Annotated in this window: 43 protein-coding genes and 1 pseudogene (2 of these 44 running past the window's edge); 16 read left to right on the top strand and 28 right to left on the bottom strand. The window is 60.7% G+C overall.

Going from position 1 to position 57,671, the window contains the following annotated elements; translation table 11 throughout:
• From AB4O12_RS23470 to AB4O12_RS23440, 7 genes and pseudogenes are all read left to right on the top strand, one after another.
• A protein-coding gene (locus AB4O12_RS23470) for a phosphoribosyl-ATP diphosphatase (protein ID WP_003220849.1) crosses the window boundary here: on the top strand, positions 1–11 show its 3' portion. It extends 322 nt beyond the left edge of the window; 11 of the gene's 333 nt are visible here — the last part of the coding sequence; the start codon falls outside the window, past its left edge; it ends in the stop codon at positions 9–11.
• A 25-nt stretch (positions 12–36) separates the two neighbouring features.
• Positions 37–318 carry a twin-arginine translocase TatA/TatE family subunit gene (locus AB4O12_RS23465; RefSeq protein ID WP_016772073.1) on the top strand — a complete coding sequence of 94 codons (282 nt, stop codon included), beginning with the start codon at positions 37–39 and terminating at the stop codon, positions 316–318.
• 10 nt (positions 319–328) lie between these two features.
• Entirely contained in the window at positions 329–772 is a 444-nt protein-coding gene (gene tatB / locus AB4O12_RS23460) for a Sec-independent protein translocase protein TatB (protein ID WP_252879284.1), read from the top strand.
• The gene (gene tatC / locus AB4O12_RS23455; RefSeq protein WP_016772075.1) at positions 769–1,560 is read left to right on the top strand and encodes a twin-arginine translocase subunit TatC; all 792 of its coding nucleotides are present in this window, start codon (positions 769–771) and stop codon (positions 1,558–1,560) included. The genes tatB and tatC overlap by 4 nt, the downstream gene beginning before the upstream one ends.
• Entirely contained in the window at positions 1,557–2,264 is a 708-nt protein-coding gene (locus AB4O12_RS23450; RefSeq protein ID WP_041477553.1) for a 16S rRNA (uracil(1498)-N(3))-methyltransferase, read from the top strand. The genes tatC and AB4O12_RS23450 overlap by 4 nt, the downstream gene beginning before the upstream one ends.
• 206 nt (positions 2,265–2,470) lie before the next feature.
• Positions 2,471–3,484 (top strand): annotated as a pseudogene (locus tag AB4O12_RS23445) (methyl-accepting chemotaxis protein); the annotation flags it as partial.
• A 30-nt stretch (positions 3,485–3,514) separates the two neighbouring features.
• A complete protein-coding gene (locus tag AB4O12_RS23440) occupies positions 3,515–4,387 on the top strand; it encodes a methyl-accepting chemotaxis protein (protein ID WP_370695128.1) in 873 nt (290 codons plus the stop codon).
• A gap of 253 nt (positions 4,388–4,640) precedes the next feature.
• Here the strand turns inward: AB4O12_RS23440 and mdoH are convergent, their stop codons facing one another.
• From mdoH to hutC, 15 genes are all read right to left on the bottom strand, one after another.
• The gene (mdoH, locus tag AB4O12_RS23435) at positions 4,641–7,211 is read right to left on the bottom strand and encodes a glucans biosynthesis glucosyltransferase MdoH (RefSeq protein WP_056787293.1); all 2,571 of its coding nucleotides are present in this window, start codon (positions 7,209–7,211) and stop codon (positions 4,641–4,643) included.
• The gene (locus AB4O12_RS23430; protein ID WP_162098724.1) at positions 7,204–8,985 is read right to left on the bottom strand and encodes a glucan biosynthesis protein G; all 1,782 of its coding nucleotides are present in this window, start codon (positions 8,983–8,985) and stop codon (positions 7,204–7,206) included. The genes mdoH and AB4O12_RS23430 overlap by 8 nt, the downstream gene beginning before the upstream one ends.
• 305 nt (positions 8,986–9,290) lie before the next feature.
• The gene (dtd, locus tag AB4O12_RS23425) at positions 9,291–9,728 is read right to left on the bottom strand and encodes a D-aminoacyl-tRNA deacylase (RefSeq protein ID WP_056787289.1); all 438 of its coding nucleotides are present in this window, start codon (positions 9,726–9,728) and stop codon (positions 9,291–9,293) included.
• Complete coding sequence (gene pip / locus AB4O12_RS23420; protein WP_056787286.1) at positions 9,725–10,696, bottom strand: prolyl aminopeptidase; 972 nt, start codon at positions 10,694–10,696, stop codon at positions 9,725–9,727. The genes dtd and pip overlap by 4 nt, the downstream gene beginning before the upstream one ends.
• Before the next feature lie 174 nt (positions 10,697–10,870).
• Positions 10,871–11,674 (bottom strand): N-formylglutamate deformylase, encoded by an 804-nt coding sequence (gene hutG / locus AB4O12_RS23415; protein ID WP_460059796.1) that lies wholly within the window; start codon positions 11,672–11,674, stop codon positions 10,871–10,873.
• A 10-nt stretch (positions 11,675–11,684) separates the two neighbouring features.
• The gene (gene hutI / locus AB4O12_RS23410; RefSeq protein ID WP_460059795.1) at positions 11,685–12,890 is read right to left on the bottom strand and encodes an imidazolonepropionase; all 1,206 of its coding nucleotides are present in this window, start codon (positions 12,888–12,890) and stop codon (positions 11,685–11,687) included.
• A 244-nt stretch (positions 12,891–13,134) separates the two neighbouring features.
• A complete protein-coding gene (gene hutH, locus AB4O12_RS23405; RefSeq protein ID WP_236168193.1) occupies positions 13,135–14,667 on the bottom strand; it encodes a histidine ammonia-lyase in 1,533 nt (510 codons plus the stop codon).
• Between the two features lie 116 nt (positions 14,668–14,783).
• The gene (gene hutH / locus AB4O12_RS23400; RefSeq protein WP_252879279.1) at positions 14,784–16,307 is read right to left on the bottom strand and encodes a histidine ammonia-lyase; all 1,524 of its coding nucleotides are present in this window, start codon (positions 16,305–16,307) and stop codon (positions 14,784–14,786) included.
• 184 nt (positions 16,308–16,491) lie between these two features.
• On the bottom strand, positions 16,492–17,322 hold the full coding sequence (locus tag AB4O12_RS23395; protein ID WP_016772086.1) for a quaternary amine ABC transporter ATP-binding protein: 831 nt from the start codon (positions 17,320–17,322) through the stop codon (positions 16,492–16,494).
• A complete protein-coding gene (locus AB4O12_RS23390) occupies positions 17,319–18,170 on the bottom strand; it encodes an ABC transporter permease (RefSeq protein ID WP_016772087.1) in 852 nt (283 codons plus the stop codon). Before AB4O12_RS23390 ends, AB4O12_RS23395 begins: the two co-directional genes overlap by 4 nt.
• 70 nt (positions 18,171–18,240) lie before the next feature.
• On the bottom strand, positions 18,241–19,209 hold the full coding sequence (locus AB4O12_RS23385; RefSeq protein ID WP_130887639.1) for an ABC transporter substrate-binding protein: 969 nt from the start codon (positions 19,207–19,209) through the stop codon (positions 18,241–18,243).
• Positions 19,210–19,280: 71 nt separating this feature from the next.
• On the bottom strand, positions 19,281–20,753 hold the full coding sequence (locus AB4O12_RS23380) for a purine-cytosine permease family protein (protein ID WP_460059794.1): 1,473 nt from the start codon (positions 20,751–20,753) through the stop codon (positions 19,281–19,283).
• A 148-nt stretch (positions 20,754–20,901) separates the two neighbouring features.
• A complete protein-coding gene (gene hutU / locus AB4O12_RS23375) occupies positions 20,902–22,590 on the bottom strand; it encodes a urocanate hydratase (protein ID WP_016772090.1) in 1,689 nt (562 codons plus the stop codon).
• 478 nt (positions 22,591–23,068) lie between these two features.
• Positions 23,069–23,641: a HutD/Ves family protein gene (locus AB4O12_RS23370; protein WP_460059793.1), complete on the bottom strand. Its 573-nt coding sequence runs from the start codon at positions 23,639–23,641 to the stop codon at positions 23,069–23,071.
• A complete protein-coding gene (gene hutC, locus AB4O12_RS23365; protein ID WP_162803449.1) occupies positions 23,638–24,348 on the bottom strand; it encodes a histidine utilization repressor in 711 nt (236 codons plus the stop codon). Before hutC ends, AB4O12_RS23370 begins: the two co-directional genes overlap by 4 nt.
• 146 nt (positions 24,349–24,494) lie before the next feature.
• Between hutC and AB4O12_RS23360 the strand changes: the two genes are divergently transcribed.
• Positions 24,495–25,859, top strand: a complete 1,365-nt coding sequence (locus AB4O12_RS23360; protein ID WP_305382024.1) for a formimidoylglutamate deiminase — start codon at positions 24,495–24,497, stop codon at positions 25,857–25,859.
• Positions 25,860–25,980: 121 nt separating this feature from the next.
• Here the strand turns inward: AB4O12_RS23360 and AB4O12_RS23355 are convergent, their stop codons facing one another.
• Positions 25,981–26,550 (bottom strand): lipocalin family protein, encoded by a 570-nt coding sequence (locus AB4O12_RS23355; RefSeq protein ID WP_016772094.1) that lies wholly within the window; start codon positions 26,548–26,550, stop codon positions 25,981–25,983.
• A 29-nt stretch (positions 26,551–26,579) separates the two neighbouring features.
• Positions 26,580–26,834 carry a hypothetical protein gene (locus AB4O12_RS23350; RefSeq protein WP_460059792.1) on the bottom strand — a complete coding sequence of 85 codons (255 nt, stop codon included), beginning with the start codon at positions 26,832–26,834 and terminating at the stop codon, positions 26,580–26,582.
• 282 nt (positions 26,835–27,116) lie between these two features.
• Here AB4O12_RS23350 and AB4O12_RS23345 point away from each other — a divergent pair, with 282 nt between their 5' ends.
• Positions 27,117–29,009: a methyl-accepting chemotaxis protein gene (locus AB4O12_RS23345; protein WP_460059791.1), complete on the top strand. Its 1,893-nt coding sequence runs from the start codon at positions 27,117–27,119 to the stop codon at positions 29,007–29,009.
• 107 nt (positions 29,010–29,116) lie between these two features.
• On the opposite strand, the gene AB4O12_RS23340 is transcribed toward AB4O12_RS23345, so the two are convergent.
• The 5 genes from AB4O12_RS23340 to AB4O12_RS23320 form a co-directional block, all read right to left on the bottom strand.
• Positions 29,117–29,719, bottom strand: coding sequence for a DUF924 family protein (locus tag AB4O12_RS23340; RefSeq protein WP_095181050.1), 603 nt, complete (start codon positions 29,717–29,719; stop codon positions 29,117–29,119).
• A gap of 3 nt (positions 29,720–29,722) precedes the next feature.
• Positions 29,723–30,733, bottom strand: coding sequence for a class 1 fructose-bisphosphatase (locus tag AB4O12_RS23335; protein WP_016772098.1), 1,011 nt, complete (start codon positions 30,731–30,733; stop codon positions 29,723–29,725).
• 339 nt (positions 30,734–31,072) lie between these two features.
• Positions 31,073–32,437: a DUF3999 domain-containing protein gene (locus AB4O12_RS23330; protein WP_460059790.1), complete on the bottom strand. Its 1,365-nt coding sequence runs from the start codon at positions 32,435–32,437 to the stop codon at positions 31,073–31,075.
• Positions 32,434–36,015: a DUF2339 domain-containing protein gene (locus AB4O12_RS23325; protein WP_305382019.1), complete on the bottom strand. Its 3,582-nt coding sequence runs from the start codon at positions 36,013–36,015 to the stop codon at positions 32,434–32,436. Before AB4O12_RS23325 ends, AB4O12_RS23330 begins: the two co-directional genes overlap by 4 nt.
• Positions 36,016–36,266: 251 nt before the next feature.
• Complete coding sequence (locus AB4O12_RS23320) at positions 36,267–38,717, bottom strand: glycogen/starch/alpha-glucan phosphorylase (RefSeq protein ID WP_041477535.1); 2,451 nt, start codon at positions 38,715–38,717, stop codon at positions 36,267–36,269.
• Between the two features lie 259 nt (positions 38,718–38,976).
• Between AB4O12_RS23320 and AB4O12_RS23315 the strand changes: the two genes are divergently transcribed.
• Positions 38,977–39,414 carry a YkgJ family cysteine cluster protein gene (locus AB4O12_RS23315; RefSeq protein ID WP_016772101.1) on the top strand — a complete coding sequence of 146 codons (438 nt, stop codon included), beginning with the start codon at positions 38,977–38,979 and terminating at the stop codon, positions 39,412–39,414.
• Between the two features lie 216 nt (positions 39,415–39,630).
• Here AB4O12_RS23315 and typA read toward each other — a convergent pair whose 3' ends face one another.
• Positions 39,631–41,451 (bottom strand): translational GTPase TypA, encoded by a 1,821-nt coding sequence (typA, locus tag AB4O12_RS23310; protein ID WP_016772102.1) that lies wholly within the window; start codon positions 41,449–41,451, stop codon positions 39,631–39,633.
• A gap of 139 nt (positions 41,452–41,590) precedes the next feature.
• A complete protein-coding gene (thiI, locus tag AB4O12_RS23305) occupies positions 41,591–43,045 on the bottom strand; it encodes a tRNA uracil 4-sulfurtransferase ThiI (RefSeq protein ID WP_024011233.1) in 1,455 nt (484 codons plus the stop codon).
• Between the two features lie 327 nt (positions 43,046–43,372).
• Between thiI and glnA the strand changes: the two genes are divergently transcribed.
• The 5 genes from glnA to ntrC all read left to right on the top strand — a co-directional run bounded on the left by glnA (position 43,373) and on the right by ntrC (position 48,990).
• Positions 43,373–44,779, top strand: coding sequence for a type I glutamate--ammonia ligase (glnA, locus tag AB4O12_RS23300; protein WP_016772104.1), 1,407 nt, complete (start codon positions 43,373–43,375; stop codon positions 44,777–44,779).
• 329 nt (positions 44,780–45,108) lie between these two features.
• A complete protein-coding gene (locus AB4O12_RS23295; protein ID WP_252879273.1) occupies positions 45,109–45,621 on the top strand; it encodes a DUF4124 domain-containing protein in 513 nt (170 codons plus the stop codon).
• Entirely contained in the window at positions 45,618–46,241 is a 624-nt protein-coding gene (locus AB4O12_RS23290) for a DUF4124 domain-containing protein (protein WP_252887176.1), read from the top strand. Before AB4O12_RS23295 ends, AB4O12_RS23290 begins: the two co-directional genes overlap by 4 nt.
• A 230-nt stretch (positions 46,242–46,471) precedes the next feature.
• Entirely contained in the window at positions 46,472–47,557 is a 1,086-nt protein-coding gene (glnL, locus tag AB4O12_RS23285) for a nitrogen regulation protein NR(II) (RefSeq protein WP_460059789.1), read from the top strand.
• Positions 47,554–48,990, top strand: coding sequence for a nitrogen regulation protein NR(I) (gene ntrC, locus AB4O12_RS23280; protein ID WP_016772108.1), 1,437 nt, complete (start codon positions 47,554–47,556; stop codon positions 48,988–48,990). Before glnL ends, ntrC begins: the two co-directional genes overlap by 4 nt.
• 610 nt (positions 48,991–49,600) lie before the next feature.
• Here the strand turns inward: ntrC and AB4O12_RS23275 are convergent.
• The 4 genes from AB4O12_RS23275 to AB4O12_RS23260 all read right to left on the bottom strand — a co-directional run bounded on the left by AB4O12_RS23275 (position 49,601) and on the right by AB4O12_RS23260 (position 57,521).
• Positions 49,601–52,072: a leucine-rich repeat domain-containing protein gene (locus AB4O12_RS23275; protein WP_460059788.1), complete on the bottom strand. Its 2,472-nt coding sequence runs from the start codon at positions 52,070–52,072 to the stop codon at positions 49,601–49,603.
• Positions 52,073–52,318: 246 nt separating this feature from the next.
• Positions 52,319–54,784 carry a leucine-rich repeat domain-containing protein gene (locus tag AB4O12_RS23270; RefSeq protein ID WP_460059786.1) on the bottom strand — a complete coding sequence of 822 codons (2,466 nt, stop codon included), beginning with the start codon at positions 54,782–54,784 and terminating at the stop codon, positions 52,319–52,321.
• A gap of 118 nt (positions 54,785–54,902) precedes the next feature.
• Positions 54,903–56,894, bottom strand: a complete 1,992-nt coding sequence (locus AB4O12_RS23265; RefSeq protein ID WP_460059785.1) for a leucine-rich repeat domain-containing protein — start codon at positions 56,892–56,894, stop codon at positions 54,903–54,905.
• Between the two features lie 186 nt (positions 56,895–57,080).
• Positions 57,081–57,521, bottom strand: a complete 441-nt coding sequence (locus AB4O12_RS23260) for a hypothetical protein (protein WP_056787242.1) — start codon at positions 57,519–57,521, stop codon at positions 57,081–57,083.
• Here AB4O12_RS23260 and AB4O12_RS23255 point away from each other — a divergent pair.
• Positions 57,520–57,671 carry the 5' end (the start) of a tRNA (cytidine(34)-2'-O)-methyltransferase gene (locus AB4O12_RS23255; protein WP_016772113.1) on the top strand. Its footprint extends 304 nt past the window's final position, so only the first 152 of its 456 coding nucleotides appear in the window; it begins with the start codon at positions 57,520–57,522; its stop codon lies off the right edge, out of view. The two genes, AB4O12_RS23260 and AB4O12_RS23255, sit on opposite strands and share 2 nt — an antisense overlap.

Here is a 57,671-nt window from a genome sequence, read left to right as displayed (position 1 = left end):
CGTCCGCCTGAACAACTTTTAGAGAGGAATCGCCACATGGGCATTTTTGACTGGAAACACTGGGTCGTCATTCTGATTGTCGTGGTGCTGGTGTTCGGTACCAAAAAACTGAAAAACCTCGGCACCGACGTTGGCGAATCGATCAAGGGCTTTCGCAAAGCCATGAACGACGACGAAAAACCGGCCGAGCCGAGCGTGACCCCGCCGGCCCAGCCAGTGCCACCGGTGCAGCCGCAAACCACTGCTCAGGCCAACCCGCCGCACACCATCGACGTGCAGGCGCAGAAAGTCGAAGAGCCGATCCGCAAAGACGTGTGAGCACTGACTAATGTTTGGTATCAGCTTCTCTGAACTGCTGCTCGTCGGCCTCGTCGCCCTGCTGGTGCTCGGCCCCGAGCGTCTGCCGGGCGCGGCGCGCACCGCCGGTCTGTGGGTCGGCCGCCTGAAGCGCAGCTTCAACGCGATCAAACAGGAAGTTGAACGTGAAATAGGTGCCGACGAGATCCGTCGGCAACTGCACAACGAACATATTCTGTCGCTGGAGCAAGAGGCGCGGAAGATCTTCAATCCGAACCAGCAGGAGCCGACGCCGGTCGAGCCTGTGGGCGAGCAGACGATTCACAGCGCTGCCGCTCCGACTCCTGCACCTGTTGTAACACCGCCAGGATCGGCGCCGGTTACCACAGACACATCGGTTGAACCCGTAGCGCCCTCCGCCGCGCCGACTACACCAGCGCCTCAAGACCCTACACTGCCGCCGCGAGCCCCATGAGCGATCTTCCGGAAAACGACCAGCACATGCCGCTGGTATCGCACCTCACCGAGTTGCGCACCCGCCTGCTGCGTTGCGTGGCGGCGATCTTCATTATCTTTGCCGGGCTGTTCGCGTTCACCCAGCAGATCTACACCTTCGTCTCGACGCCGCTGCGCCAGTACCTGCCGGTCGGCGCGACGATGATCGCCACCGACGTGTCGTCGCCGTTCCTGACGCCGCTGAAACTGACGATGATGGTTTCGCTGTTTCTTGCGATTCCGGTGATCCTGCATCAGATCTGGGGCTTTATCGCTCCGGGCCTGTACAAGCATGAAAAACGCGTCGCGGTACCGCTGCTGATCTCCAGCATCCTGCTGTTCTACATCGGCATGGCGTTCGCCTATTACTTCGTCTTTCCATTGATCTTCAAATTCTTCGCCGCTGCCACCCCGGCCGGCGTGGAAATGATGACCGACATCGCCAGCTACCTCGATTTCGTCATGACGCTGTTCTTCGCCTTCGGCGTGGCGTTCGAAATCCCGGTGGCCGTGGTCCTGCTGGTGTGGATCGGCGTGGTCGACGTCAAATACCTGAAGAAGATCCGCCCGTACGTGATCATCGGCTGCTTCGTGGTCGGCATGATCCTCACTCCGCCGGACATTTTCTCGCAGACCCTGCTGGCCGTGCCGATGTGGATGCTGTTCGAGATCGGCATCCTCTTCGGCGCGCTGGTCAGCAAGCGCGAACGCCCGGACGAAACGCCGGCCGACGACCACAACGACCAGCCGCCAGCGACTCAGGCATGAACCTGCTGCTGCTCGAAGAGGCCGACTTCATTGCGGCCGACCGCGTGATCCTGCGCGACCGGCGCCTGACCCACATGCAGGAAGTGCATCGCTCCGAAGTCGGTGACAGCCTGCGCGTCGGGCGCATCAACGGACTGATGGGTTCGGCTGAGCTGCTGCGTCTGGAAGCGGGCGAAGCAGAGTTGCGTGTCAGCCTTGATCAGCCACCGCCGGCCAAGCTGCCGCTGACCCTGGTGCTGGCCCTGCCCCGGCCGAAAATGCTGCGCCGCGTGTTCCAGACCGTCGCGACCATGGGTGTGGCCAAGGTGATTCTGGTCAACAGCTATCGCGTGGAGAAAAGCTTTTGGCAAACGCCGTTTCTGGAGCCGGAAGCGATTCGTGAGCAGTTGATCCTCGGTCTTGAACAGGCTCGCGACACGGTGTTGCCGGAGATCGTCATCGAAAAGCGCTTCAAGCCTTTCGTTGAGGATCGGCTGCCGGCGATCAGCGCGGGCACCCTCGGCCTGGTCGGGCACCCCGGCCACTTCCCGCCCTGCCCGCGCGCCCTGAACGAACCGGTGACCCTGGCCATTGGCCCCGAGGGTGGCTGGATTCCCTACGAAATCGATCTGCTGGCCAAATCCGGCCTGCAACCGGTGCAATTGGGCGAGCGCATCCTGCGCGTCGAAACCGCCGTCACCGCCCTGCTCGCACGCCTGTTCTAGCGCGACACCGATCCTGTGTAGGAGCTGCCGAAGGCTGCGATCTTTTGATCTTGTTTTTAAAAGCAAGATCAAAGGATCGCAGCCTCGTTGCACTCGTCAGCTTCTACAAGCCCCTACAGTCGCAGACAAGTGGCGTTACAGATTGCCACCACCCAGCCGATACAACCCCTATAAGTCCAATTAAGTGGTCCGAAGGGAGTGGTCGCATGTACCGTTGGTTAGCCGAGAGTCTTGGAAACGTCAGCGTCAAACGCAAGCTGGGCATCGGTTTCGGCCTGGTGCTGTTGCTGACGCTGTTGATCACGTTCACCGGCTGGACCGGCATGAGCGGCATCATCAGCCGTGGCGACAAGCTCGGCTTCATTTCCAGCCTCAATGAGCTGACCAAAGACCTGCGCCTGGCGCGCATGGACTACGACATGCGTCGTGGTGAACAGGGTCCGGGCGCGGTCAATGAATTGCTCAGCAAACTCGAAAGCGGTCTGCAATCGGCACGCGGCATGATCGAGCAGCCGTCCGATGTGGCGATGGTCGATCAACAGCTTGCTGCGGTCGCCGAATACAAACGCGCTTTCGGCGAAATGACCCAGGCCACCGTGCACCGAGAAGATGCGCGCAGCAAGCTTGGCGCCAACGCTGACAATGCTGTGGCCAAGGTCGGCGAAGTCGAAAGTGCGCTGCTGCAAGGCGACAGCGTTGCGCAGTACAACGCTGTCATCGAGCTGAGCAAACTGTTGCAGCAGGCGCGCTATCAGGTGCGCGGTTACACCTACAGCGGCAAGGCCGATGCCGAGCAACCGGCGCTGACCGCCATCGACAACGCCTTGAAGAACCTCGAAAGCCTGCCGACCCGCGTGCCAGAGCAGCACATCGCCAACCTGCAGCAAGCCACCGATTCGCTCAAGGCTTACCGCGCCGCTGTCGCTCAGTTCCGTGATTCGCAGGTCAAGAACGCCGCCGCACTGGCCAACATGTCGGCTCAGGGCGACATCCTGATCGCGGCCAGCAAGAAGCTCACCGAATCGCAAACCGTGGTGCGCGACACCGATGCCGCCCATGCCAAGAACATGCTGCTGATCGCCACTGCGCTGGCGCTGGCCTTCGGTCTGATTGCCGCTTGGGCGATCACCCGACAAATCATCATTCCGCTGACCCAGACTCTGAAAGTGGCCGAGCGCGTGGCCGCCGGTGACCTGACCCACAACCTGGTTTCCCTGCGTCGCGATGAGCTCGGGCAATTGCAGCGCTCGATGCAAAGCATGACCCAAGGCCTGCGCGAGTTGATCGGTGGCATCAGCGACGGCGTCACGCAGATCGCCAGCGCCGCTGAAGAACTTTCGGCGGTGACCGAGCAGACCAGCGCCGGGGTCAACAATCAGAAGGTGGAGACCGATCAGGTCGCCACCGCCATGAACGAGATGGCCGCCACCGTGCAGGAAGTCGCACGCAATGCTGAAGAAGCCTCAGAGGCCGCTGTCGCCGCTGACCAACAGGCCCGTGAAGGCGACAAGGTCGTCGGCGAAGCCATCGCCCAGATCGAGCGTCTGGCAATCGAGGTGGGTCACTCCACTGAAGCCATGGGCGAGCTCAAGCGTGAAAGCGACAAGATCGGCAGCGTCCTCGACGTGATCAAGTCTGTCGCCCAACAAACCAACCTGCTGGCCCTCAACGCTGCCATCGAAGCGGCCCGTGCCGGGGAAGCCGGACGTGGTTTCGCCGTGGTTGCCGACGAAGTGCGCAGCCTCGCCCAGCGCACGCAGAAGTCCACCGAAGAGATCGAAGAGCTGATCGTCGGTCTGCAAAACGGCACTCAACAAGTGGCGACGATCATGGACAACAGCCGCAGCCTCACCGACAGCAGCGTCGAACTGACCCGGCGTGCCGGTGGCTCACTGGAGAGCATCACCCGCACCGTCTCGGCGATTCAGGCGATGAACCAGCAGATCGCCGCCGCTGCCGAGCAGCAGAGCGCCGTGGCCGAAGAGATCAACCGCAGCGTGCTGAACGTGCGCGATGTGTCGGATCAAACCTCGGCGGCGAGTGAAGAGACCGCTGCGTCCAGCGTTGAACTGGCGCGGTTGGGCACGCATCTGCAGATGCTGGTAGGCCGCTTTAAAGTCTGAGTTGATGCACAACCTCGGTTCGCCTGAAACCGAGGTGATGCCATTTGCGAGCAGGCTCGCCGCCACCCTGGAATGCGTTTCACTGTGGGAGCGAGCCTGCTCGCGAAGGCAGCGGCGCGGTCTGCGCGTCGTAGGTAACGGGCGCGCCAATTTGGCGACGGATGCTATGCACTGGTTTTAGGTTTGATCGGTGTTTGTTCGCAGCTCAACAGCGGACATAAAAAAACCCCGCTGAATCAGCGGGGTTCTCTTATCAGGCCGGCTGAGCCTGCAAACTCACCGGTCGCAGCGGCAGCAACGGCGCATGCGGATCGGCTTTCACCGAAGCGCGCCAGGCATCGAGCCATTCGGCAAGCCCTTCGGCCCAGACCTGCTCGTGCAGGCGTGCCAGTGCGACAGGGTCGCTAAGCAGTTGCAGGCGATCATGGTTGTTCAGCCCGGCCGGGCCGACCTTGATCGCGTGACGCACGCGTTCCTGACGCAGCCACTCGATCGGCTCGGCCTGGCCGTGACGCGAGGTCGCCAGCGAGCACGCCAAGGCGTTCTGCTGAGGATCGACCACGGCGCGGACGAAGCCGTCGTTGAGGGCGTGATAGCGGTTTTCGTGGGTGTACTGATCGGTTGCCAGCAAGGCCTGTGGCGGATTGTATTCCTCAGGGATGAGGAACAGGCTCTCGTCACGGGTCTTCAGACCAAGGCCGACACGGCTGGAGATCACCGAGACCGGGATCGACAGCATCAGCGAACCGACGATCGGCACCAGCCACCAGAGGAAGCTCGGATTCAACCAGATCACCAGCAGCGCCCACAAGAAGCCCAGCAACGTCTGCGGACCGTGGCGCTTGACCGCTTCGCTCCATGGCGTCGAGTCGTCGTCACGCTGCGGCGAGTTCCAGGTCGCGGCCCAACCGAGGAACGCGGCGAGGACGAAGCGGGTGTGGAAAATCATCCGCACCGGCGCCAGCAGCATGGAGAACAGCATCTCCAGGAGCATCGACAGAGTCACCTTGAACTTGCCGCCGAACTCTTTCGCGCCCTTGGCCCAGATCAGGATGATGCTCAACAGCTTCGGCAGGAACAGCAGCACGATGGTCGTCGAGAACAGCGCGATGGCCTTGTCCGGGTGCCATTGCGGCCACAGCGGATAGAGCTGACGCGGTTCGAGGAAGTACTGCGGCTCCATCAGCGTGTTCACCGCCAGCAGCGCGGTCGACAACACCAGGAAGAAGAACCACAACGGCGCCGACAGGTAGGACATCACGCCGGTGAGGAACACCGCGCGGTGCACCGGGTGCATGCCCTTGACCAGGAACAGGCGGAAGTTCATCAGGTTGCCGTGGCACCAGCGACGGTCACGCTTGAGCTCGTCGAGCAGGTTCGGCGGCAACTCTTCGTAACTGCCCGGCAGGTCGTAGGCAATCCACACGCCCCAACCGGCACGGCGCATCAGCGCAGCTTCGACGAAGTCGTGGGAAAGGATTGCACCGGAGAACGCGCCTTTGCCCGGCAACGGCGCCAGAGCGCAGTGGTCGATAAACGGCTTCATGCGGATGATCGCGTTGTGACCCCAGTAGTGGGATTCACCCAACTGCCAGAAGTGCAGACCGGCGGTAAACAGCGGGCCGTACACACGGGTGGCGAACTGCTGCATGCGCGCATACAGGGTGTCCATGCCCGACGCACGCGGCGCGGTCTGGATGATCCCGGCGTCCGGCGTGGCTTCCATCAAGCGCACCAGACTGGTCAGGCACTCACCGCTCATCACCGAGTCGGCGTCGAGCACGACCATGTACTTGTAGTCACCGCCCCAACGACGGCAGAAGTCGTCGAGGTTGCCGCTCTTGCGCTTCACACGACGGCGACGACGGCGATAGAAGATCTTGCCGAAGCCCTTGGCTTCGCGGCAGACGTCCAGCCAGGCCTGCTGCTCGGCGACGCAGATATCGGTGTCGTTACTGTCGCTGAGAACGAAAAAGTCGAAGCGATCCAGATCACCGGTGGCCGCTACCGATTCGAACGTCGCACGCAGACCGGCGAATACACGCGGCACGTCTTCGTTGCAGATCGGCATTACCAGCGCAGTACGCGCGTCTTTGGGAATCGGCTCGTTACCGGCGCTTTTCCCGGAAATACGGTATTTATCGTGGCCGGTGAGCAACTCGAGGAAGCCCATCAGTGCGGTCCAGAAACCGGCCGATACCCAGCAGAACAGAATCCCGAACAGAATCAGGATGCTGGTTTGCAGCGCATACGGCAGCACTTGCGTGGCGGTTTGCAGCAGCGGCTGATGCAGGACTTCTTCCAGATCGACGAACGACCAGCCCTGGTACGGCATGATGCCTTTCATGTACCAACCGGCAACGATGGTCTGGCCGAGCATCAGCAGCAACAGGATGTAGCGACGGATCGAGCCGACGGTGCGCCAGCGCGCGGCCGGCAGGACGTTGGCGTCCTTCGGCGGCTGCGGCGGGTTGGTGCGCCCGGTCAGACGGCGCCAGCCACGCACCAGAATATTGGTGCGCCATGGCTCCGGCACGACCTTGGTGCGGCGGATTGGCGGGGTCGCCTTGAGGCTGACCCGACCACTGGCGTCGAGCACCAGCATTTCCGCTTCGGCCAGTTCTTCGGCAGTGCTCAGGGTCAGGCGCTTGCCCACCGAAGCCTGGGCGGCTTCGGCAGGGGCGTCGAATGTCGAGGACGACAGGCGCTCATGCAGCTCGCTGAACGACTGGCAACCCGCGAGTTCCGCGCGTTGCTCGTCGGTCATCGGCAGATGCGCCAGATACTCGGACAGAGTCTCTGGCTGTACTGGTGAATTACTCATCGGCAGGCAACTGATAGCTCCAGGTCTCGGTCAGGACTTCTTCAGTCGGCGCCGATTCCGGTGTGGCTGGGGCCGCGTCGGCAGCGACTGGCTGCTTGGCGTCTTTGTTGGCCTTGTCCTTGGCGTCGGCTGCAGGCTTGGCTTCAGCCTGTTTGGCTTCGGCGGCCTTGGCTTCCTTGTCGAGTTTTTCCTGTTGCTTGGCGGCAACCTTGTCAGCCTTGGCGACCGACGAGTTGGAGGCCGGGACCGATTTGCCCAGATCTGCGGTGACTACCGGCTGAACCAGGGCGGCACGCATTTCGGTCGCTTTGCTCGGATCCTTGATCTTCATCCGCAGGGTCAAACGCCAGCCCTTGGTTTCCGGGTTGTAGCGCACGCTGTTCTCGACCAGTTCGGCGTTGTCACCGACGCTGACCTGACTGCGCACGTCGGCATCCGGCGTCAGGGCCGCCAGCGACGGGCCTTCGAAGTCGACCAGATAGGCCACGCTGCCATCGGGCTGACGGATCAGGTTCGATTGCTTGACGTCACCGGTCGAACGCAGGGTCTGCGCCACCCAGGCGCTGTCCGGCGCATGGAGTGCTGCTTCGTCCATGGTCCAGTGCATACGGTAGGCGAAGTCCAGCGGCTGGCCTGGCTCCGGCATTTTTTCCGGGCTCCAGAACGCAACGATGTTGTCGTTGGTTTCGTCAGCGGTCGGAATCTCTACCAGATCGACAGTGCCCTTGCCCCACTCGCCCTTCGGCTCGATCCAGGCACTTGGGCGCTTGTCGTAGCGGTCGTCGAGGTCTTCGTAGTGGCTGAAATCACGGCCACGCTGCAGCAGACCGAAACCACGCGGGTTCTCGACGCTAAAGTTGCTCACAGCCAGATGTTTCGGGTTGTTCAGTGGGCGCCAGATCCACTCGCCGTTGCCGGCATGGATCGACAGACCGCTGGAGTCGTGCAGTTCACGACGGTAGTTGAGGACTTTCGACGGCTGGTTGGCGCCGAACAGGAACATGCTGGTCAGCGGCGCGATGCCCAGTTTGCCGACCTTGTCACGCAGGAACATCTGCGCCTTGACGTCGACGATGGTGTCGCTGCCCGGACGCAGGATCAGACGGTAGGCACCGGTGGCACGCGGCGAATCCAGCAGCGCAAAGATCACCAGGTGCTTGTCGCCCGGCTTGGGCTGCTGAATCCAGAACTCGCGGAAACGCGGGAACTCTTCACCCGACGGCAGCGCGGTATCGATCGCCAGACCACGGGCCGACAGACCGTAGGTGTGGCCTTTGCCAACGACGCGGAAGTAACTCGCGCCGAGCATGGTCATGATCTCGTCTTGCTTGTCGGCCTTGTTGATCGGGTACAGCACACGGAAACCGGCGTAACCCAGTTGCTCGGTGGCTTTCGGATCGAATTTCAGGTCGCCGAAATCGAAGCGGCTCGGATCGTATTTGATCTCCGAGACGGTATTGGTGGTGATTTCGTTGATTTTCACCGGTGTATCGAAGTGCATACCCTGGTGATAGAAGGAGAGCTTGAACGGCGTCTTCTGATCGGCCCACTCAGCCTTTTCGGTGAGGAAGCGGATCTTCTGGTAGTCCGCGAACTTCATTTCGCGGAATTCGTTCGGCAGGTTGCTGCGCGGGGCTTCGAACTTCTGCCCGGCCAGCTCTTTGGCCTTGGCCGATACGTCGTCAAGATTGAACGCCCAAAGCTGACCGGCGCTGAGCAGGCACAGGAGCGCCGAACCCGCTACCAGAGCACTTCGCATGCGTTTGGCAGACATTTTTGCTGCATTACAGGGACTAACAATCACGAGCAACCCTCGCCGAAAACAGATCAATAAACCAACGGCCAGCTATCTTTATGCCAGGTTGGCGAGCATTGTTCCGACTCCGCCGGGGCAAAATGATTCCCCAATCGGATCCAGACAAGTCTCTACCTAAGTCAAAACGGATCAACGAATGTCGATCCCCGCAGCGCGCGATTATCTAGTAGCCCGGATGACAACGCATCAGGGGTAACAAAGTATTTATCGCGAAAACAGCCTAAAAACAGTCGAAATTTCCGAAAAAGGTGTTTCAGGCACTGTCAGGTCTGTAACAAAAAGGTAACCGGGCCATCGTTGACCAGGTGCACCTGCATATCGGCGCCGAATCTACCTGATGCCACAGTGCCATGCACCTGTTTCGCCTGGCTCAATAAATAGTCGAACAATTCCTCACCCAGTGCCGGCGGTGCGGCCGTGGAAAAGCTCGGGCGCAGGCCGCTTTTGGTGTCGGCGGCAAGTGTGAACTGAGAGACCAGCAGCAACCCGCCACCCACATCCGCCAGGGACAGATTCATCTTGCCCTCGGCGTCACTGAATACTCGATAGTTAAGCAGCTTATGCAGAAGTTTGTCGGCGCTGGTACGCGTATCGTCGGGTTCTACCGCGACCAGCACGAGCAAACCCTGATCGATTGCGCCGACTACCTCGCCGGCGACCTCTACCCGCGCGCCGCTTACGCGTTGTAACAGCGCCTTCATGCTTCTTCGAGTGGCAAGTCGAGCAGGCGCTGGGCCATTTTGCTCGCCGCGCGCACCAGCGCATCGGTGATGCCCGGCTCGGACGCAGCGTGGCCGGCGTCGCGGATCACCTGCAATTCGCTGTTCGGCCAGGCCTGGTGCAATTCCCAGGCGTTGTCGAGCGGGCAGATCACGTCGTAGCGACCGTGAATGATCACGCCGGGCAGATGAGCGATCTTGCCCATGTCGCGGATCAGCTGGTTCGGCTCAAGGAAGGCGTTGTTGGTGAAGTAGTGGCATTCGATCCGCGCGATCGACAGCGCGCGCTGCGGCTCGGAGAAACGATCGACCACCAGCGGGTTCGGCCGCAGGGTCGCGGTGCGCCCTTCCCAAGTCGACCAAGCCTTCGCTGCATGCATCTGGGCGATCTGATCGTTGCCGGTCAGGCGTTTGTGGAAAGCGCTGAGCAGGTCGTCGCGCTCGTCCAGCGGGATCGGCGCGATGTAGTCCTGCCAGTAATCCGGGAATAGACGGCTGGCGCCGGCCTGATAGAACCATTCGATTTCCTGCGGACGGCAGAGGAAAATCCCGCGCAGAATCAGACCGTGCACGCGCTCCGGGTGGGTTTGCGCGTAGGCCAGCGCCAGGGTCGAACCCCAGGAGCCGCCGAACAGCACCCATTTTTCAATGCCCAGGTGTTTGCGGATGCGCTCAAGGTCTTCGACCAGATCCCAGGTGGTGTTGTTTTCCAGGCTGGCGTGCGGGGTGGAGCGACCGCAGCCGCGCTGGTCGAAGGTGACGATGCGATACAGATTCGGATCGAAATAGCGTCGGCTCTGGGCGTCGCAGCCGGCGCCGGGGCCACCGTGGATGAATACAACCGGCAATCCTTCCGGCGAGCCGCTTTCATCGACGTACAGCGTATGGGTGTCATCGACAGCCAGATCGTGCCGGGCGTGGGGTTTGATCTGCGGAAACAAAGTCTGCATTGCGCGCTCCGTAAGGGGTCGAGGTCATCCCTGGGGGGACTCGTATTATTCTGCCGTTGGGCATCATAAACCCGATTTGCGTCAATGAGCATGCTCCGGGGCCTGATCGTTCCCACGCTCTGCGTGGGAACGATCAAACGGACGCCTTCGCGAGCAGGCTCGCTCCCACAGGGGTTAGGCGCTGTAGTGAGATTTTGCCCAGGCCAGATAGCCCTGCAGCAATTCCCTGAGCACCACCCGCGTCGGCTCGGCCAGGTCAGCGCGGTAGCGGAACGGTTCGAACTCTTCCATGTAGGTGGACTGGCACAGTTCCAGCTGCACGGCGTGGATGTTCTGCGCCGGATCGCCGTACTGGCGGGTGATGTGCCCGCCCTTGAAGCGACCGTTGAGCACATGGGTGAACTGCGCGTGCTGCGCACAGATCGCTTCCAGTTGACTCGCCAGTTGCGGATCACAACTGGCGCCATTGAACGTGCCGAGGTTGAAGTCTGGCAGTTTGCCGTCGAACAGGTGCGGGATGAGCGAGCGGATCGAGTGCGCATCGAACAACAGCGCGTAACCGAATTCGGCTTTCAGTCGCGCCAGTTCCTCCTGCAAGGTGCGGTGGTACGGCGTCCAGATCTGCTCCAGGTATGTTGCGCGCTCCTCTTTCGACGGTTCCAGACCTTCCTGAAACAACGGAATGCCGTCGAACAACGTCGCCGGATACAACCCGGTGGTCGCCCCGGCATACAACGGCTTGTCGTCGGACGGCCGGTTGAGGTCGATGACGAAACGCGAATACTCGGCAGCCAGGGTGCTGGCGCCCAGTTCCTCGGCAAAATCGTAGAGCTGCGGGATATGCCAGTCGGTGTCCGGCAAACTCTTCGCGACGGGGATCAACCCGGCTTCGACCGCCGGGGTCAGACGCACGCCGGCGTGGGGCATGCTGATCAGCAGCGGCACGCGACCTTGTTTGAAACTCAGAACCTTGTCCACAACCGCCCTCCTAGAAATTCGATTCGACGCCGTGACGCACGACGCGCTTGTCCAGATCGCCACCGAGCCAATAGGCCAGATCCGCTGGACGCTCGATGTCCCACGCCACGAAATCAGCGACCTTGCCGACCTCCAGCGAGCCATGGGTCTGCGCCATGCCCATCGCCTGCGCGGCATGAAGGGTCGCACCGGCCAGGGCTTCTTCCGGAGTCATGCGAAAACAGGTGCAGGCCATGTTCAGCATCAGGCGCAACGACAGCGCTGGCGAGGTGCCGGGATTTAAGTCGCTGGCGATGGCGATTTTCACCTTGTGCTTGCGCAGCGCTTCCATCGGCGGCAACTGGGTTTCGCGCAAAAAGTAGAACGCGCCCGGTAGCAGCACGGCGACGGTGTCGGCAGCGGCCATGGCGATCGCGTCGTCCTCGTCCATGAACTCCAGGTGATCGGCGGACAAGGCTTTGTAGCGTGCGGCGAGGCTGGAACCATGCAGCGAGGACAATTGCTCGGCGTGCAGCTTCACCGGCAGTCCGAGTTGTTGCGCGGCGACGAAGACCCGCTCGACCTGCTCCGGCGAAAACGCCAGGTATTCGCAGAACGCATCCACGGCATCGACCAAACCTTCGGCGGCGAGGGCCGGAAGCATCTGCTCGCAGACCAGATCGATGTAATCGTCGGCGCGATCCTTGTACTCCGGCGGCAACGCGTGCGCCGCCAGGCAAGTGCTGCGGACGCTGATCGGCAGCTCTTCGGCCAGGCGCCGGATGACCCGCAGCAGCTTGCGCTCGTTGGCCAGATCGAGACCGTAGCCGGATTTCATTTCCACCGTGGTCACGCCGTCGCGCATCAGGCTTTTCAGGCGTTTGGCGGCGCTGGCGAACAACTCGTCCTCAGTGGCTTCGCGAGTGGCGCGCACGGTGCTGGCGATGCCGCCGCCCTGCGCGGCGATCTCGGCATAGCTGACGCCTTGCAGGCGCTGCTCGAACTCGCCGCTGCGGTTGCCACCGAACACGGTGTGGGTGTGGCAGTCGATCAGACCGGGGGTGACCCACGCACCCTGCAAATCATTGACCGCCGGGTATTCGCCGGATGGCAATTGAGTGCGTGGGCCAATCCACTCGATCAGCGTGCCGGACGTCACGATCGCCGCATCCTCGATGATCGAATAGGCGCCGTTGGCCATGGTTGCGACGTGGCAGTGTTGCCAGAGGGTTTTCACTGTTGGCCTCCGTTTGGGTTTGTATGGTGAGCAGCCTCAAAAGCCCCTCACCCTAGCCCTCTCCCAGAGGGAGAGGGGACTGACCGTGTTGTTCTGTCGAGATATGCCGACCTGAAATTTCTCAGCCGAACTCACGTTGCGAAAACAATGAAGATCGGCTCCCTTCCCCCTCTCCCCCTTGGGGGAGAGGGCTGGGGTGAGGGGGATCGATTTCACTAACAATACAAATCTCCCCGTAAAGCGCTTACAAACTAGGCAACAACTGCCCAGCAACAAGCTCGGTCAGACACCGCGACGCCAGCAATTCAGTCGCCGCATTGATGTCCGGGGCAAAGAATCGGTCCTTCTCATAGAACGGCACTTGCTTGCGCAGAATCGCCCGCGCCTGTTCCAGCTTCGGCGAGGTCTTCAGACCGTTGCGCAGATCCAGGCCCTGCACCGCCGCCAGCCACTCCACGGCGAGAATGCCGCGAGTGTTCTCGGCCATTTCCCACAGACGCTTGCCCGCCGCCGGGGCCATCGATACGTGATCTTCCTGGTTGGCCGAGGTCGGCAGGCTGTCCACCGAATGTGGATGGGACAACGCCTTGTTTTCGCTGGCCAACGCCGCAGCGGTGACCTGAGCGATCATGAAACCGGAGTTCACCCCGCCATTGGCCACCAGGAACGGCGGCAGTTGCGACATGTGCTTGTCCATCATCAGCGAGATGCGGCGTTCGCTCAGCGAGCCGATTTCAGCGATGGCCAGGGCCATGTTGTCAGCGGCCATGGCCACCGGTTCGGCGTGGAAGTTGCCGCCGGAAATCACGTCGCCTTCGGCGGCGAATACCAGAGGGTTGTCGGAAACCGCGTTGGCTTCGACCGCCAGCACTTCAGCGGCCTGGCGGAACTGGGTCAGGCAGGCGCCCATGACTTGCGGCTGGCAGCGCAGCGAGTACGGGTCCTGGACCTTGTCGCAGTTCTGATGCGAGGCAGAGACTTCGCTGCGCTCACCGAGCAGATCGCGGTAGGCCGCAGCGGCATCGATCTGCCCTCTCTGCCCACGCGCGGCATGAATGCGCGCGTCGAACGGCGAGCGCGAACCGAGCACGGCTTCTACGGTGAGACTGCCCAGCGCCACTGCACCGGCAAACAGATCTTCGCCTTCGAACAAACCGCGCAGGGCAAACGCTGTGGAAACCTGAGTACCGTTGAGCAGCGCCAGACCTTCTTTAGCCGCTAAAGTCAGCGGCGCCAGGCCGGCGACTTTCAGTGCTTCGCTGGCTTCAAGCCATTCGCCCTTGTAGCGCGCCTTGCCCTCGCCCAGCAACACCAGCGACATGTGCGCCAACGGCGCCAGATCCCCCGACGCACCGACCGAACCTTTCAGCGGAATGTGCGGATAGACCTCGGCATTGATCAGCGCGATCAGCGCATCGATCACCTGCCGACGGATGCCGGAAAAACCACGGCTGAGACTGTTGACCTTGAGCACCATGATCAGTCGCACAAGGTCATCGCTGATCGGCTGGCCGACGCCGGCAGCGTGCGAGAGCACCAGCGAACGCTGCAGGTTTTCCAGGTCTTCGCTGGCGATGCGCGTCGAGGCCAGCAGGCCGAAACCGGTGTTGATGCCGTAGGCGGTGCGGTTCTCGGCGAGGATCTGTTCGACGCAGGCGACGCTGGCCTCGATCTGCGCGCTGGCGCTGTTGTCGAGGGTCAGTGTGACCGGGTTCTGATAGACGTCACGCAGTTGGGCCAGGCTCAGTTGGCCGGGGATCAGGTTCAGCGCAGTCATTAAAATGCTCCTGTCAGGCATTGTTATTAACTACCAGTCGCTCCGGAGCATTCCGTTATCCGTCGTTTCTCGTCTTGTGAACGATCCACGCCTTGGCACGCTGGTATGGGTAGTTGTCAGTGCAAATTCGGTAGAACGTTGTGCGGCAGATTCGGGTCTTTCAGCACGGTCGCAGCGGCAGCGATATCCGGCGCCAGCCAGCGATCCTGATCGTAGGCGGGGACCGTTTCGCGCAGCAGTTTCCACGCGCGGTCAGTGCCCACGCCAAAGCGCTGTTCCTTGAGGAATTCAAACGCCTGCGCCGCCAGCAGGTATTCAATCGCGAGGATCTGCGTGCAGTTTTCCAGCGCGCGATGCAGCTTCAGCGCGGCGTTGGTGCCCATGCTCAGGTGATCTTCCTGCAGGCCCGAGGTGATGTAGTTGTCGAGTACCGCCGGTTGCGCCAATTGACGGTTTTCCGCACACAGCGAGGCGGCGACGTATTGCACGATCATCATCCCCGAGTTGACCCCGGGATTGGCCACCAGAAACGCCGGCAGACCGCTGACGTGCGGATTGACCAAACGGTCCAGACGGCGCTCGGCGATCGAGCCGATTTCAGCCATGGCAATCGCCAGCAGATCCGCAGCCATCGCCACGGATTGACCGTGCGGGTTGGCCTGCGACATCACCCGGAAATTGTCCGGTGTGCCCAGCAGTAACGGGTTGTCGGTGCAGCCGTTGAGTTCGGCTTCGACCTGTTTGATCGCATGCGCGAGTTGATCACGCGCGGCGCCGTGGACCTGCGGGATCGAACGAATGCTCAGCGCGTCCTGAGTGCGAATGCCTTTGCTTGCGGCGATCACTTGGCTGCCATCGAGTAATGCACGCAGATTTTCGCCGACCTGCTGCATGCCCGGATGCGGCTTGAGCGCAATGATCTCGGCATCGAACGCATCGATCTGGCCGCGCTGGGCTTCGAAACTCATCGCACCAATGACATCGGCCCATTGCAACAGCCGCGTAGCATCAGCTATCGCCAGGCAACTGAGGCCGGTCATGCAAGGCGTGCCGTTGACCAGACACAAGCCATCCTTCGCGCCGAGCTGCACAGGTTGCAGGCCCTCTTCGGCCAGCGCCTGTTGCGCCGAAATGATCTGCCCGCGATAACTGACATTGCCAACGCCGAGCAGCGCGATGCCGATGTGCGCCATGTGCGTCAGGTAACCCACCGAACCCTGCGACGGCACCTGCGGGGTGATGCCGCGATTGAGCAGCGCCAGCAGCCCTTCGACCACACGCCGATGCAGGCCGGACTTGCCGTGGCTGTAGTTGTGAACAGCAGCGCAGATGATCGCGCGGGTCTGCTCGTCGCTGAGCACCGGGCCGACACCGCAGGCATGGCTGAGCAAGGTGTTGCGCGAGAGTTGGCTGAGCTGTTCGTCCTGCAGCGAGACGTTGGACAGACCGCCCAGACCGGTGTTGACGCCATAGGCGCGCTCGCCGCTGGCGACGATGCGCTGGACGATGGCCTGAGCGTTATCGAGGCGCGCCCAGGTTTCGCTGGACAGTTCCAGTGGCGCACCGTGCCGGGCAACGGCGACCACGTCCTGCCAACGCAGAGGGCTGCCTGTGATAACGATTTTTTCAGCCTGGGACATCTAAAACCTCATACCAATTCTGTTGATGCCGGTAACCCAGTGGTGAGGGGATTTATCCCCGTTGGGTGGCGAAGCCGCCCCAAACCATGCCCGCAAATCCGTCAGACAGACCGCAGTGGCCGGTTTTACGACTGCTTCGCAGCCGAACGGGGATAAATCCCCTCGCCACAACGGCCACTCAGTCTCAGACCACCGCCGCGCGCCGCTGCACGAACCGGTCGACATACTCATCGGCCGGTGAATGCAGGATCTCTCTTGGCGTGCCCACCTGGATCAACCGGCCATCCTTGAGAATCGCGATGCGATTGCCGATGCGCACGGCTTCGTCGAGGTCGTGGGTGATGAAGACGATGGTTTTGTGCAGGGTCTTTTGCAGTTCCAGCAACTGGTCCTGCATCTCGGCGCGGATCAACGGATCCAGCGCACTGAATGCTTCATCCATGAGGATGATGTCGGTGTCCGCCGCCAATGCACGGGCGAGGCCGACGCGCTGACGCATGCCGCCGGAGAGCTGGTGCGGGTATTTGTTTTCGTAGCCTTTGAGGCCGACGGTGTTGATCCAGTGCAGCGCGCGTTCGGCGCAGACCTGCTTGCTTTCGCCACGTACTTTCAGGCCGTAGGCGACGTTATCGAGCACGGTTTTGTGCGGCAGCAGGCCGAAGCTCTGGAACACCATGCTGATCTTGTGTCGGCGAAATTCGCGCAGGGCGTCCATGTCGTACTGCAGGATGTCCTCGCCATCGACCAGAATCGCCCCGCTGGTAGGATCGATCAGGCGATTGAAGTGGCGCACCAGGGTGGATTTGCCCGAGCCGGACAGGCCCATGATCACGAAGATTTCGCCAGTGCCGATACTTAGCGACAAGTCATTAACGCCGACCACGCAACCGGTTTCGTTGAGCACCTGGTCCTTGCTCTTGCCCTGGCCGACCATGGCCAGCGCATCCTTGGCGCGGTTGCCGAAAATCTTGAAGACGTTGCGCACTTCGATCTTGCTCACGCTTGCGTTGCTCATTTGCTCACCTCGTGGCGTGGCCGACCGTACGCTTGAGTAATGCGGTCGATGACCACCGCGAGAATCACGATCGCCAGCCCGGCTTCGAGACCTCGGCCGACGTTAAGGGTCTGAATCCCCACCAGCACGTCTTCACCGAGGCCGCGGGCGCCGATCATTGAGGCGATCACCACCATCGACAGGGCCATCATCGTGGTCTGGTTGATCCCGGCCATGATGCTCGGCAGGGCCAGCGGCAGTTGCACGCCGAACAGTTGCTGCCAGCGGTTGGCGCCGAAGGCATTGATCGCTTCCATGACTTCGCCGTCGACCTGGCGAATACCAAGGTCGGTCAGGCGAATCAGCGGGGGCGCGGCGTAGATCACCGTGGCGAAAATCGCCGGCACCTTGCCCAGGCCGAACAGCATCAGCACCGGAATCAGGTAAACGAAACTCGGCATGGTCTGCATGATGTCGAGCAGCGGCATCAGCACCGAACGCAGACGATTGCTGCGTGCCGAGAGAATCCCCAGCGGGATGCCGATCAGCACCGAAATGATCGTCGCGACCATCATCAGCGCCAGGGTCTGCATGAGTTTGTCCCAGAGGCCGACCGCGCCCACCAGAAACAACAGACCGACAATCACGGCGGTGGTCACGACTTTGCGCGTGGCGTGCCAGGCGATGACACCGACGATTGCCAGCATCAACCACCACGGCGCCGCACGCAGCAAACCTTCGAGACTGACGATGGCCCACAACAGCGTGTCGGAGATATGCCGGAACACGTCGCCGTAGTTGGTCACCAGCGAATCGACCCAACCGTTGACCCAGTCGGCGATGGAAAAGGTAAAGCTTTCGGGAAACATAAGGGACTCTCAATCAAGGGGTTGCGATCAAGCGTCCGGCTGCCGTGGCTGGCAGCCGGGGAAACCTGACCTACAAGGCCGCGTCGATTTTCTTGGCTGCGTCGTCGCTCACCCATGCGTGCCAGACTTCAGGATGTTCCTTGAGGAAGATTTTCGCCAGTTTTGCCGACTCGATGCGTTCCTTGGCCATGCGGCCGAGGTTCTGATTGAGCAGGTCGATCGGCAGGTTGACCTTTTCCAGCACGGCGACCAGTTCCGGGGCTTCGTCGTGGAAGGTTTTCGACAGGCCGACCTTGATGCTCACGGTCTTGTCGACGCCGGGTTTCTCTTCCAGTTTGACTGCATCGATCTGGCCCATCAGCGGCGTTGGCGACCAGTAGTAGAAGAGGATCGGCTCGCCACGCTTGTAGCTCGACAGCACCGCCGCATCCAGCGCAGGTCCTGTGCCTGGGCGGAAGTTGGTGTAACTGTTTTCCAGGCCATAACTCTTGAGCATTTCGCTGTTGTCGAGCTCGCAGGTCCAACCGGCCGGGCAGTTATAGAAGCGGCCCTTGGACGGCTCTTCGGCATCCTTGAACACGGCGGAATACTTGCCCAGATCAGCGATGTTTTTCAGGTCCGGGGCCTTCGCCTCGAGCTTGCGCTTGGCGTCGCCTTCGATCACGTAACGCGGCACGTACCAGCCTTCGACAGCACCCACCACTGGCGCGCCGACACCGATGACCTTGCCGGCCTTCTCGGCCTTGTTCCAGACCTCGCTACGGCCGACCCACTCTTCGGCGAACACTTGAATGTCGTTGCTGCTCAGGGCGTTTTCCATGGTGATGGAATTGCCCGGCAGGCTGTCGGTCTTGCAGCCGTAACCTTTCTCCAGCACCACTTGCAGCACGTCGGTCAGGAGCATGCCGCTCTCCCAGTTCAGCCCGGCGAATTTCACCGGTTTGCCCGATTCGCACCAGCCGGCGGCTTGCGTCGCACCGGCACTGGCCAACAGGCCCATGGACAGCAATGTGGTCAGCAGGGTCTTGTTCGATTTCATTGTCGTGACGCTCCTAATCATGAATGGGCTTACGGCAGTTCAAGAGGCATCCAGCCTGGTCCACGTCCAGATCAGGCCTGCGCCGCAGCGCGACCGGCCCCGCTCGTTTTTGCTTGTTGGGTGCTGTTCTGCTCGACCGGCAGAATCAGGCGATCGGGCACGGTGCTGTGCCATTTCTTTGCGCAGAAGTAATAGACGGCAGCCGGGAGAACCAGGCCGATGATCCAGGAAATGTCCACATCACCGAGGGCGGCCACCAGCGGCCCGGTATAGAACTTGGTGGAGATGAACGGCAACTGCACCAGCACACCGAACACATAGACGCTGATGCCGAGCAGGTTCCAGCGACCGTAGCGGCCATTCGGGTCGGCCAGCGCCGGCACGTCGTAGCGCTCGCGGGTGATGCAGTAGTAGTCGACCAGGTTGATCGCGCTCCACGGGGTGAAGAAGGCGAGCAGAAACAGGATGAACGACTTGAACGCACCGAGGAACGAGTGCTGCCCGAGCAGGGCAATCAGGGTTGCCGCGCCGACGATGAACAGCACGAACACCAGCCGTTGCATGCGGGTAACCGTCAGGTGCCCTTTGAAGCCACTGATGATGGTGGCGATGCACATGAAGCTGCCGTAAGAGTTCAGCGTCGAGATGGTCACCTTGCCGAACGCGATGCTGAAATACAGCAGCGCGGCAGTGGCGCCGGTACCGCCGAGGCCGACGATGTAGGCGACTTCATGGCCAGCGAATTGACCGTTGGCCGACGCGGCGGCAAATACACCGAGAACCATCGCGACTTGCGCGCCAATCACCGAACCTGCGCCAGCGGCGAAAAAGGTTTTCACCGATGAAGTGGTGCTCGGCAGGTAGCGTGAATAGTCCGCCACATACGGGCCGAAAGCGATCTGCCAGGACGCCGCCAACGACACCGCCAGCAGAAAGCTGCTCCAGCTGAAGTGGCGGATTTGCAGGAGTGCACCGACGTCGGTCTGGCTCATCAGCCGCCAGAACAGGAACACAAAAGCGATCACGCCAATCACACTGGCGACGCGGCCGATCCAGTGGATTACCCGGTAGCCAAGCACTGTGACCAGCACGATGATGCTGGCGAAAATCAGGATGCCTACACTGTCGCTGACACCGAACAACTGACCCAGCGCCTGCCCGGACAGCACCGTTCCGGTGGCGGTGAAGCCGAGGTACATCAGGCACACCAGCACGATCGGAATCGCAGCGCCATAAACGCCGAATTGCACACGACTGGAGATCATCTGCGGCAAGCCCAGTTTCGGTCCCTGCGCGGCATGCAGCGCCATCACACCACCGCCGAGCAACTGACCGATCAACAGACCGATCAGCGACCAGAACACATCACCGCCGAGCACCACGGCCAAGGCCCCGGTGACGATCGCGGTGATCTGCAGGTTGGCGCCCATCCACAGGGTGAACTGACTGAACAGACGACCGTGTCTTTCCGCTTCCGGGATGTAGTCGATCGAACGCCTTTCGATCAACGGAGTACTGCCTGCACGTTCGTTGTTAACCGCCATGATTCAACCTCTGTGGATTGCTATTCGGGTTCACTGAAATTCCTCTGTGGGAGCGAGCCTGCTCGCGAATCGGTGTATCAGGCACAGCAGTAGCGACTGACACGACGCCTTCGCGAGCAGGCTCGCTCCCACATAAAACCAGAGCGTGTTACCCGCCAGTGATCATCGGCAGATTCAGCCCCTGCTCTTTCGCGCAGTCGATGGCGATCTGGTAACCGGCATCGGCATGGCGCATGACGCCGGTAGCCGGGTCGTTGTGCAGCACGCGAGCGATGCGCTCGGCGGCTTCATCGGTACCGTCGCAGACGATCACCATCCCCGAATGTTGCGAGAAGCCCATGCCGACACCGCCGCCGTGATGCAATGAGACCCAGGTCGCGCCGCTGGCGGTGTTCAGCAGTGCGTTGAGCAGCGGCCAATCGGACACGGCGTCGGAGCCGTCCTGCATCGATTCGGTTTCGCGGTTCGGGCTGGCCACCGAGCCGGAGTCGAGGTGGTCGCGACCGATCACCACCGGTGCCGACAGCTCACCGCTACGGACCATTTCGTTGAAGGCCAGACCGAGCTTGGCGCGCTGGCCCAGACCGACCCAGCAGATACGTGCCGGCAGACCCTGGAAGCTGATGCGCTCGCGGGCCATGTCCAGCCAGTTGTGCAAATGCGCGTCGTCCGGGATCAGCTCTTTGACCTTGGCGTCGGTTTTGTAGATGTCCTGTGGATCACCCGACAGCGCCGCCCAACGGAACGGGCCGATGCCACGGCAGAACAGCGGACGGATGTAGGCCGGCACGAAACCCGGGAAATCGAAAGCGTTTTCGACGCCTTCTTCCTGAGCCATCTGACGGATGTTGTTGCCGTAGTCGAAGGTCGGGATGCCTTGCTTCTGGAACTCCAGCATGGCTTTGACGTGCACCGCCATCGACTGCTTGGCGGCTTTGATCACAGCGGCCGGTTCGGTCTTGGCGCGGGCGCGGTATTCGTCCCAGCTCCAGCCGGCCGGCAGGTAACCGTTGAGCGGATCGTGGGCGCTGGTCTGGTCGGTGACCATGTCCGGGCGCACGCCACGCTTGACCAGTTCCGGGAGGATTTCCGCCGCGTTGCCGAGCAGAGCGATGGAAATCGCTTTGCCTTCTTTGGTGTATTTGTCGATACGCGCTAAAGCGTCGTCGAGGTCTTTGGCTTGCTCATCGACGTAACGGCTCTTCAGGCGGAAATCGATGCTGACCTGCTGGCATTCGATGTTCAGCGAGCAGGCGCCGGCCAGGGTGGCGGCCAGCGGTTGCGCGCCGCCCATGCCACCGAGGCCGGCGGTGAGCACCCAGCGGCCCTTGAGGTCAGCGTTGTAATGCTGGCGCCCGGCTTCGACGAAGGTTTCATAGGTGCCCTGAACGATGCCCTGGCTGCCGATGTAGATCCAGCTGCCGGCGGTCATCTGGCCGTACATGGCCAGGCCTTTGGCGTCGAGTTCGTTGAAGTGTTCCCAGCTCGCCCAGTGCGGCACCAGGTTGGAGTTGGCGATCAGCACGCGCGGCGCGTTGCTATGAGTCTTGAATACGCCGACCGGCTTGCCCGATTGCACCAGCAGGGTTTCGTCGTCATTCAGGTTGGTCAGGCTCTCGACGATCTTGTCGTAGCACTCCCAATTGCGTGCGGCGCGACCGATACCGCCGTAGACCACCAATTCTTTCGGGTTCTCGGCGACTTCCGGGTCGAGATTGTTCATCAACATGCGCAGCGGCGCTTCCGTCAGCCAGCTCTTGGCGGTCAGCGTGTTACCGCGTGCGGCGCGGATCTGCACGTCACGAAACTTGTTGCTGTTCTGGGTATTGTCAGTCACGAAAAAGACTCCTCAGCGATCAATTCAAACCAACCCTGGCAGTGGGCAGCAGCCTGCGCGCTGTGCTGCGCGACAAGCGAATCAGTGGACGCTGCGGAGAGTCTCGGACGACTCATACGCATACGTCTTTACTTGTACATACAAGCATATGCAATCAAGCGGCCAACTTGCTGGAGGAGTGTTCAGGAAAAATCAGGGGTAGGGCTGGAGAGCGCCTGAATCGAGGGTTCTGGCGTGAATGAAATTTTCTTCGCAGTTATTTTGGGGAGGTTGGGATTGGCTACGACAGCGTGGTTTTGCGCCACGCTGGGGCGTTCGGTAACAAGTTGGTGCGCGGAAGGGGAAACAAGAGTGGGGATGGCTTTTGTGGCGAGGAGATTTATCCCCGCTGGGCTGCGCAGCAGACCGCTTTTTTAAATCAGGAATGGGGCCGCTTCGCGACCCAGCGGGGATAAATCCCCTCGCCACAGGGGTGTGTTCAGTTCTGGAGGAGTTCGATCACGCAGCATGCGGCGTTGGTAGAGACTTCGACCAGCCCACTGTTGCCGTCCAGCTGCAGGCAATCATGCCGACCGAGCTGCGAAACGCCGTCGCCAACACTCACGTCCATCCGCTCACTGACACTGAACACCAGCAGCGTCGATGCCGAGCTGAAAAACCGCTGCTCACCGTCCAGCCACTGCAATCGCGCGCTGTAACGTTGCGGCGCGTAGATCAGATTGAAGTCGCGAATCGCACCGCCGAGCAAGGTGCAGGACACCTGACTTTCGCCGCTGAAAGCAAACGGGTCCAAGGGTAACAGTGGACGGGTAGCGTCACCGTCGACGCACAGAGTCATGCCGTCGCCCTGCAACACGGTGATCACTCGCTGGTAACCGGCGAATGTCGAGAAACCGCCCGATTCGGCGATGTCGGCAATTGACAGGCGCCAGCCGAAACTGTCCAGGCCAGCGCCGGCATCACGGGTGATTTCCTCGGTGCTGCCGCCGCCGTTTTTCCACGGCATGCGCGGGTAGCCTTCGGCGCGTAGAACCTTCACTTGATAATTCATTTATGAAAGCGCCCTTCCAGACGATGGCGGGAACCGGGGTGGATCAAACGTGCCGCCGTCACCGGTTGACGCCCCGACCACGTACGCCGACGAATCAGCAGGCACGGCTCGCCCTTTTCGATCTGCAGCAACTTGCACTCCGACGGCTCGGCAAGAATCGCTTCGACCACGTGCTCGCCCTCGGTCAGCGGCGCGACCTGGTTGAGATAGGCGTAGGGCGTTTGCAGAGTGAAATCCTGCTTGAGGTATTCCGGGGCGACCAAAGCGTTGACGAAACGGTCTTCGATTTGCACCGGAATGTCGTTTTCGTAGTGCACGATCAGCGAGTGGAAGACCTTCTGGCCTTCGCGCATATCCAGCGCCAGCGCGCGTTCGGAACCGGCGGCCTCTTCTTCGAGGGTGATGACCTGGCAAGTGTGGCGATGGCCGCGCGAGGCGATTTCGTCGGCAATGTTGTGCACTTCGAACAGCGCGGACTGGCTCTTCGGCTCGGCGACAAACGTGCCCACACCTTGCATGCGCACCAGCAGGCCGTCGGCGGTCATCTCGCGCAGGGCGCGGTTGATGGTCATGCGGCTGAAGCCGAGCTGGCTGACCAATTCGCTTTCCGACGGTACGCGGTAGTGCGGCGGCCAGTTACCGCTGTCGATCTGCTGGGTGATCATCTGTTTGACGCGGGCGTACAAAGGCGCCGGACTGTCGCCCATGTTCGCGGCCAACGGAGAAACTGGAGGCGGAGTCGGCACGGTTGATCCCTGTTCATTGGATGAAAGTGACTAGCTTGCCGGAGTTTACCGGGCAGGCAAACGTCTGTATATGTATATACAAATAACACACGATGGGGTGCCGAACGATGTCCGCCTTCTTTGCCGAACGCGCACTGCTGCCTAACGGATGGGCCAACAATGTACGTCTCGAGGTCAGCGCCGATGGCCTGTTGACCCGAATCCAGGCCGATTCCAGCGCAGACGAAGCCGAGCGGCTGCGCGGGCCGTTACTGCCGGGGATGCCAAATCTGCACTCCCACGCCTTCCAGCGTGCCATGGCTGGACTGGCCGAAGTGGCCGGCAACCCCAACGACAGTTTCTGGACCTGGCGCGATCTGATGTACCGCCTCGTCGGAAAAATCAGCCCGGATCAGCTCGGCATCATCGCCCGTCAGCTGTACATCGAAATGCTCAAGGCCGGTTACACCTCGGTCGCCGAATTTCACTACGTGCACCACGACAGCAACGGCCAGCCGTATGCCGATCCTGCCGAACTGGCTTTGCGTATCAGCCAGGCCGCCAGCGAAAGCGGCATCGGTCTGACCCTGCTGCCAGTGCTCTACAGTCATTCCGGATTCGGCGGGCAGACGCCAAACGATGGCCAGCGTCGCTTTATCAACAGCACCGAGAACTATCTGAATCTGCAAGCGCGGTTGCAGCCATTACTGGCGCAGCAAAAGGCGCAATCGCTGGGCCTGTGTTTCCACTCGCTGCGGGCGGTGACGCCACAACAAATCAGCGAAGTGTTGGCGGCCAGTGACAAACAATGCCCGGTGCACATACACATCGCCGAACAGCAAAAGGAAGTCGACGATTGCCTGAGCTGGAGCGGTCGTCGTCCGCTGCAATGGCTGTACGAGAACACTGAAGTCGATCAGCGCTGGTGTCTGGTCCACGCCACCCACGCCAACCCGCAAGAAGTCACGCTGATGGCCAACAGTCGCGCGATCGCCGGGCTGTGTCTGACCACTGAAGCGAATCTGGGTGACGGGATTTTCCCGGCGGTGGACTTTCTTGCCCAGGGCGGGCGCATGGGCATTGGCTCCGACAGCCATGTGTCGCTGAGCGTGGTGGAAGAGTTGCGCTGGCTGGAATATGGCCAACGCCTGCGTGATCAGCGGCGCAATCGCTTGTATGGCGCGCAGCAGCCAATGGTCGGTCGCACACTATATGACGCCGCGCTGGACGGCGGCACGCAAGCGTTGGGGCAACCGATTGGTGCGCTGAAAGTGGGCAAGCGCGCGGACTGGATTGTCCTCGATGGCAACGATCCGTATCTGGCGACGGCCAATGGCGACGGGATTCTCAATCGCTGGTTGTTCGCCGGCGGCGATCGCCAGGTGCGCGATGTGCTGGTCAATGGTCAATGGGTGGTGCGCGATGGCCGGCATGCTGGCGAAGAGGAAAGCGCCCGAGCCTTCACCCAGGTCCTGCGCGATCTCTTGGGCTGACCCAAAACCAAACTGTGGGAGCGAGCCTGCTCGCGAACGCGGTGTATCAGTCAATATTCATGTCGACTGATACACCCTCTTCGCGAGCAGGCTCGCTCCCACATTTGATTTGTATAGCGGCTTAATTGGAAGTCTTGGCCATCTGCCGATCCGACGCCCGCCAAATCAGGCGTGTGGTGTCGTAACCCTGTTGACGCGCCTTGCTCAGCAATTCTTCACGCACTACACCGTTGACGGTCGGTGTGCGTGACAGCAGCCACAGGTACTTGCGACTCGGATCGCCGACGATGGCGGTCTTGTAATCGTCGCTCACGTACAACACCCAGTACTCGCCCTTCGCCACACCCGGCACCAGGCGCGAGAACCAGTTATCGAATTCGACCCAGAGCTTGTCGGTCTTGCCCGGCACTTGTGGATAAGCCGTGCCCTTGGCTTCTTCCCACTGCCACTCCGGGGTCAGGCAACGGTTGAGCACGCCGACATTACCGTCAGGCTTGAGGGTGTAATGGGCTTCGGATTGCGCGCAGTGGCGCTGGAAGTACATCGGCAAGCGTGCCAGTTCATACCAGGTGCCCTGATAACGCTTGAGATTGACGCTGTTGACGGTCTTGGGCGCCAACGGGTCGACGCCGGAAGTGGCGCAGCCAGCCAGTACCAGGCCAGCAAAAAGGATCAGCAATAACCGCTTCATTTTTTTCTCCGTGGGCGCGAAGCCCCGGTTTACTTCAGGCCTTGGCCGGAAAACATCAGCACTTTGTCACCGGCGTATTGCACGCTGATAAAGCTGTTCTTGTCGCCCCAGGTGCAGCTGGACATACCGAGCGCGCCCGAGCAATCGGTGGGCTTGCCGAGGAGGGTTTCCACTTCGTACTTGGCCATGCCGGCCGAGAGCTTGGAGTAGTTTTCCTGATTGACCTTGCTGCATGCGGCCAACAGCACGCAAAACGACAGCAGGGCGATAGATCGCAGCGACATGGTGAAACTCCTGGAACGAGGGGGGATGGCATGGTGCCAACCAGAAGCTTAGAAGAGAAAAGTGTCATCTGGTTCCGTGACCGAACGCCTATTTATCAGCCCGCCCGTCCGGCTTTTGTCGGTAAATCAAAAACTTTGTGAAGCCGTCGAGCATTTCGTCGACTTTCCCTGCAAACGCCTAATCTTTGGCGCGGCGCGGTCGAAAATAAGAGCAGCGCAACGCTGCCGAATATGGCAAATTGCCGCCCTTTCCTGACCAGCCCCTTCGCGGTAGTTCATTCGATGACCAGAAACATGAAATTCAGCCACAAGATTTTGCTGGCTGCTGCCCTTGTGGTGGCCGTTGCGTTCGCCTGTTTCATCCTCTTCAACGACTATCGCCAGCGTCAGGCCTTGAGCAGCAGCACCGAAGCGACCATGCAGGAACTGGGCAGCCTGACCACCAGCAACATCCAGACCTGGCTGGAAAGTCGCATTCAACTGCTGCAATCGCTGTCGCAGCAAGTCGCCGTCGACGGCAACGCGCCCGCCAGCCTCAAGCGCATCATCGACCTGCCCGCCTACACCGGCAATTTCCAGCTCAGCTATTTCGGTGGCGCTGACGGCGTGATGTTCTCGGTGCCGGCCGGCAACCGTGCGCCGGACTACGATCCACGCGCGCGCGGCTGGTACAAAGCGGCCAACAGCGCGCAGCAGACTATCGTCACCGAACCGTACATCGCCGCTTCGTCGGGCAAACTGGTGATCACCGTTGCCACGCCGGTGCAGCGTCAGGGCCAAATGCTCGGCGTCGCCGGAGCCGACATCGATCTGACCAGCGTCAGCGCGATCATCAACTCGCTGAACTTCGGCGGCCACGGTCATGCGTTCATCGTCAGCGCCGAAGGGAAAATCCTGATTCACCCGGACAGCAAGCTGGTGCTCAAAACACTGGCCGAGGCTTATCCGAACGGTGCGCCCAAAGTCAGCCCGGGCCTGAAAGAAGTCGAGTTCGACGGCAAGACCCAGTTGATCTCATTCACCCACGTCAACGGCGTGCCATCGGCTGACTGGTACGTGGCGCTGGTGCTCGACAAAGACACCGCGTTCTCGATGCTCAGCGAATTCCGCACCTCGGCACTGATCGCCATGGTCATCGCCGTGTTGATCATCATCGGCCTGCTCGGCATGCTGATTCGAGTGCTGATGCAACCGCTGCTGACCATGGGCCGTGCGATGCATGACATCGCTGAAGGCGAAGGCGATCTGACCAAACGTCTGGTGATTCACGGCAACGATGAATTCGGCGCATTGGGTACGTCGTTCAACCGCTTCGTCGAACGCATTCATACGTCGATCCGCGAAGTGTCCTCGGCCACCGGCCAGGTCAACGAAGTCGCCCTGCGTGTGGTCGCTGCCTCGAACTCGTCGATGTACAACTCCGACCAGCAGGCCAGCCGCACCAACAGCGTCGCCGCCGCGATCAATCAGCTCGGCGCCGCCGCTCAGGAAATCGCCCAGAACGCCGCGCTCGCCTCGCAGCATTCCAGCGATGCGCGCAGCCTCGCGGTCGACGGCCAGCAGGTGGTGGATAAAACCATCCAAGCCATGCAACAACTGTCGGCGAAGATCAGCGATTCCTGCGGCAATATCGAAACGCTGAACAGCAACACGGTGAACATCGGCCAGATTCTCGAAGTGATCACCAGCATTTCCCAGCAGACCAACCTGCTCGCACTCAACGCCGCCATTGAAGCCGCGCGTGCCGGTGAGGCCGGACGCGGTTTCGCCGTGGTCGCCGACGAGGTGCGCAACCTCGCGCACCGCACCCAGGATTCGGCGCAGCAAGTGCAGAAGATGATCGAAGAGCTGCAGGTCGGCGCACGCCAGGCGGTAACCATCATGACCGAGAGCCAGCGCGAGAGCGAAAGCAGCGTCGGCATCGCCAACCAAGCCGGCGAGCGTCTGGGCAGCGTGACCCAGCGCATCGGCGAAATCGACGGCATGAACCAGTCGGTGGCCACCGCGACTGAAGAGCAGACTGCTGTGGTCGAGTCGATCAATGTCGATATCAACGAGATCAACACGCTGAATCAGGAAGGCGTGGAGAACTTGCAGGCGACGTTGCGCGCGTGTTCGGATCTTGAACAGCAGGCGGCGCGGTTGAAGCATCTGGTCGGCAGCTTCAGGATCTAAGCTGCAGCCTCAGGCCTCCTCGCGAGCAGGCTCGCTCCCACAGTGGAATGCATTTCAATTGTGGGAGCGAGCCTGCTCGCGAAAGCGGCATAAGCCGCACTGAAGATTCAGAATCTTGAGCCGGGCCTGGACAGGAACTCCAATTCCTCAGACGTAGACTCCCGCCCCAACACCGCATTGCGATGCGGAAACCTTCCAAACCGGGCAATCACCTTCTGATGCCGCTCGGCGTAGTCCAGGTTATCGGCAAACACCGCCCGCTCCGACTCTGGCTGTTCAGCCACCAATTCAATAAATCTGGAAACGGCTTCGTTCTGCACCGCGAGGTTTTCGCAGTGCTCGAACACCAGATAAATGAACACACGCTGAATCGGTTTCAACTGCCGATCGAAATCCGCTGCAATGCCTTGAGCGACGAGCTTCTGAGCGCGCAGATCACCGGAAAAGGCTTTGGGAGTGTCGCGATAGATCATGCGCGGCAGCTGATCGAGCAGCAGCACTACCGCCAGCCAGCCTTCGGGACATTGCGTCCACTCAGTCAATTCGCCGGCCAGGGCCTGATCGACAAAGACCCCGAAACGCGTCTGCGCTTCGAGGTCCTGGCTGTTTCGCTTGCCGAACCACAACTTGCCCTTTTCGGCCGCCACTTCGCTGGCTGATTCGGCGTGTCCGAACCACCAGTCGAGCAACGGCTGCCAGGGCGCGTGCATGGTTTATTCCTTGTGGTAGGCCGTGGCGCGGGCGACTTCTTCTTTCGAACCGAGGAACACTGCAACGCGCTGGTGCAGGCCTTCCGGCTGGATGTCGAGAATGCGCTGGTGACCGTCGGTGGACGCGCCGCCGGCTTGTTCGACAAGGAACGACATCGGGTTGGCTTCATACATCAGGCGCAGCTTGCCCGGTTTCGACGGCTCGCGGCTGTCGCGCGGGTACATGAACAGACCGCCGCGGGTCAGGATGCGGTGTACGTCGGCAACCATCGCCGCGACCCAGCGCATGTTGTAATTCTTCTTCAACGGACCTTCTTCACCGGCCAGCAGCTCGCCGACATAGCGCTGTACCGGGGCTTCCCAGTGGCGCTGGTTGGACATGTTGATGGCGAATTCCTGGGTGGTTTCCGGGATGGTGATGTCTTCGTGAGTCAGTACGAAGCTGCCCATTTCGCGGTCCAGGGTGAAGCCTTTGACGCCGTCGCCCAGGGTCAGCACCAGCATGGTCTGCGGGCCGTAGATGGCGTAACCGGCGGCCACTTGCTGGGTGCCTGGCTGCAGGAAGGCTTTTTCGTTCAGCGGCTCGTTCTGGCTCAGGTATTCGTTCGGGCAACGCAATACCGAGAAGATCGTGCCGACCGGGGCGTTGATGTCGATGTTCGACGAGCCGTCCAGTGGGTCGAAGACCAGCAGGTATGCGCCTTTCGGGTATTTGCCCGGGATCTGGTAGGCGTTGTCCATTTCTTCGGACGCCATGCCGGCCAGGTGACCGCCCCATTCGTTGGCTTCGAGCAGGATCTCGTTAGAGATCACGTCGAGCTTCTTCTGCACTTCGCCTTGCACGTTCTCGGTGCCCATGCTGCCCAGAACACCACCCAGGGCGCCTTTGGACACGGCGTGGCTGATCTCCTTGCAGGCACGCGCTACCACTTCGATCAAAAAGCGCAGATCGGCAGGAGTGTTGTTGCTGCGGGTCTGCTCAATCAAATAGCGACTCAAGGTAACGCGGGACATGGACGGCTCCGGTGGAATGGGGGGCGGAAAACCCGCGCAGTTTACAGGGAGTCTGAAAACCTAGCGAGCGAAGACGCCGGCTAACCTGCGCCTGGGTGTATTTGCCTGTATGAGACGTGATTGTTGGTGGAGAGTTCAGGTGTCGGGTTTAGCGTAGTTGGAAATGGGGCGGGTGGTGGTTGAGCGATAGCGGCAGTCTGATGAATTTTTGTTGTTTGACCGGCCGCCATCGCTGGCGAGCCAGCTCCCACAGGATGTGTGGTGTACACAAAATATGTGAACGACCGAGATCACTGTGGGAGCGAGCCTGCTCGCGAATGGCGCAAAGCGCCGCCATGCTCAGGTATTGGCTGGCGGTTTGCGCAACAGGCTGAACGCCATCGCCCCGAGAAACACCACACTGAGCAGCAACACCGCCCACAGCCCGAACTTCTTCCAGTTGGTCCCGGCCACCGCAGCCGTCGTCGCCGCCGAAGTTTGCGTGGCCTTCGCTTCGTCCTGCACCGTCGCCTTGCCCAGGCTCGCCAGCTTTTCTGGCTTGAAATCCGGAATCAACGTTGCCAGCGGCAGGTTCGCCGTTTTCACCGTGGCATTGCCCAAGGCCAGGCTGTACGGCCCTTCGCCCCGGGCGAGGAAGATCACCTGCGTGGCGCGCACCGCGTATTTCAGGTCCGGCGCCTGCTCACCCAGACCGCCGCCGCGCTCATCCACGGTCAGCTTGAGTTGCTGCACGGTCTGCCCGGACAGCGGGATTTCGTTCTGGACCACGTCCTGATTGTTCTGGCTCAGGCGATACAGCAAACCGCTGCTCAGTGGCTGCCACGGCAAGTTGCTCTCGCGCCGGCCGGCCAACGTGACCGGCGCCAGACTGTTCGGCTGTTTCAGCTCGATCTGCACCCGCTCGACATTCAGCCCCAGGGGCAACTGCCAGATGTATTCCCCGGACTTGGTGCTGCTGCCGGCCACGCTGGGCGACCAGACCAAAGGCAGCGGCAGGTTGCGCGGGTCGCTGCTTTTCAATTGCGCCGACGTCAGGACGGGCGCCGAACCCAGCGACTCCCACAGCAGGCGCACATAGCGCGCGGTCTGCCCCGGCAGGGTCACTTCGTGCTGTTCGATGCGCTCATCGGAAAAGGTCAGCCGTGCCACCTGGCCCTCGCCCCATGACTGCCAGTGCTGCAGATCGTCGCTGGCCTCGATGCTGAAACGCTGGAAACCGTCGCGCTCGCTGGTCCAGTCGAGGATCAACTGCTGCAACGGTGCCTTGATCGCACTGGCATCGAGCAGCCAGCCGCGCAGCACTTCTTCGCCCGCCTCCAGTTGCGAGGACGGTTGCACTTCGACCAGGGTACCGTTGGTGGTCGACTGCACGCGCACATTCGGCGCGCGCTCGCTGGCGTCGGCGGCGTTGTACAGCGGGAACCATTTGACCTCGTGCAGCTTGCCGTCGTCGCGGGTCTGCGCCGATTCGCGAGCCAAGGCGTAGGCCTGCGCTTCGCCGGCGGCGTTGAACACACGCAGGTCGCTGAGATCGGTCTGGCGCGCCTGCAATTGCGCGCTCAGCGGCAAGTCGAGGCGATACCACGGGCCATTGCCGCTCACCGTCAACGGCACTTGCGTGGCGAAGTCCGCCGGTTTTTCCTGAGCACCAGCGACCATCACCACGCCCAGCGCCAACCAACCCAGATTCAGCATGCGACTCAAGATGCAACTCCTTCGGTTTCCGGCGCGGGTTTGTCCGCCGCCGGTTCAGCCTCGACGCGTTTGGGTGGCAGCGGCGCAAAGTAGCCGACCACCAGCAGCAACACGCCAACGCCGATAAACGAGACGATCCGGGCGAGGCCGCCACGGTTGCTCAGTTCGACAAAAATCAGCTTGGCCACCACCAGCGCGATCAGCGCCGCGCCGATCAGCCACACTTCGCGGCGATGGCGCAGATGGCCGCCGATCATCAGCCCCAGCGCCATCAACGTCCAGACGATCGACAGGCCGGCCTGCACCAGCATCGACGCGAGCAGTTGATCAAGCTCGAACGGGATGCCGGCCCAGTGATGCGCCGCGCGGGTGACCAGCGCGGTGCAGAAGGCGAACAGCGAAACCCCGGCGATCAGTTGCGTAGCCTTGTCGGCATAATCCTGACGGATCGACAGCTGCGCGACGGCGCTGCGCGACCAGGCATAAACGCCGAACAGCGCAAACAGCAGACCCAGCTCCAATGGGTTGAGCAGCGGCACGTAAGGCAATGGTTCGGCATTGCCATCGCTGACGCCATTGGCCAGCCAGAACCACGCCAGCATCAGCACCGCCAGCGGTGCCGCTGCGTACAAGCGGTACTCGCGGGCAAATGCGGCCACCGGCCACGGCCACGAACGGGGAGCAGCCATCAGCAACAGATAGAGGCTCGGCAGAATCGCCCAGCCCAGCCACCGCCACGCGTTGTACTGCTCAGACAACAACAGCAGGCCGTAACGCAACTCCAGCGCCAGCACGCCAATCAACAGCCAGCAACCGAACACATGGGCCGCGCTCAATGCGCGCGCCGGCAAGATCGACGCCAGGCGGCGCAGGGTGAAGAAGTGCACCGCGAACAGCGCCGGCCACGCCAGCCAGCCGAAGTCGGCAGCCGGGTGATAGCGTGCATGCCACGCGCCGAGCAAGACCAGCGCCGCCGCCGGAATCAGTAAGGTGCAGAGCAACCCCAGCGCCGGCCATTTCAAGCGCAGTGACAAAATCGTCCACAGCGCCACACTGATCGCAGCGACCAGCAGCAACAATGCGCCTTGCAGGTTCGGCGAAGCGAAACGCAGGATCTCGCCGACCCACGCCAGCGTCCACCAACCGGCGCCCCAGACCAGCAGCACTTGCGACAAGCGCTGCAAACTCAAGGCATCAAAAGCCGTGGCATGGTTGCCCAATTGCAAGCGCCACGCGCCGATCAGCGCGGCCAGCCCCAGCACCAGCGGTGTCCAGAAGCCGCCATGGGCCAACGGTTTCAGCCCTTCGCTGGACAGCGGCCCGAGCCATTCGGGGCCGGCGAGCAGAAACGCTACGCCGCCGATCACCTGCAACAGCAGGCCGAAAACGAAACTCAGACGCTGTTGCAGGTACAGGCTCAGCCAGATGATCAGCAAACCGCTGGCCGCCCACACCGCGCTCGCGGTTTGCCACGGCAGCACGAACAGTACCGCCAGATTGATCAGCACCAACCCCGCCAGCAACACCACCGACAAGCCGCGCAGCAGACGCACATCAGCGCGCACCATCTCATCGCGAGCCGCGAGCAGCATGCCGCCAATCAAGGCCAGTCCGATCAAGGACGCACTGAGCAAACCGCTCCAGCCAGCGCTGAACACCGCCGCCGAATCTTCACCGGCAGTTTGCAGGCGCAGCAGGAACAACGCGCCGCCCAGCAACTGCACGGCGAACGCGGTGAACAGGAATGTGCGTGATTGAATCCGCAGCCCCACGAACAAAGTCGCCAACCCGGCCAAGGCCCAACTGATTGCCGTGCCCTGGATGAACAGGAACAACGGTGCCAGTAGATAAAGGAACGTCAGGCCCAGACACGCCAGCAGCGGCAGGCCTTGCCTTTCCCACGGCGATGTCTGCTCGGGCGTAGCCTTGCGCAGTTGAAGGAAACTGAACAGCAGCGCGGCGCCAAGCATCAGCGCGCCCAGCGGTGCGCCGTCGAGCAGGCTGCTCTCGCCGGGCTGCAACTGGCTGAGAAACGCCAGTGCCGAACCCAGTTGCAGCAGTAAGGCAAAGGCCCGGGCAAACGGTCGATGCTGACGTAAACCAAGCCAGAAAATCCCTGCGCCTTCCACGGCCCACGCCGCAGAAGTCCAGCGCGCATCGAGCCCCAGCGGAATCGCCAGGCTGGCAAAAATCACTCCCAGCGCCAGGCAGGTTTCACCTAGCAGCATCGCGCGCCCGCCCATCAAAACTTTGGCCAGCGTCATATAGATCATGCCCAGCGCCAGAGCACTGAACGCCGCCGCGAATTCGAGATGCTGCACCAGCGCAAACTGCAGACCGAAGCCAATGATCGGCGGGCCGAACAGCATGGTGCCGTCGACGTAATCACCCTTGCGGGCCGACCATTGCAGCAGCGCCTCGCGGTCAGCCTCCGCCGGGGCACCCGCCATTTCGCGCAATTTACGCCGGGCGAACAGCAGGCCGATGGCGAGGTACATGAGGAAAAACACAATCAGGAACGGCTCGGTGCTCCACAGCAGTTCCGGCGTGTAGGAACGCAGCCCCCAGGCGAAACCGATACCGAAGGTGCCGACGAAACCGATCAGGTTGAGCAGGCGCCAGGCCTTGAACCAGGCGATAGCAAGAATGCCCGCGTTGAGCAGAGCGAAATAGCTGAACAGTGCGACGTGATTGCCTTCGCCGGTAGACGTCAGAATCGGCGCGGCGAAACCGCCCAACGCTGCCGCTGCGGCCAACCCCAGTGCATCCTGAGTGATCGCCAGAATGGCCGAGAACACCGTCACCGCGACCAGCAAACCGAGTGCAGCGGACGGATCAAGCAACGGATGCAGACGCATCGCCGCAAACACCGTCAGGTACAACACCGCGATCCCGGTGCCTTGCAGCATCAATGCATAGTTGCTGTTGCGTCGGCGCAACCACCAGCCCAGCGCAAGCAGAGCCAACGCCGCTGCCGCGACGCCGGTGTAACGCAACTCGATCGGCACCACCATGCCTTCGGTGGCGTAACGTAGTAAAAATGCCAGACCGAAAAACAGCAGCACCACACCGACGCGCAGCACGGTGTTGCCGCCAAACAGCCAGTTGCGCGCAGCGCTGATGCCGCGCTCGATCAGGTTCGGGCCACGGGGTTCGGCGGGCTTTTGTGGCGGTGCCGCAGGAGCCGGTTCGGCGCGCCAGACATCGGCCGGCAGCGGCTGGCTGGTTTCGCGGGCAACGGCGGAAATCGGTTCGAGTTCGGGAGGCAGTTCCCAGATCAGTTCAGGGGTCGGGGCAGCCTGCTCAGCCACGTCGACGGGTGCGGCGACTGGCTCGGCTTCAGGTGGCGGCGCGGGCGCATGCGAGGGCGAACCTTCCAGCACAAACAGCCGCTGGGCCACGCCTTGCAAGGCTTCGCGCACCTGCTCGAGTTGACGCTGTTGCTCCGCCGCCTGCGAGCCGAGGCGCGCAATGCGCAGCATCTGGCCGATGACCAGCCCCAGCAGCGCACCCAACAGCGCGCCACTGAATGACTCGTCGAGCAGTCCACCGAGCACCAGCCCGATCAACATGAACATCCATTGCATGGTCGATATCCCTAAGCAGCCCCGGGGCGGGGCGAGTCCGGCGATGGCTTCAGTCTAGGCACAAACCGTGTGGGAGCGAGCCTGCTCGCGAAGGCGGATTGTCAGCCAACATTTCTGTTTAAGTCGACGATCGCTTCGCGAGCAGGATCGCTCCCACAGGGTACGGCGGTGATTGATGCCTTTTAACCGGCGCTCAGTATATCGATCCGGCCCAACAAACGTTGGGCCTTGCGCAGATTTGTCGGGGAAAGTTACTCCAGCGCTTTCCAGATATCCGTGGCGTACTCGCGAATCGTCCGGTCGGAAGAGAACCAGCCCATCCGCGAGGTGTTGAGCACCGCCGAACGCCACCAGTTCTGCGAGTCGTGCCAGTGCGCATCGACGCGCTTCTGCGCTTCCCAGTAGGAGTCGAAGTCGGCGCAGACCAGGAAGCGGTCATAGTCGATCAACGAGTCGATCAGCCCGGTATAACGCGAGGTATCGTCCGGCGAGAACACACCGCTGCGAATCGCTTGCAGCACATCGTTCAAACGATGGGAGGCAGCGATGTCGGGTACGGCGCTGAACTCGTGGTTCTGCTTGCGCGCCTCAACCTGTTGCGCACTGAGGCCGAAGATGAACATGTGCTCGGCACCGATGCGCTCGCACATTTCCACGTTGGCACCGTCGAGGGTGCCGATGGTCAGCGCGCCGTTGAGGCCGAACTTCATGTTACTGGTGCCCGACGCCTCGAAACCGGCGGTGGAAATCTGCTCGGACAAGTCCGCCGCCGGGATGATGCTTTCGGCCAGGCTGACGTTGTAGTTGGGCAGGAACACCACTTTCAGCAGGCCACGCACGGTCGGGTCGTTGTTCACCACCCGAGCGATGTCGTTGGTCAGTTTGATGATCAGCTTGGCCTGGTGATAACTCGCCGCCGCTTTACCGGCGAAGATCTTGACCCGTGGCACCCAGTCGACTTCCGGCTCGGCACGAATCGCCTGGTACAACGCCACGGTGTGCATCAGGTTGAGCAACTGACGCTTGTATTCGTGGATACGTTTGACCTGCACGTCGAACATCGCTGCCGGGTTGACCGCGATCCCGAGGCGCTCGTGAATCAGATAGGCCAGCGCCTTCTTGCTGTGCAACCGCTGCTCGGCGAAGGCTTTGCGGAAGGCGGTTTTCTCGGCGAACGGTTCAAGTTCGAGCAGGCGCTCTTCGGGATGGTCGAGCACATCCGGGCCGAGAGCGTCGATCAGCATCGAGGTCAGTTCCGGGTTGGCCTGATACAGCCAGCGGCGGAAGGTGATGCCGTTGGTTTTGTTGTTGATCCGCTCCGGGTAGAGCTTGTGCAGTTCGGCGAATACGGTTTTGCGCATCAGCTGCGTATGCAGACCGGACACGCCGTTGACGCTATGCGAACCGAGGAACGCGAGGTTGCCCATGCGCACCCGGCGGCCGTTGTCTTCTTCGATCAGCGACACCGCACGCAACACGTCGAAGTCATGAATGCCCTTGGCCCGCAACGAATCGATGTGCTGTGCGTTGATCAGGTAAATGATCTGCATGTGCCGTGGCAGCATGCGTTCCATCAGCCCGACCGGCCAGGTTTCCAGTGCTTCCGGCAGCAGCGTGTGGTTGGTGTACGACAGCGTGTCGACGGTGACTTGCCATGCTGCGTCCCACGCGACGTCGTAGACGTCGACCAGTTGGCGCATCAGCTCGGCCACTGCAATCGAGGGGTGAGTGTCGTTGAGCTGGATCGCCGCGTGATCACCGAGGGTCAGCACCGAGGTGTGCATGTTGCGGTGACGGCGCAGCAGATCCTGCAACGAAGCGGCGACGAAGAAGTATTCCTGACGCAGGCGCAGTTCTTGCCCGGCTTCGGTGCTGTCGGCCGGATAAAGGACGCGGGAGATACTCTCGGCGCGGGCCACTTCCGCCACGGCGCCCAGGTGGTCACCTGCGTTGAAGCGTTCCAGGTGCAGGTCTTCCATGGCGCGGGCACGCCACAGGCGCAGAGTGTTGACGCTCGCCCCGCGCCAGCCGACCACCGGCGTGTCATAAGCAATTGCGCGCACGGTTTCCGCCGGCGACCAGACCTGACGAGTCTTGCCGGAGGCATCGGTGACGGTTTCGACGCTGCCGCCGAAGCCGATCGGGTAGGCCACTTCCGGCCGTTCGAATTCCCACGGGTTGCCGAAATCCAGCCAGTGCTCGGTCTGTTCCTGTTGCCAGCCATCGACGATCGCCTGACGGAACAAGCCATGCTCATAACGAATGCCATAGCCATGGCCGGCGATGCCGAGGGTGGACATGCTTTCCATGAAACACGCCGCGAGCCGACCGAGGCCGCCGTTACCGAGCGCCGCGTCGGGCTCCAGCAGACGAATGCGCTCCAGATCGACGCCCAGTTCGGTCAACGCTTCACGGGCGACGTCGAGCAGGCCGAGGTTGCTCAGGCTGTCGTAGAGCAAACGGCCGATGAGAAATTCCAGCGAGAGGTAATAAACCCGCTTCTGGCCTTTGCGATAGATCTGCCGGGTGTGGTCCATCCAGTGTTCGACCATGTGATCACGCGCAGCCAGGGCAATGGCTTCGAACCAGTCATGGTCGAAGGCGTGATCGGGGTCTTTGCCCACGGCGTAGGTGAGTTTGGTCAGGACGGCGTCGCGGAACGCGGCCACCTCTGCTTCGCGAACTAGTGGTTCTTGAGTCATCAACAGGACCTCGAGCGAGCGGGAATTTTCTGAGCCTAGACGGTCTGACCGGCGGTAACGGCTCTGGTTCGGCAGTATTTGCCCGGACTGTGCACCAGTCCGACATAACCCTGGCGGATGAGCCAATGAATGCAGGGGCCGTGCCGTCCTGTCGGGCAAATTGCAGTCGTTGCGAAAATATCCGGCGAAAGGTTGTTCAAAATTCCACCGCTCCCGGTATGATCGCGCGCCCTGATGCATACACACCTGGTAACTCCCGATGATGAAGCCCAACCTGATCGCCGCCGCCGAGATTGATCGTCTCGATACGTGGGCCAAATACTCGGCGCCGATGTGCGGCTCGTGCATGTCCAGCTGCTGCACGCTGCCGGTCGAAGTGAAGATCAAGGATCTGGTGCGCATCGGCGTGGTCGACGAGTTCGAACTGGGCGATCCGCCAAAGAACATCGCCAAGCGTCTGCAAAAGGAAGGTCTGGTCGAGCGCTTCAATCAGAAGTCGGGGATCTTCACCCTGCAGCGCATGAGCAACAACGACTGCTATTACCTGGATCGTAAAACCCGCCTGTGCACCATTTATGACAAGCGCCCGGACACCTGCCGCAACCACCCGAAGATCGGGCCGCGGCCGGGGTATTGCGCGTACAAGCCGAAAGAAGTCGAGCGGGTGCAGAATTTCCGGGCCATCGACAAATTTTGATCGCTGGGGAAGTTTTCGGCGGCTGATCGGCCGCTTTCGCGAGCAGGCTCGCTCCCACAATAGAGATCAGTGAACACGGATTTTGTGTGCACCCGAAATCCCACTGTGGGAGCGAGCCTGCTCGCGAAAGGGCCAGTGCAAACACTGCATAAACGCCAGACAAACAAAAACGCCCCCGGTCTCGCGACCGGGGGCGTTTTCTATTCCAGGGCTAGATTACGCCTTGGCTTTCTTGGCAGCGCGGGTACGCTCGCTTTCGTCGAGGATCTTCTTGCGAAGACGGATCGACTTAGGAGTGACTTCGCACAGCTCGTCTTCCTGGATGTATTCCAGAGCCTGTTCCAGGGTGAAGCGAACAGGTGGAACCAGAGCGATGGTTTCGTCTTTACCCGAAGCACGCATGTTGTCGAGCTTCTTGCCTTTGGTTGGGTTGACACCCAGGTCGTTGTCGCGGCTGTTCTGACCAACGATCTGACCGTTGTAGATCTCCTGGCCGTGTTCTACGAACAGCTTGCCACGGGCCTGCAGGGTTTCCAGCGAGTAGGTCAGAGCCTTGCCGGTTTCAACCGAAACCAGAACGCCGTTCTGACGGCCGGACATGTGGCCCGACTTCACTGGAGCGTAACGGTCGAAGATCGAGGTCAGGATGCCAGCACCGTTGGTCAGGGTCAGGAACTGGTTACGGAAACCGATCAGACCGCGAGCAGGGATGTTGTATTCCAGACGAACACGGCCCTTGCCATCCGGCACCATGTTGCTCAGGTCGCCCTTACGCAGACCCATCTCTTCCATGACCTTGCCCTGGGATTCTTCAGGGATGTCGATGGTGACGTTTTCGAACGGTTCCTGCTTCACGCCGTCGACTTCACGGATGATCACTTCAGGACGGCCCAGGGCCAGCTCGAAGCCTTCGCGACGCATGGTTTCGATCAGTACCGAGAGGTGCAGCTCACCACGGCCGGACACCTTGAACTTGTCAGCCGAGTCGCCTTCTTCAACGCGCAGTGCAACGTTGTACAGCAGCTCTTTGTCCAGACGATCCTTGATGTTACGGGAGGTCACGAACTTGCCTTCTTTACCGCAGAATGGCGAGTCGTTTACCTGGAAGGTCATGGAAACGGTTGGCTCGTCAACGGTCAGCGGCTTCATCGCCTCGACGGTGTTGATATCGCACAGAGTGTCCGAGATGAACAGCTCGTCGAAGCCGCTGATGCAGACGATGTCGCCAGCTGCTGCTTCGTCAACGTCGATGCGGTGCAGACCGTGGTGACCCATCAGCTTCAGGATACGACCGTTGCGACGCTTGCCGTCGGCGCTGATAGCGACAACCGGGGTGTTCGGCTTGACGCGACCACGGGCGATACGGCCAACACCGATAACACCCAGGAAGCTGTTGTAGTCCAGAGCGGAGATCTGCATCTGGAACGGACCGTCACGATCAACGGCCGGAGGCGGAACGTGGTCGACTACTGCCTGGTACAGCGGAGTCATGTCTTCCGCCATGGCGGTGTGGTCCAGACCGGCAATACCGTTCAGGGCCGAAGCGTAAACAACCTGGAAGTCCAGTTGTTCTTCGGTCGCACCGAGGTTGTCGAACAGGTCGAAGATCTGGTCCAGAACCCAGTCCGGACGCGCGCCTGGACGGTCAACCTTGTTGATGACCACGATTGGACGCAGGCCGGCTTCGAAAGCCTTCTTGGTCACGAAACGGGTTTGCGGCATAGGGCCGTCTTGAGCGTCAACCAGCAGCAGAACGGAGTCGACCATCGACATTACGCGTTCAACTTCGCCGCCGAAGTCGGCGTGGCCCGGGGTGTCCACGATGTTGATGTGGTAGCCGTTCCAGTTGATGGCGGTGTTCTTCGCCAGAATGGTAATACCGCGCTCTTTTTCCTGGTCGTTGGAGTCCATCACGCGCTCGTCGTTGAGCTCGTTGCGCTCCAGGGTGCCGGATTGACGCAGGAGTTTGTCTACCAGGGTGGTTTTACCGTGGTCAACGTGGGCAATGATGGCGATGTTGCGTAGATTTTCGATCACTTGTGTATCTCGATCAGAGGATTCGGTTTGCTGACAAGTCATGGCAGCGATTAGCAGTAGTGTCCGGCATGGCCGTTACAGCTTGACGGCGGTGTCGGGGGGCCGGTGACGCAGGCCACAGGCAAACAGCCCCGGGCACTTAGCTCGGTCGATAAACGCGCACATTGGCATGCCCCTCACTGAGCAAATGGTGGGCATGCAGGCGACTCATCACGCCTTTGTCGCAATACAGCAGGTACTGGCGAGTAGGGTCCAGTTCCTTGAAACGTGCGTTCACTGCATAGAACGGCATCGTCTGTACCTCTATGCCGGCGAGCTCCAGCGGGTCATCCTCGGCGGCATCCGGGTGGCGGATGTCGATGACGATCTGACCGGCCAGCGCTTCGCTGACTTCTTCAATTTGCAAATCCTGGCCCAACTCGTCGATTACCCGATCGATCGGCACCAGTTTGGCGTTGGCGAGCGCGCGCTCGAGTACCGCCATGTCGAATTCTTTCTCTTCGTGCTCAACCCGGCCACGCTTGGCGGCGGTCTTGGGGTTGACCGAAATCACGCCGCAGTATTCCGGCATGTGCCGGGCGAAATCGGCGGTGCCGATCTCGTTGGCGGTGTCGATGATGTCCTGCTTGTGCGCGACGATCAGCGGCCGCAGCACCAGTTTGTCGGTCACGCAGTCGATCACCGACAGGTTCGGCAGCGTCTGGCTCGACACCTGGGAGATCGCTTCACCGGTCACCAGTGCATCGATGTGCAGGCGTTCGGCGATCTCGGACGAGGCGCGCAACATCATACGCTTCAAAACCACGCCCATATGACTGTTATCGACTTTGCCGAGAATTTCGCCCAGCACTTCCTCGAACGGCACACTGACAAATAGCACGCGTTGCGAGCTGCCGTACTTCTTCCAGATGAAGTGCGCGACTTCCATCACGCCCAATTCGTGGGCACGCCCGCCGAGATTGAAGAAGCAGAAGTGCGCCATCAGGCCGCGACGCATGATCTGATAAGCCGCCACGGTCGAATCGAAGCCGCCGGACATCAATACCAGCGTCTGCTCCAACGCGCCGAGCGGGTAGCCGCCGATGCCGTTGTGCTGGCTGTGAATCACGAACAACCGTTTGTCGCGAACTTCGATACGGACTTCGATTTGCGGTGCTTTAAGGTCGATTCCGGCCGCACCGCACTCGCGACGCAGCTTGCTGCCGACGTATTTTTCCACGTCCATCGAGCTGAAGGCATGCTTGCCTGCGCGCTTGCAGCGCACCGAGAAAATCTTCCCGGCCAGTGCATCGCCGTAGTGCTGTTTGCACTTTTCGGTGATGTCGTCGAAGTCGCCCAGCGGGTACTCGTCGATCTGCAGAAAATGCGCGATACCCGGCATGCAGGTCAGGCGTTCGCCCATCTCTTTCAAGGCTTTGGGGTCAGTAACGCGGGTTTCCAGCTCGAGATTGTCCCACACGCCGTTCACCACCACGGCCGGGTCCAGGTCACGGAGCACGGTGCGGATGTTCTTGGCCAACTGGCGGATGAATTTCGTCCGGACAGGTCGGCTTTTGATGGTGATCTCGGGGAAGACTTTTACGATAAGTTTCATGAAAACAGCGCGCGAACGGCCAGCCGAAAAAGGGGGGCGCGGATTATAGCGGAAATTGCTCAAGGTTTAACCAGTTAATGTGCAGAAGGTTTTGCTTGCACCAAAACAGGTCATTTCTGAATTTAAACGCAACATTAAGGGGCGGGATTTGTCGATTCAGTACCTCGCACGCCTTAATAAGCGTGAATTTGGGGCAAAAAACCCATGCTGGGGCACTGGCATGCAATTTGCTCCCTTGTGAGGCAGGTTGCCTTGGCAGAGTATTCGCGCCGGCATCACCATTATTAAGGGCATCCACTACCCGCCCTAATTCACCCGGAGGACACTATGTCGAAGTCGGTTCAACTCATCAAAGATCATGACGTCAAGTGGATTGATCTGCGCTTCACGGACACCAAAGGCACTCAGCACCACGTGACCATGCCGGCTCGCGATGCGCTGGATGACGACTTCTTCGAAGTCGGCAAGATGTTCGACGGTTCCTCCATCTCCGGCTGGAAAGGCATCGAAGCCTCCGACATGATCCTGATGCCGGTCGACGAAACTGCCGTGCTCGATCCGTTCACCGAAGACCCAACCCTGATTCTGGTGTGCGACATCATCGAGCCTTCGAGCATGCAGGGCTACGATCGCGACCCACGTGCGATCGCCAAGCGCGCCGAAGAGCACCTGAAAGCCACCGGTATCGGTGACACCGTATTCGCCGGTCCGGAGCCTGAGTTCTTCATCTTTGACTCGGTCAAATTCAAGTCGGACATCTCCGGCTCGATGTTCAAGATCTACTCCGAGCAAGGTTCGTGGATGTCCGACCAGGACATCGAAGGTGGCAACAAGGGTCACCGTCCAGGCGTGAAAGGCGGCTACTTCCCGGTTCCACCGTTCGACCACGACCACGAAATCCGTACTGCCATGTGCAACGCACTGGAAGAAATGGGTCAGTCGGTTGAAGTTCACCACCACGAAGTGGCAACTGCCGGCCAGAACGAAATCGGCGTCAAGTTCAACACCCTGGTGAAGAAGGCTGACGAAGTTCAGACCCTGAAATACGTTGTGCACAACGTTGCCGACGCTTACGGCCGCACCGCGACCTTCATGCCGAAGCCACTGTACGGCGACAACGGTTCGGGCATGCACGTACACATGTCGATCTGGAAAGACGGCAAGAACACCTTCGCAGGTGAAGGCTATGCCGGCCTGTCCGATACCGCTCTGTACTTCATCGGCGGCATCATCAAGCACGGTAAGGCCCTGAACGGCTTCACCAACCCGGCGACCAACTCCTACAAGCGTCTGGTGCCAGGCTTCGAAGCTCCGGTAATGCTGGCCTACTCGGCTCGCAACCGTTCCGCTTCGATCCGTATTCCTTACGTGTCGAGCCCGAAAGCCCGCCGTATCGAAGCACGCTTCCCGGATCCGGCTGCCAACCCGTACCTGGCTTTCGCAGCTCTGCTGATGGCCGGTCTGGACGGTATCCAGAACAAGATCCACCCAGGCGATGCCGCCGACAAGAACCTGTACGACCTGCCGCCTGAAGAGGCGAAAGAGATTCCACAGGTTTGCGGCAGCCTGAAAGAAGCCCTGGAAGAGCTGGACAAGGGCCGCGCGTTCCTGACCAAGGGCGGCGTGTTCTCCGACGACTTCATCGACGCTTACATCGCGCTGAAATCGGAAGAAGAAATCAAGGTTCGCACCTTCGTACACCCACTGGAATATGAGCTGTACTACAGCTGCTGATCCGGTAGCGCTGCGTAAAGCGGCGTGACACAAGAGGCCTCCTTCGGGAGGCCTTTTTTATTGCCCGGCGCAACGCATTTTCCATGTGGGAGCGAGCCTGCTCGCGAAAGCGGTGGGTCATTGATCATTCCCACGCTCCGCGTGGGAATGCAGCCCGTGACGCTCCGCGTCACTGGACGCGGAGCGTCCCAGGAGGCATTCCCACGCAGAGCATGGGAACGATCCGTGTTTTGGCTACCAGTCTTTTCAATTCCAGTTATTAACGGTTTTGGCCAACCGCCCCACCTGTCCTATGCTGCTACCCACAGTTTCCAACCCCGGTCGATTTCATGGGTCGCACGCTTCTCTACATTCTGCTGCTGATCGCCCTGCCCGCCGCCGCGCAGATCTACAAGTACACCGACGCCAACGGCAACACGGCGTACAGCAATCAGCCGCCGGACGGCGTGCAGGCGCAACCGGTCGAGTTGCCGCCACTCAATCGGGTCGAGCCGCAAGCACCGAGTGCGCCGCAATCACCCCGCCCCGAAGCACCGCAACCAGCGCGCAACGCCTATGAAATCCTCGAACTCGCCGGTCTGCCCACTGACGAGGCGCTGCGCGCCAACAACGGCACCTTCACGGTCAACGTCCTGATCAAACCGCGCCTGCAATCGCCGCATCAACTGAGACTGGTGCTGGACGACGAGCCCTATGGCCAGCCGAGCAACGTGCCGGTTCTGCAACTGGTCAACATCGATCGCGGCGAGCATCGCCTGGCCGTGCAAGTGATCGACGGCCAAAGCGTCGTTCAGCAGAGCCCGCCAGCCGTCTTCACCGTGCAACGGGTGCATACGCCATGATCCGCGCGGGGCTGGCACTCATTCTGGCGCTGATGTCGACGTACACCTTGGCGGAGGTCTTTACCTATGTCGACGCGCAGGGCAACCGCGTCTATACCGACCAGCCACGCGCCAACGCCAAGCGAGTGCCGATCGCGACGAGCAATCGCATGGCTGTCCCTGCCAACACCGCAGCGCCGATCACCACAGCGAAAAAATCCGCCGAACCAGCGCCCTTTCACTACGACATGCTGCGCATTCTGATCCCGGAGCCCGATGCCACTCTGCGCAGCAGCGCCGGCGAGCTGATCGTCAGCGTCACCAGCGAGCCCGGCCTGCAAAGCGGCCATCGTTATCGCCTGCTGCTGGATGGCAAGGCCACTGGCGAGCCCGGCGTCAGCCCGGTATTTGCGCTGAGCAATATCGATCGCGGCAGCCACAGCCTTTCGATCGAAATCCTCGACGCCGCCGGGCGTACCGTGGAACGCACCGCCAATCAGCCGTTCCACATGCTGCGCATTTCCCTCGCGCAGAAACGTCAGGTCAAACCCTGCGTTGCCGACGACTATGGCGTGCGCCCGGAATGTCCGCTCAAGGACAAACCTGAAGAGCCGAAAAATCCATTCCTGCGCTTCTTTTAACCTCCGCCAGCCGCGCGCACTCTATTGGTGCACTAAACTGCATCTCGCCCACAACCCAACCCATTTTGGTTCGAAACTTCCCGTTTGAGCTGGCTTCGTGCCATACAAACGCGCGTCAAACGCCTGTTTCAGGGGTTAAACGCTTCTTTTCGGAGCCTTGGTTTGGTTTTTGCATTTTCCCGACATCAGCGCTTTGTTCTCGCGCACGCCTTGCTCCAAAAGGGGTCCAGATGACCATAAGCGACGCTATTCACCGTTTGCTGCTCGACAACCTGACCACGGCGACCATCCTGCTCGACGCCGAACTGCGCCTGGAGTACATGAACCCGGCGGCGGAGATGCTGTTGGCCGTCAGCGGTCAGCGCAGCCACGGCCAGTTCATCAGCGAGCTGTTCACCGAATCCCCCGAGGCGCTCAATTCCCTGCGTCAGGCCGTGGAGCAGGCGCACCCTTTCACCAAGCGTGAAGCGATGCTCACCGCCCTCACCGGCCAGACGCTGACCGTGGATTACGCGGTCACGCCGATTCTCAGTAACGGCGAGACTTTGCTTTTGCTTGAAGTGCACCCGCGTGATCGCCTGTTGCGCATCACCAAGGAAGAGGCGCAGCTGTCCAAGCAGGAAACCAGCAAGATGCTGGTGCGCGGCCTCGCCCACGAGATCAAGAACCCTCTTGGCGGCATCCGTGGCGCAGCGCAATTGCTGGCCCGCGAACTGCCGGAGGAAAGCCTGCGCGATTACACCAATGTGATCATCGAAGAGGCCGACCGCCTGCGCAATCTGGTCGATCGCATGCTCGGCTCGAACAAACTGCCGTCGCTGGCCATGTGCAACGTCCACGAAGTGCTCGAACGCGTCTGCCATCTGGTCGAAGCCGAAAGCCGGGGCTGCATCACCCTGGTGCGCGATTACGACCCGAGCATTCCCGACGTCCTGATCGACCGCGAGCAAATGATTCAGGCGGTGCTGAACATCGTGCGCAATGCGATGCAGGCCATCAGCAGCCAGAACGAGCTGCGCCTGGGCCGCATCAGCCTGCGCACCCGCGCCATGCGCCAGTTCACCATCGGCCACATCCGCCATCGTCTGGTGACCAAGATCGAGATCATCGACAACGGTCCCGGCATTCCGGCGGAACTGCAGGAAACCATTTTCTTTCCCATGGTCAGCGGCCGCCCGGATGGTACCGGGCTGGGTCTGGCCATTACCCAGAACATCATCAGTCAGCACCAGGGCCTGATCGAGTGTGAGAGCCATCCAGGCCACACCACCTTCTCGATCTTCCTGCCACTGGAACAAGGAGCCACATCGACATGAGCCGTAGTGAAACCGTGTGGATCGTCGATGACGACCGTTCTATCCGTTGGGTCCTGGAAAAAGCCTTGCAGCAGGAAGGCATGACCACCCAGAGCTTCGACAGCGCCGATGGCGTGATGAGTCGTCTGGCCCGGCAGCAGCCGGACGTGATCATTTCCGATATCCGCATGCCAGGCGCCAGTGGCCTGGATCTGCTGGCGCGGATTCGCGAACAGCACCCACGGCTGCCGGTCATCATCATGACCGCTCACTCCGATCTGGACAGCGCTGTCGCCTCCTATCAGGGCGGTGCTTTCGAGTACCTGCCCAAGCCATTCGACGTCGATGAGGCGGTATCGCTGGTCAAACGCGCCAACCAGCATGCCCAGGAACAGCAAGGCCTGGAGGTTGTGCCGGCGCTGACCCGCACCCCGGAAATCATCGGCGAAGCGCCGGCGATGCAGGAGGTGTTTCGCGCCATCGGGCGCCTGAGCCACTCCAACATCACCGTGCTGATCAACGGCGAATCCGGTACCGGTAAAGAACTGGTGGCCCACGCCCTGCACCGCCACAGCCCACGCGCGGCCTCGCCGTTCATTGCCCTGAACATGGCGGCGATCCCCAAGGATCTGATGGAATCCGAGCTGTTCGGCCACGAAAAAGGCGCGTTCACCGGCGCGGCGAATTTGCGTCGCGGTCGCTTTGAACAGGCGGACGGCGGCACGCTGTTTCTCGATGAAATCGGCGACATGCCGGCGGACACCCAGACGCGTCTGTTGCGCGTGCTGGCCGATGGCGAGTTCTATCGCGTCGGCGGCCATGTGCCGGTCAAGGTCGATGTGCGCATCATCGCTGCGACACACCAGAATCTGGAAACCCTCGTCCACGCCGGCAAGTTCCGCGAGGACTTGTTCCACCGCCTCAACGTGATCCGCATCCACATCCCGCGCCTGTCGGATCGTCGCGAAGACATCCCGACTCTGGCCCGGCACTTCCTCAGCCGCGCCGCGCAGGAGCTGGCGGTGGAGCCCAAGCTGCTGAAAAGCGAGACCGAGGAATACCTGAAAAACCTGCCTTGGCCAGGCAACGTGCGTCAACTGGAGAACACCTGCCGCTGGATCACCGTCATGGCCTCTGGTCGCGAAGTGCACATCAGTGACCTGCCGCCGGAACTGCTCAACCTGCCGCAGGATTCGGCGCCAGTGACCAACTGGGAACAGGCCCTGCGCCAATGGGCCGATCAGGCCCTGGCCCGTGGCCAGTCGAGCCTGCTCGACAGCGCAGTGCCGGCGTTCGAGCGGATCATGATCGAGACGGCACTGAAGCACACCGCAGGACGTCGGCGTGATGCGGCGGTGCTGTTGGGTTGGGGGCGGAACACCCTGACGCGCAAGATCAAGGAACTGGGGATGAAGGTTGATGGTGGGGATGATGATGAGGGGGAAGAGGGTTAACGCTTAAGGGTTGCCGTGTACTCAGGATCGATCCCCCTCACCCCAGCCCTCTCCCGGGAGAAGGGAGCAATCTCGGGTGGTTTCGAGGCCTGGGTTCGGCTCGGTATCTCAGGTCGGCGTAACTTGACCGGGCAACTCGGTCAGTCCCCTCTCCCTTGGGAGAGGGTCAGGGTGAGGGCCACCGTGCACCGCATCAATGCACGATGACCCGTGATCGCGCAGAGCCCGATTCTCATCGCCCAGTTCCGAAGTGCCGAAAAACCCAGACTTGAAATAAGCGAAAGCCCCGTATTCCGGGGCTTTCGCGTTTTCGAAGCATTTTTTGTTACAGCAAATCAAAACCTGGCACGCCGCCTGCAATATCTATCTCAGGTGATTCGATTCACCACCCGTTTCGGGGACCTTGGTACAGGCAGGCCGGGGATTCCCCTCTTTACACCGGGCTCGCAGCGCAAAGCAGCGAGCCTACTCTTTTGGGATCCTTGGTACAGGCAGGCCGGGGGTTCCCTCTTTACACCGGGCTGACGCTGCAAGCGAAGCCCATGCTTTTGGGAACCCTGATACAGGCAGGTCAGGGATTCCCGCTTTTACACCGCAATGCGTCCCACCCCTATTCGAACCTGGGGCGCTCGGGCACATGATGTGGGGGCTGGTTTTGCCATGTCGGGTCAAACCTCCTTACTTCCTCCTCCAGCCTGTCCAGCATTTTCCCCGGGCTGGGTTCAGTAGACGCAATGTTCAGCAAACTTTCTTGCTCACCTACGCTGGCCTTTTGGAAGCTTTCAATAAACGACCAGAACCGGCGCTGCAAAAGCAGACGCTCAACCTGAAATTCCGGCGTACGCACCAGATTTCTGAGTTGTTTGATCATTGCGGGGTTCGTTTGAAGGACAAATGAATCCCACAGGGCAGACTTTTCAGCGCGTTGCGTTTGGGGGACATGGTGCAGCCATGGACTGTCCGCCAAATCAGCCTCGATTCTCCCCAGCCACAGATCGGTACCCGTCTGCCGACGTGCAGCTATCAATCGTCGAAGAGAAGCGGGGTCGGCAATCGGACTGCCAGTCAGGTCAAACCCTTTTCTCAGCTCAATGGTTTCGGGAATGGCTCTGATCGCGGTATAGGCCAGATTCAAACGTGTCCTGGGAATATCGGATGTCACGCCGTCCGGGAATTCTCTTATACGAGTTCGGTGGAGATCGACTTCCCGCAACGCCGTCATTCCCCGCAGTGAGGGCGCCACAGCCAGCCGACTTTCCGACAAATTCAATATCTCCAGCCGCGACGGACCGTTCTGCAAACCAAGCCCGGGCGGCGGCGAGGTTATGAACGTATTGGCCAGATTCAACTCTCGCAATCCGGACATGCGAGTCACATCAGGTGCTTCTGTCAAATCGGGATTATGGTACAGGTCAAGCACCTCCAACCGTGACGCCACGGGCCATTGATCCAGCCCGACAGGGGGACGACTCAAACCACAGGAACGTGCGCGCAAGACCCGCAACTCGCTCATGCCACGCACTGAAAAAAGCGGCCAGATACTGCAGTGCGTCAGGCTCAACTCCCGCAAACGGGTCAATCGCGTGAAATGCTCAAGGCCGTCCGACGGGAGCCATAGTCTGGCTTCCTGCATCGTCAGGACTTTCAACGTCGGGAGTTTATCGATTTCGGCCAACAGTTCATGACACTTGCCATTGAATCTGCGGATTTCGAGGGTTTCAATGTGGGAAAGCATCGAGAACAATTTTCCCAGACTTTTCGAAGGACTTCCTTCCAGGCCTAGAGATACGACGGATCTGAGCGGAACGGAACAACCCGGTAGCGCCAGATTGCGCCGACTTCCCAGGTCGAGCTCCAGCTTGAAACCGACCAGCCGCCCGTCGCGGTAGACTTTTTCCGAATGCTCTCCCTGCCATTTGAACAACCGACGCACGTTGGCCCCTATTGCCAGCCGGCGCCTGCGTTCGGCAATGTCCTGGCCTTTGTAACCCGTCTCCCAGGCAGTGATCTCACGGTTCAATCGAGGAAACTCCAGCTCAAGCCGCTTGAGTTCGACTTCTGCCACACCCGCTTCCCCATACCTTGCGATGAAATCATCGGCATGTTGATCCGTCGCATCAGCAAAATAGCGTCTGACCAGTGCCCGTGTGGTCGCAACCAGAACCGGCGGCTGTCCCCCAGAGGGGCCTGCGCCGGTGAGCCGAGGGCGGTGAAAGTTGAACGGGTTGGCAGGTGCTTGAGCAGCGCCATCCATCCCGCCGCGCAAACCTGTGAGGATGCAAACCCAGGTGTTCTGCTCGCTGCGGGTGATCGCCAGGGTTTCACCGCCCAGGCTGGCGCGGTAAATGTTCGCGCTGTCGGCAGCGACGGGATCATTGGGTTTGACCAGGCGCCAAACCCTGTATTCCGGGCGGGAGGCATCCAGATCCTGCATCACCTGATACGCCTGCTCATGGATGACCACATAGAGTTTGCCATCGTGACGTATCACGCCGTCGCTGCCCGATTGTGCGCCACTGACATCCAGCCAGGCATGAAAGCCATCCAGGCTTTGGGCGGTCAGGGGGTTGGTGCGGGTGCTGAAGTCGCTGTGCGGATGCCAGATGCCGCTTTCGCTATCGCGCAACATCCATGGGCCGCAAGGGTACAACTCGCCGGGATGTCGAGCGCGATACCATCCCGTATCCGGATCAGCTGCGACGAGAACGAGGCCACTGCCAGGGACGTCAACATAACGGCGATTTTTGTACAGCCTGAAGCCTTCGCCATCAGCGTCAGGCAATTCGGTGGTTGATGTTATCCGGTAAGTCTCCAGCGACCGGTGTATCACAGGAGAGATGGCAGCAACCTCCGGTGCCGGGCGAACCTCGACCACCGGCGCCGGCAGGATCGTATTCGGGCCTGCGTCGTCGCCAAGTTTGGTGCTAAGCGACTTCAGATCATCGAGACGGGCCCACGGGACCGTGCCATCACGGACGGGCATATCCGCCGCTGTGAAATCCTTGTCCGAGCTTCGCTTCGGGAACGTGTGGACATCCGTATCAACGTGGGTGCTGCCCCCGCGAGGTGGTTTTAGTGGCATGTTTTTCATCCTTGAAAAGTCGCCCCGCCATTCATGCTCAGGCGGGGGGGTCGGCATCCTGCCGGTTAGCTGGGAAGACCAACGATAGCCTGCGTAAACGTTGACGCGCAGCGGAAAAACAGACGGCTCCGGTGGGAAATGACGCTAGCAAATGTGGGAATGGCAGGGCAGGCCGAACGTCATCAGCCTGCGCTTTTGTGCAGGGGTGATGATGCCGGCATCGTGCCGCCTGCGGTTTGCACCCCCCTATGCAAGCCGCGGCCGCTTGGGCAAATGATGCGGGGGCTGGTGCTGCCAGGTTGAGTCGAACTTCGTCATTTCCTCTTCGAGCCTTTCCAGCATTTTTCCGGGACTGGACTCCGTTATCGCGATGTCCCGCAAAGCGTCTTGCTCACCAAGACTCGCCTTTTGGAAATGTTCCAGAAACGCCCAGACCCGACGCTGCAGAAGCGGCCGCTCAACCTGAAACTCAGGCGTGCGGACCAGCTCTCTGATTTTGCCCATCATGGCAACATTCGTCTGATCGATTAACGAGTCCCAGAGGGAAATCCGGGCGGCGCGTTGCGCCTGTGGAACATTGTGCATCCAGTGGTCTATGACCAGATGGCTCGAAGCTCGTCCCAACCAGATGTCCGTACCTGTTTGCCGACGTGCAGCAATCAACCGCCGAAAGTAGACAGGATCGGAAATCAACGTGCCGGTAAGGTTGAAACCTTCCCTGAGTTCAACAGCTTCGGGGATTGATTCGATCCGGGTATAACTCAGATCCAGACGTGCTCGGGGAACCTCGGAGTTCACGCCGTCCGGGAAAGTTTTTATCGCGGTATGGCTCAGGTCAACCTCCAGCAATGCCGACATTGCGCTGAGCGACGGCGCCACAGCGAGTGGGGTGCTGGATAAATTCAAGACCTGGAGTCGCGAAGGACCGCTCTGCATGCCAAGCCCGGGTGGCGGCGCGGATATGCGGGTATGGGACAGATCCAATACTCGCAATTCGGACATCTGGGTCACATCAGGCGGATGTCGCAGTTCGGGATTGTGGTACAGATCAAGCACCTGCAACCGTGACGCCACGGCCACCTCATCCAATCCGAAAGGCAGACGGAGCAAGCCACAGGAACGTGCGCGCAATACCCGTAACCCGGTCATCCCTCGCACTGAAAGATCGGGCCAGATACCACAGTTGATCAGGCTCAACTCTTCCAGCCCGGTCAATGTGGCGAAGTGGTCGAGGCCTGTCGACGACAGCAACAGACTGCTTTCACGAATTTCCAGGACTCTCAACTGTGGGAGCTTGTCGAGTTGGGCAAGCAATTTCTGGCCGTCGATTCTGCGTGTTTGCAAGGTGTCCATGCGCGGGAACATCGACAACAGATCTCCCAGATTCCTAGAGGTGCGTCCCTCCAGGCCAAGAGACACAACAGATCCGAGTCGAATCGAAAAAACCGGAAGGGCGAAATTCCCCCGCGCGCCCAAATCCAGTTTCAACCTGAAGCCGATCAGCCGGCCATCCCGGTAGACTTTTTCCGAACTGTCGCCCTGCCACTTGAACAATCGACGCACGCTGGCACCTATTGCCAGTCGCCGAATGCGCTCGGCACTGCTGTCACCCCTGTAGGCAGTCTCCCACGCAGTGACCTCACGGTTGAGTTGAGGAAACTCAAGCTGTAGCCGTTTGAGCTCCACCTCAGCCGCACCTGCCTCAGTAAATCGGGCAATGAAATCATCGGCATGCTGATCGGTGGAGTCGGCGAAATAGCGTTTTACCTGCGCCCGCGTGGTCGCGTCTGCGACCACCGCTTGCCCCCGTGAAGGGCCGGAGTCAGTGAGCCAGGGGCGATGAAAGTTGAACGGATTGGCACCTGCAGCCTCATTGCGCTGCATGCCCCCGCGTAAACCAGGAAGGATGGAAACCCAGGTATTGCGCTCGTTCCGGGTAATGGCCAGCGTCTCACCGCCGAGGCTGGCGCGATAAATGTTTGCGCTGTCGGTGGCGCCGGGATGACTGGGATCAACCAGACGCCAGACCTTGTATTCCGGGCGAGACGCAGCAAGATCCTGCAAAACCTGATACGCCTGTTGATCAATGACCACGTAGAGCTTGCCAGCGTGACGTACCACGCCGTCGCTGCCGGGGGCGACGCCGCTGAGATCCAGCCCGCTGCGAAATCCCTGCAAACCCGCAGCGGTCAGAGGATCGGTGCGTGCGTTGAAGTCGTTGTGCGGATGCCAGAGGCCGCTGCGGCTATCCCGCAACATCCATGGACCGGTGGGCAGCAACTCGCTGGGGAGTCGAGCGCGATAAAATCCGCTGTCCGGATCCACCCCTACCAGAACGATGCCGCCGCCAGACACATCCACATACTGACGTTTTTTGTACAGCCTGAAGCCGTCACCGTCAGCTGCCGGCAGTCCGGCCGGTGATCGCATTGCGTAACTGTCCAGCGACCTGGCGATGACGGGAGGACTTGGATTGGTGTGCGGCGCAGGGCGAACCTCGACCATCGGCGTCGGCAAGGTCCTGTCCGCGCCGATAACATCGCCCGGCAAGCTGCCCCGCAGCTTCAGATCATCGCCGCGAACCCAGGGGGCGGTGCCATTGAGATCGGGAGTGCGCACCAGTGCGAAATCCTTGTCCAGACGTCGGGTCATGGCCGGGTGAACATCCGTGTCCACGCGGGTGCTGCCACTGCGGGGTGGTTTTACTGGCATGTTTTCATCCTTGAAAGTCGTCCCTGGCATTTATCCCAGAGACGATGGGGGGTGGCATTGCTGTTACAGACGGGCCGAGGCTTGCCGCTTTTGCATCGGCACTGCGTACTCCTGCGAGTTACTCGAACCTGGGACGCTTGGGCAAAGGGTGCAGCGGCTGACTCTGTCGCCCTCCGTCATAGTTGCGGATTTCATTCTCCAGCCTGTCCAGCATTCTCCCGGGACTCGTTTCCGTATAAAGAATGGCGTCGAGCCTGGCCCGCTCGTTGACTTCGGCGCTGTCATACATTTCCAGAAACCACCACACGCGCCGCTGCAGAAGCGGGCGTTCAACGTGAAACTCGGGCGTCCGACTCAGTCGACGAAGAATGCCGGTCACTGCCAGTGGCATTGCGGCGTTATGCCTGTCCCACAGCGCTTGTTTTTCCGCTATCTGTTCCTGTGGCACATTGCGTAGCCAGAGATCGGCAGTTACATCGCTGCTTTCCTGCCCAAGCCAGATATCGGTGCCTGTCTCTACACGTGCTCGTATCAACCGCCGTAAAGAGGCCGGGTCCATTATCGGATTGCCGATGAGATTGAAGCCCGCTCTGAGCTCCACGGATTCGGGGATCGACCTGATGTGATTGTCCGCAAGATTCAGTTCTCTTGCGGGAATCCTGTCGGTAATGCCCTCGGGAAATCTTTGCAATCGTGTATTGGAAAGATCCAGCTCCTGCAGTGCGGTCATGTGTTCGAGTGAGGGGCTGATCGAAAGCGGATTGCCCCCCAGTCTCAACACTTCCAGCTTCGACGCCACGTCGATGGCCTCAAGTCCGGAAGGCAGCAGGTGTATTCCGGTGCGGCTCAGATCCAGCACCCGCAGTTCAGTCATCCCTCTGATATCAGCTGCCACTTGCAAAAAGGTGACTTGCTCCTGACGCCGCATCTGCATGTCCAGGCTGTTCACCGGGGCCTCGAATGTGTTGCAAAGCCATAGCTCGTTTAGCCTGGCAAGGCCTCGTACGGAAAAGTCAGACGTTAGTTCACAGTCCTGCAGGTGCAGCCTTTGCAAACGCGGGAATCTTTTCAATTGCTCGGCAAATCGCGAATCCAGCCTGAATTTCGAATAAGCCCGTTCGATCACGTTCCAGCCTTGAAACCGCCCTTCCACTTCGATTGCCTGACTGGTAATGGTCAGACTTTCAAGATTGGGAAACTGTGCGCAAAACACGTCCGGGTCCAGCCGGCCACGGCCTCTTAAAGTCAGAGAAATCACTGAGCTGAATTTCAAGGAAAGCGGTTTTTGAACTGGCCATATCGTCAGATCGATTTCCAGCTTGAAGCCCACATGCCGCCCGTCACGGTAGACGCGCTGTTCGGGCTGACCTTGCCATCGGTACAACTGGCGAAACGTCGCCCATATATTCCGCGCCTCATGTAACTCCTTGTCCGATGAAATGCGACCTCGACTGATCGGCAGGTCAAAACGCGTTGAGTCCAATTGCGCCAGCCCAAGCTGGATATGCTTGAGCTCAAGCTCTGCCCCGTCCTTGTCATCGAACCGGGCGATGAAGGCGTCCGCGTCCTCGTCGGTCGTGTCGGGCAGGTACTTGCGGATCTGCTCCCGGGTGGTGGGCTCCGCGACTTCACGCGCATACCAAAGTCCGCTGTCCACATCGCGCAGCATCACCGGGCCGGATGGGAGCAACTCGCTTGGCCGCCGGGCTCGATACAGACCCGTCGCAGGATCCACTGCGACAGGCACCAGGTCGCCGTTGACCAGGTCTGCGTAGGTTCGCCGACTGATCACCCGCAAACCCTCACTGTTGACCTGTGGAAGTATCGCTCGGGCGTTGGTGACGTAATTGTCCAGCGAAGGCTGGGTAGCGGGAGGGCGAATACCTTCTGCGAGTGCGCGCACCACAACGGCCGCGGCAGGGGGTATGGCATCTAGGGTCGCATCACTGGATGATTCGGCGCGCGGCAGCAAATGATGCGAAGCAAAATTCCCATCGACGCCTGTGCGACCCGGGTGGCCGTGGAGCGAAATGTCGGCGTCCGCAGCCCGATGCAGGCTGTCCGGAACGTCCACGTGGGTACCGCCACCGCGAGGGGGTTTTACTGGCATGTTTTCATCCTTGAAAAAGACGCCCCATGCAGTCGAGCAAGGGGACGACGGGTTTCGGCATCCTGCCGTTTGAAGGGGCAAACGATAGCGTGGACGAGCATCGGACGGAGATGGGAAAGGGAGACGGCCGCAGTGGGAAACGACCTCAAACAGTGTCGGAGCGCGCCCAGTGATGAGGACTTGCCCCTAGGGCTCGCTCAAGCGGATCTCCAGCCGCCAACGATCATCGACCTCGCTGCCAACCCAGTCGCCCTGCAACGGGCGCGCTGCCAGCACCGTCAGCAATAACCCTCCATCGCTTTTGCGCGTGCGCCAGTTGACGTCCTTGCCGTTGAGCCTGAGCTGGCCCTTCTGCGGTCGACCTTCGGCCTGAAACAGCAGCGCGACGGTGCCATCGATAATCTCGCCGTGCAGTTTCGGCTCGTTGTTGAACCACACCACCAGGCCGCCATCGGTGACCTCGACACGCTCCAGCACGCTTGGATCGGGCGTGGTCAGACGGCCAATCATCAAGCCGATCATCAAGCCGACAATCGCCAGCGAGCCGATGACTCGCGGGAATAGTTTCGAACGGTTGTCCACAGGCGGCGTAGAATGCCGCTCATCTTTACCTTCGGAGCCGTGCATGTTTCACGTCATCCTTTTTCAACCAGAAATTCCGCCGAACACCGGCAACGTTATCAGGCTGTGCGCCAACAGTGGCTGCCACCTGCATTTGATCGAACCACTGGGTTTCGAGATGGACGACAAGCGCCTGCGCCGTGCCGGTCTCGACTA

It is taken from the genome of Pseudomonas sp. S2_A05 (genome assembly GCF_054668485.1).
This window is presented reverse-complemented; position numbering and strand designations above follow the sequence as displayed.

Coding starts and splice junctions, on each gene's coding strand:
- AB4O12_RS23465 (WP_016772073.1), top strand. CDS start 37: ATGGGCATTTTTGACTGGAAACACTGGGTCGTCATTCTGATTGTCGTG.
- tatB (WP_252879284.1), top strand. CDS start 329: ATGTTTGGTATCAGCTTCTCTGAACTGCTGCTCGTCGGCCTCGTCGCC.
- tatC (WP_016772075.1), top strand. CDS start 769: ATGAGCGATCTTCCGGAAAACGACCAGCACATGCCGCTGGTATCGCAC.
- AB4O12_RS23450 (WP_041477553.1), top strand. CDS start 1,557: ATGAACCTGCTGCTGCTCGAAGAGGCCGACTTCATTGCGGCCGACCGC.
- AB4O12_RS23440 (WP_370695128.1), top strand. CDS start 3,515: ATGCAAAGCATGACCCAAGGCCTGCGCGAGTTGATCGGTGGCATCAGC.
- mdoH (WP_056787293.1), bottom strand. CDS start 7,211: ATGAGTAATTCACCAGTACAGCCAGAGACTCTGTCCGAGTATCTGGCG.
- AB4O12_RS23430 (WP_162098724.1), bottom strand. CDS start 8,985: ATGTCTGCCAAACGCATGCGAAGTGCTCTGGTAGCGGGTTCGGCGCTC.
- dtd (WP_056787289.1), bottom strand. CDS start 9,728: ATGAAGGCGCTGTTACAACGCGTAAGCGGCGCGCGGGTAGAGGTCGCC.
- pip (WP_056787286.1), bottom strand. CDS start 10,696: ATGCAGACTTTGTTTCCGCAGATCAAACCCCACGCCCGGCACGATCTG.
- hutH (WP_236168193.1), bottom strand. CDS start 14,667: ATGACTGCGCTGAACCTGATCCCCGGCCAACTGAGCCTGGCCCAACTG.
- hutH (WP_252879279.1), bottom strand. CDS start 16,307: ATGTCCCAGGCTGAAAAAATCGTTATCACAGGCAGCCCTCTGCGTTGG.
- AB4O12_RS23395 (WP_016772086.1), bottom strand. CDS start 17,322: ATGAGCAACGCAAGCGTGAGCAAGATCGAAGTGCGCAACGTCTTCAAG.
- AB4O12_RS23390 (WP_016772087.1), bottom strand. CDS start 18,170: ATGTTTCCCGAAAGCTTTACCTTTTCCATCGCCGACTGGGTCAACGGT.
- AB4O12_RS23385 (WP_130887639.1), bottom strand. CDS start 19,209: ATGAAATCGAACAAGACCCTGCTGACCACATTGCTGTCCATGGGCCTG.
- AB4O12_RS23380 (WP_460059794.1), bottom strand. CDS start 20,753: ATGGCGGTTAACAACGAACGTGCAGGCAGTACTCCGTTGATCGAAAGG.
- AB4O12_RS23370 (WP_460059793.1), bottom strand. CDS start 23,641: ATGAATTATCAAGTGAAGGTTCTACGCGCCGAAGGCTACCCGCGCATG.
- hutC (WP_162803449.1), bottom strand. CDS start 24,348: ATGGGCGACAGTCCGGCGCCTTTGTACGCCCGCGTCAAACAGATGATC.
- AB4O12_RS23360 (WP_305382024.1), top strand. CDS start 24,495: ATGTCCGCCTTCTTTGCCGAACGCGCACTGCTGCCTAACGGATGGGCC.
- AB4O12_RS23355 (WP_016772094.1), bottom strand. CDS start 26,550: ATGAAGCGGTTATTGCTGATCCTTTTTGCTGGCCTGGTACTGGCTGGC.
- AB4O12_RS23350 (WP_460059792.1), bottom strand. CDS start 26,834: ATGTCGCTGCGATCTATCGCCCTGCTGTCGTTTTGCGTGCTGTTGGCC.
- AB4O12_RS23345 (WP_460059791.1), top strand. CDS start 27,117: ATGACCAGAAACATGAAATTCAGCCACAAGATTTTGCTGGCTGCTGCC.
- AB4O12_RS23340 (WP_095181050.1), bottom strand. CDS start 29,719: ATGCACGCGCCCTGGCAGCCGTTGCTCGACTGGTGGTTCGGACACGCC.
- AB4O12_RS23335 (WP_016772098.1), bottom strand. CDS start 30,733: ATGTCCCGCGTTACCTTGAGTCGCTATTTGATTGAGCAGACCCGCAGC.
- AB4O12_RS23325 (WP_305382019.1), bottom strand. CDS start 36,015: ATGCAATGGATGTTCATGTTGATCGGGCTGGTGCTCGGTGGACTGCTC.
- AB4O12_RS23320 (WP_041477535.1), bottom strand. CDS start 38,717: ATGACTCAAGAACCACTAGTTCGCGAAGCAGAGGTGGCCGCGTTCCGC.
- AB4O12_RS23315 (WP_016772101.1), top strand. CDS start 38,977: ATGATGAAGCCCAACCTGATCGCCGCCGCCGAGATTGATCGTCTCGAT.
- thiI (WP_024011233.1), bottom strand. CDS start 43,045: ATGAAACTTATCGTAAAAGTCTTCCCCGAGATCACCATCAAAAGCCGA.
- glnA (WP_016772104.1), top strand. CDS start 43,373: ATGTCGAAGTCGGTTCAACTCATCAAAGATCATGACGTCAAGTGGATT.
- AB4O12_RS23295 (WP_252879273.1), top strand. CDS start 45,109: ATGGGTCGCACGCTTCTCTACATTCTGCTGCTGATCGCCCTGCCCGCC.
- AB4O12_RS23290 (WP_252887176.1), top strand. CDS start 45,618: ATGATCCGCGCGGGGCTGGCACTCATTCTGGCGCTGATGTCGACGTAC.
- glnL (WP_460059789.1), top strand. CDS start 46,472: ATGACCATAAGCGACGCTATTCACCGTTTGCTGCTCGACAACCTGACC.
- ntrC (WP_016772108.1), top strand. CDS start 47,554: ATGAGCCGTAGTGAAACCGTGTGGATCGTCGATGACGACCGTTCTATC.
- AB4O12_RS23275 (WP_460059788.1), bottom strand. CDS start 52,072: ATGCCACTAAAACCACCTCGCGGGGGCAGCACCCACGTTGATACGGAT.
- AB4O12_RS23270 (WP_460059786.1), bottom strand. CDS start 54,784: ATGCCAGTAAAACCACCCCGCAGTGGCAGCACCCGCGTGGACACGGAT.
- AB4O12_RS23265 (WP_460059785.1), bottom strand. CDS start 56,894: ATGCCAGTAAAACCCCCTCGCGGTGGCGGTACCCACGTGGACGTTCCG.
- AB4O12_RS23260 (WP_056787242.1), bottom strand. CDS start 57,521: ATGCACGGCTCCGAAGGTAAAGATGAGCGGCATTCTACGCCGCCTGTG.